Source organism: Anaerospora sp. (genome assembly GCF_032013335.1).
In the GTDB taxonomy this organism is placed as follows: Bacteria; Bacillota; Negativicutes; order Sporomusales; family DSM-15969; genus Anaerospora.
Window position 1 is genome coordinate 57,672 of record NZ_DALZUO010000007.1, and the last position, 57,671, is coordinate 115,342.

Genomic DNA, 57,671 nt, shown 5'->3' on the forward strand with positions numbered 1-57,671 from the left:
AAGGCTTTGCTGACCATGCATGAAAATCCCACGATGCTTCCAGCGCTGCAAGGCTTATCCATTGACCGGTTTGTTCCTCCACAGCCCGAACTGTACGAACCGATCCGGCGAATGCTGCGGGAAAAAAGAGAACACCTATGATGATGCCACGGTTATCGATTTATTACCGGATATTGGCGATGGCACTTTGTATCATTGCCGTACTTAGTTTGGCGGCTGGTTTAATTGTATGGGACTCTCTTGACGATATTGTTTCGAAGCAGCTGCAAAAGCGTGGTGCCGAAATTGCGACACACGTAGCACTCGGCAGCGGTAACTATATACTAATGGAAGATTTGTATAATCTCTATGACTTGGCTGCTCAGACGGCAGCAAACAGCGAAGATGTACGGTATATTCTCATCGTAGACAGCAACAAACGATTATTAGCTCATACCTTTCACGGCGGTATACCGCAAGGACTGCTGGATGATATAGGCGATCTTAAGCAGCAGAAAATAGCCGTATTTAACTCAAATGAAGGCAATATTCATGACATTATTGTTCCCATTGAAAATGGAGCAGTAGGTTATGTCCGGGTGGGCATGACCGAGGAGTATACGCGCAACTCACTGAATCAGCATATTAGAGATGTATTGCTGACAGTCTTCGGTATTTGCGCTTTGGCTGTTTTCTTATCGAGCAGGATATCTGCGATTATTACTAAGCCGATTCGCAACCTGGCAAAGGTTGCCGAGTCGATAACACAAGGTAACCTTAAAACTAGGGCTGATATCCGCGATGGCGGTGAGGTTGGCAGGCTGGCCAACGCTTTTAATGAAATGGCGGCCAGTCTCATCAAGGCCAGTGGTGATAAGGAAGTTCTGCTCGATGAACTTCGTGCCAAGGAGCAAATGCGCGATACCTTAATTGCAAAGCTGATGACAGCCCAGGAAGATGAGCGCAAGCGTATTTCACGCGAGCTGCACGATGAAACAAGCCAGGCGCTGACTTCGCTTATGTTGACAATGCGGGTTTTAGCGGAAGATGCGCCTAATCAGGAACAAAAAGACGCTTTGCTTTTAGGGCGCGATGTTGCCGCTTCTATTTTGCGGGAGGTTCGCGATCTGGCAATTGAGTTACGGCCGCCTGTACTGGATGATCTCGGTTTAGCCGCTGCGATAGAGCGCTATAGTGAGAAATTTGCCAGCCGCTATGGCTTAGATATCGATTTACATACAGCAGGTCTGCAAATTGCGGTTGACGACCCCATTGCGGTTGCCCTGTACCGGATTGTTCAGGAGAGCCTAAATAACGTTGTCAAGCACTCAGGTGCAACAGATGTATCCATTTTTCTTACTTTTCACCCTGATCAGATTATGGTCACAATAGCTGACAACGGCAGAGGAATTTCTAACGATGATTTAATCCGGGCGCAGCAAGAAAACCGGCTCGGATTATATGGAATGAGGGAACGGGTTGAGCTTCTCCAAGGCAGGCTGGACATTAGACAGTCCCCGCAAGGTGGTACTGAGCTTTGCATTGCCATTCCTCAATCCTTCCCGGAGAAAGGAGAGTCTCTTCATGAAACACAAGCTGAAGATACTATTAGCGGATGACCACAAACTGCTTCGTTCGGGCTTGAAACTGCTGCTGCAGCGCAATTCAGAGATGGTGGTGGTTGGAGAGGCAGCGGATGGTGAGCAGACTATACAATTATTTGAGCAGCTTCACCCCGATATTTTGCTGCTAGATCTGTCTATGCCGAATATGGATGGAATTGAATGCCTCAAGGAAATTATAAGCCGTTATCCCGAGGCTAAGGTAATTGCATTAACCATGCACGAAGATGAGAATTATATCAAGCGGGCAATGCAGGCAGGTGCCTCGGCCTATGTACATAAAAGCGCAGCAGACACAGATTTATTCAAAGCAATTAAGGCCGTACAGGCAGGTGAACTTTATCTCAGTCAGCAGGATTCTAAGCTATTGCTGCACATATTATTAAAAAAGGAACAGGAAACGATTGATAAAAAAGCTCCCTATGTTTTGCTCAGTCCCAGGGAGCGGGAGGTCTTGCGCCTCGTTGCACACGGATACTCGCTGGCTGAAGTGGCGGATAGACTGTCACTGAGTATTAAAACTGTCGATACGTATAAACTGCGGCTAATGGAAAAGCTGCAAACAACCAGAAAAAGTGAACTGGTAAGCTACGCCCTAAAGTACGGTCTGCTGTCGGTTGAATAGTGGTTGTAGGTGATTTTTCCGACAGCAATTTACGTGATTCTTCCGACAGGAAAATAAGAGATTTTTCCGATATATGACAGTCTTTAATTGTGTGATAATTTAGACAAACACACAAGAAGGAGGCTGTTTTTTCATGGGCAAAGCAAGTAAATACAAGGAGGTTTTTCGGGAAATGAGTAAAAAAAGCATTTTTTTGCTAGCAATCATCCTCTTGTGCAGCGGCTTATTTGCAGGCTGCGGCAGCAACGATAATAAAGCGGCAGCGCCTGCAGCAGGTGGCAAGAAGCTCATCATCTACACATCTATGAAGGAATCACTTATTAGCGGAATCGTTGAAGGTTTTAAGAAGAAAAACCCTGGAATTGACGTAGATTATCAATCGGCCGGTGCCGGTAAGCTCATGGCCAAAATTGCCGCAGAACGGCAGAGTGGTCATATTCTGGCAGATATTATTTGGACAAGCGAAGTTCCCGATTTCTACAATATGAAGAAGGAAGGGATTTTGGAGCAATATAAAACATCTGTCTTCAAAGAAGTACTTAATCCTTTTGAAGACTATGACGGGTATTTTACTGCTGCCCGGCTTGGAACACTTGGTATAGCCATCAACACGGACAAAATTAAAACTCCCCCTGCTCAATGGTCTGATCTTTTGAAACCGGAATACAAAGGTGCCTTTGGCATTGCCGATCCTGCTCTTTCAGGGACCTCTTACATGAGTGTAGCTTTGCTGGAAAAGCAGTTTGGCTGGGAGTTCTTTGAGAAACTGCATGGCAATCAGGCCAGAATAGGCAAGGGTTCGGGCCAGGTCGTTGACGATACCGCATCAGGGGAACTTGCTGCCAGCCTGGCCGTTGACTACATCACAAACGACAAGATTGAAAAGGGCGCCCATATTGCGCTTTACTATCCGCCGGAGCTATTGCTTGCTCCCAGTCCTGTAGCCATTTTTAAAGGAAGCCCCAACCTTGATGCAGCGAAGAAATTTGTAGACTATCTTCTCAGCCAGGAAGCGCAGACGCTAATTGCCGGTGAGGGTACGCTTCCCGTACGGTCAGACGTGAAAAGCCCGGCTAAATTCAAGCTGCCTGAACCGGCAGATGCTTTGAAGCGCTCCATTAAGATCAACTATGTTGAGATGATGGCTTCTAAAGAAACGACGATTAAGAAATTTACCGATATCCTGCAAGGCAAGAAATAACGGGAGCTTGCGATTAATGAGCTAAGAAGGGGAGAGTATGGAAATAATTCGAATCGAAGGGATAGCGAAGAGCTACGGCAGCCATCAGGTACATAAGGACCTTACACTCTCCATTAAACGGGGTGAGTGCTTTACCTTGCTGGGGCCATCAGGGTGTGGTAAGACAGTGCTGCTGCGGCTGATCGCAGGGTTTGAAAATCCTGACGCCGGGAAAATATTCATTGATCATACGCTAGTTACCGACCCGGCAGGGGGGATTGCAATTTCTCCTGATAGGAGAGGACTGGGCGTAGTCTTTCAGGATTACGCTGTTTGGCCGCACATGACAGTATTTGATAATGTCGCTTATCCCCTGAAAATCGCTAAGTGGTCTAAAAAAGAACTGAAAGAGCGTGTCATGGAAACGCTCGAGATGGTTGGTATGAGCAGCCTTGAGCGCCGCCTGCCGTCAGAGCTTTCCGGTGGCCAGCAGCAGCGTGTGGCACTGGCCCGAGCACTTGCTGCAAACCCAACTTTCATGCTTTTGGATGAGCCGTTGACCAATCTTGACGCCAATCTGCGCGAGGAGATGCGCTTTGAGATAAAAGAATTGCAGCGCAAGCTGAATATAACGGTTCTCTATGTAACGCATGATCAGGAGATTGCCCTTGCGATCTCAGACCGTATGGCTATCATGGACGACGAGGGCAGAATACGTCAGACCGGCAGTCCGTGGGAGATATTCGAACGGCCGGCCGACCCGTTTGTCTTCAACTTTATGGGAATAGCCAATTATATCCACGTGCGCAGAGAAGGGGATGACTATCTGGTGGGCAGCGGTGAACAGCGTATTCCCTGGGAGCCGCCCAAAGGGGACGCACCCAGGTGGGTGGCTGGCTTCCGTCCCTCCGATGTACAAATTGCGCCGATGGGAAGCGGACTCAGAGGTACGGTGAAGCGGGCCAGCTTCCTCGGGTCGATGATTGATTATCTCATTGAAGTGGACGGCACTCAGCTGCGCACCAGTATAGAAACACACGAAGCAATAGCAAAAGGTCTGATGCTCAAAGAGGGAGACACTTGTGTGCTAAGCTTTAGAGACCTGCTATGGTTCAATGCCCAAAGTCTGACGGAGGTGGTGAGACAATGAGCGCAAGCACGCAAAAAACGCAATTGAACACTCCTCCGGGGAGCTCCATATTCTCTAAAAGCAAGTTTGGGGTGGCGCAGATTATCCTCTTTTTCTCCATTGCCATCCTGGTTATTGTAGTGGCTGTTCCGGTTGTTCTGATTTTTTTGAATGCCTTCTGGGTGAATGGCGAATTTAATATCCGTGATGTTGTTAAGATTTTGATGGAGCAGGAGACCTACCAGGCGCTGATAAACTCGCTGATTATCGCGATGGGCACCACGATCGGCAGCACTCTTGTCGGCACTTTTTTTGCATGGTTAGTAACGCGTACCGACCTTCCCTACAAGAGCTTTATGAAGGCGATGTTCTTAGTTCCATTCATGCTCCCGTCCTTTATTGGAGCGCTTGCCTGGAAGATGCTGCTTTCCCCGAATGCCGGGTTTATTAACAAATTTTTTATCAATAATTTTGGTTTTGACGGCCCCATATTTAATATCTATAGCTATCTTGGCATTATTCTGGTTGAGGTAATGTACTTGTTTCCTTTTGTCTTTATCCAGGTGTGCGGCGCGCTTGAACGTATGGACCCGACACTAGAGGAGTCAGCCCGTATATCAGGGGCGGGGCTTTTCACCATTACCAGAAAAATCACCATCCCCTTAGTGCTGCCAAGTATCCTTTCCGGAGCGTTATTGATTATGCTTTACTCAATGGCGCACTTTGGCACTGTCGCCGTACTTGGCATTGAAAACGGGATCTTCAATATCCCGACACTTATCTATCAGCGCATTCATCAAAGCGGAGGCAGCTTTGATTCCATACGGACAGGTACGGTGCTTGCCACCGTGCTGGTAGTAACGGCAGCCTTAATTATCTGGCTGCAGGGAAAAATACTGAGCAAAGGGCATTATCAGATTATCGGCGGGAAAAGCTTCCGGCCAATGGAACTAAAGCTGCGAGCTATGCGCGTACCGCTGCTTGTTTTTTGTCTGGTGTACATTGGTTTTACCATTGTCCTGCCTACAGCGGTTATTTTCCTTGTAGGGGGGCTGAAAACTTATGGACTGCCCTTCACATGGGAGAACCTTTCCCTTGCTAACTATAAATTTATCCTCTTTGACTATAAGGTGACCAAGGATGCAATTTGGAACAGTGTTACGCTGGGATTGGGTGCGGCGGTCATTACCATGTTTGCCGGAGTGATGATTTCCTACGTTATTGTCAAGATGAAGGTGCGAGGCAAAGGCATACTGGAGTTCCTGGGGATGCTGCCATTCTCGGTACCCGGTTCGGTAATCGCCCTTGGCGTGATATTGGCCTGGAGCGGAAAATATGGCATTAACCTCTATAACACGGTATGGATTATCCTAGTCGCCTATATTGCACGCTACATGGCTTTTTCTCTCAAAGCCAACTCAGCGGCCCTTGAGCAGGTACATGACTCCCTGGTAGAAGCAGCCCGCTCCTGCGGTGCTAGTATGTGGCAGACACTCAAAGATATCGTACTGCCCTTAGTACGTCCCGGCATGTTGGCGGCCTTCTTTCTGATTTTTCTTCCCTCGCTAAGGGAGCTAACCGTTTCCATTATGCTTTACGCGCCGACTACCCGGACGATCGGCGTTGCCATATATACCCTTAATGAGGACGGTGAAACGGTAGTTTCAGCGGCTTTAGCAGGCATTGCCCTGATACTGATCATTGTAGGTCAGACACTGATCAACCGTTTCACAAGAAAGGCAGGTGCGTAGAACATCATGTCTCATGTACGTTTACTGAATGTTACCAAAAAATTTGGCGATGTTAGTGCTGTTAACTCACTGAACCTGGAAATTGGCAAGGGTGAGTGTTTCTCAATGCTGGGGCCTTCGGGCTGTGGCAAGACAACGACACTGCGTATGGTAGCAGGCTTTGAGGACCTGAGTGATGGGGAGATTTATGTCGGGGATCGCCTGATCTCATCACCGAAGAAAAATTACTATCTGCCGCCGGAAAGGCGTAACTTCGGCATGGTTTTTCAGGCCTTTGCAATTTGGCCTCATCTACCGGTATATGAGAATGTTGCTTTTCCCCTGCGCATCCGCAACCTGCCTGCCGCTGAAATTGAAAAACGCACGAAAGACGCTCTGCGCTCTACCAATCTTTTAAAAGTCGCAGCAGACAGTCCGGCGAACCTCTCAGGAGGCGGCAAACAGCGAGTTGCACTGGCAAGGGCACTGGCCATCAACCCTGATGTCATGCTGCTGGATGAGCCGCTCTCCAGCTTAGATCCACATCTGAGGGAAGAAATGCGTTTTGAGATTAAGGATTTGCAGAGAAAGTATGGTTTTTCCATTATCTATGTAACGCATGACCAGTCGGAAGCGATGGCCCTGTCAGACCGTATACTGGTAATGAAAGCGGGCGTGGTACAGCAGGTTGATACTCCGCTGAATGTCTACAATAAGCCTGCTAATAAGTTTGTTTTCAGCTTTATTGGTCTCTCTAACTTTCTGAATATTGCCTGGGAAGATGGCAGGACGTTTGTGAGCGGCGAGAATACTCTGCTGCCCCAAAGCCTGATGCCGCCCGAAGACATGCGTGGCAGCGGCGCGCTTTCCCTGGCGAGCCGCCCGTCAGAGATTGATTTTGTCAGTGACGATGACGGGGACGGACTACGCGGCGTCGTCAGCCGCAAAGCATTCTTAGGGGAATTTATTGATTATCAGATAAAAATCGGTGGACAGGAAGTACGTGTGCAAAAAGGACGGCGCGCACTTGGTCCCAATCTGGGCGAGACGTGCTGCCTGCGTTTACTACGTCCCTCTTGGTATGCCGGAGAATAATAAAAGTAAAAAATCCTGCACCCCTGTTACACACAATGGGGTGCAGGATTTTGTTCGTGCATCATCCTAACGTTTACCTGCTATGGTGCCGATATCTACTGTTTGGGCTATTTTTATAAACTCCTCCATGGCCTTAGTGATATATTTATTTTGCTTATTATAAAAGAAAACATGGCGGAAATTATGGGAGCTATCTATTTTGTAATATGCCATATTGGCATCATGGTTTGCTTTTTGGGCCAATGTGTCGCTGATGATGGTAGCCCCCAAGCCATAGCAAGCAACATTATAAGCAGTAGCAAGCTGGTCTAGTTCTAAAACGATTTTGGGTGTAAGATGACATTCCCGGAAAATTGCATCTGCACGTATTCGCGTATCATTGCCGTCTCTTAAAAAAATGAACGGCTCGTCGGCAAATAAGGCTAACGGAACAGGGTTTGTTTCTGCATCTAAATGTTTTCCGAGGCAAATATCATCTAAGGATAATTGATATTCCCGGGCAAAGATGTTCGCAGGAAGTTTGGGGGGCACGGCCAGAATAAGACATTCGCTGCAGAATAAATGCTTTTCATAGATTGTTTCATCTAAGGAATAATTATCAATTACAAAATCAAGTGCGCCGGAAAACAACAGCTCTTCTAACCGGGCGGAAGCAGCTTCTATCAGGTTTACTTTGATAGCAGGGTATTTAGCTGTGAATTGTGTGATAATCTCCGGAAGAATAAACGAAGCAAACACGTTGCTTGCACCAATGGAAAGGCGTCCGGTTTTTAGTTGGTTTAAATTACTCAGGTAGTTCTCAAACCGGCCTTCGATATCCATAATGGCTTCAATGGCTTTGATATATTCTGCGCCACCTTCTGTCAGTCGAGCAACCTTGCTGCTGCGATCGAAGATACAACAACCGATGCGGTTTTCGACTTTTTTTATTGCTGCGCTTAAAGCAGGCTGGCTGATATACAGGTTTTGCGCTGCCTTTGAAAAGCTTTTTTCTTTATAAACTTCATAAACATACTCTTTCCCTCTAAACATAACAGCTCCTATATATAATCAAACGATTATATTATTTATATTAATAGATGTATTTGATTATATTGTATGCGAATCCTATAATGAAATCAAGAAATGAGCTTTTGGGGGAAAGAACATGAGAAAGTCTATCGGAATCATTGGCGGCATGGGCGCGGCAGCTACTTGTGATTTATTTAATAAAATTATTACCATGACAGACGCCAAATCTGACCAGGAGCATATTCACGTTTTAATAGACTGTAACACCAACATTCCCGATAGAACAAAGGCCATATTAGGCAGAGGAAAAGATCCTGTTCCCGAAATGGTAAGAAGCGGTATTCGCTTGCAATCCATGGGAGCAGATGTACTGATAATCCCCTGTAATACTGCTCACTATTTTTATGATAAGATAACTCCGTTTTTCGATATTCCGTTATTGAATATGTTAGAATTAACTGCTCAGGAAATTAAAAATAGAAATATAGGTAAAATTGGTTTACTGGCAAGTGACGGTACTATTACATCGCGAGTTTATCATACGGTATTGGCGGAGGCGGGAATCGATGTAATCATTCCTTCACCTGAGAATCAGATAAGTGTAATGAATGTTATATATAATGGAGTAAAGGCAGCTAACTGGGATATTGACCTTACTGCATTTTATACTGCAATTGACGAACTTTTTGAACACGGAGCAGAAATGCTGTTATTAGGCTGTACGGAACTCCCGGTCGCATTTGAGCTATTTCACATTGACAGACCGGCAATTGATCCGACTACAGTATTAGCGGCAGCCGCTATCCAGTTTGCCGATCATTCCTTAGGAAAAAGAAACCAGGAATTTCCCTTAAAATACTCATAAAACTTATAGGTTTAATCCTGCACTTGTATGGGTGCAGGATTTTTATTCTGCTGCTAGAAGCTGATAAGAGATAGTGTATATAGGGAATCTATGTAGAAAAGCAAACAACTGCAAAAGATGATGGAGGGTTACTAAATGTTTAAAGAATTTACTAAATTTGCTATGCGTGGCAATGTTCTGGACTTAGCAGTTGGTATTATTATAGGAGCTGCTTTTGGAAGGATCGTATCGTCGTTTGTCAGTGATGTTTTGATGCCTGTGGTTGGTTTGTTTTTAGGAAAGGTGGACTTTACAAATCTCTTTTTAAACCTGTCAGGCACAGATTATCCGACAATCGCAGCAGCCAAGGCTGCCGGAGCTGCTACCTTGAATTATGGTATGTTTATCAATTCGGTTGTTGATTTCTTGATAGTGGCTTTTGCGATTTTTTTACTCGTTACTCAGGTAAACAGAATGTGGCCCAAACCCCAAGCAGTGGCGACAACCAAAGAATGCTCGTATTGCTTTTCCAGTATACATAGTAAGGCATCACGGTGTCCGAATTGTACCTCTGAACTTGATCAATAATTCTTTTGTTCCTTCGACTCCTAAATAACCGGGAGGTAATGATATGGAATGTAAAATAAAAGATCTATCTATAAACTACGAAATAATTGGTCAAGGAAAGCCAGTTATTATGATACATGGCTATTACCCGGACCACAGACTAATGGCCGGATGTATGGAACCTATATTTGCTAAGAAAACAGGCTATAAAAGGATATATATTGATTTACCGGGTATGGGAAAAACGAAAGCTGCAGATTGGATTATTAATTCTGATGTAATGCTCGAAATTGTTATGGCTTTTATTCAGAAAGTTATTCCTGGTGAACGCTTCTTACTTGTAGGTCAGTCTTATGGCGGATATCTCTCACGAGGAATCATTTACAAAATGGGAAGTTTAGTAGATGGGTTATTCTTGCTATGTCCTTGTGTCGTAGCAGATAGTACGAAACGTACTACGCCTGCCCATATTGTATTAAAGCGTGATGATGCCTTATTGTCACAGATTGATTTAAGTGATGCAGAAGAGTTTAATGCTATGCAGGTTGTTCAAAGTAAAAGAATTTGGGAACGGTATAGCGATGAAATTTTAGCCGGAGTGAAGATTGCAGATGATAAATTCTTAAGTCAGCTGCAAAGAACTGGATATGAGTTTTCCTTTAATGTTGATACATTAGCTGAAAGGTTTAATAAACCTACTCTAATGTTGTTAGGCCTTCAAGATGCAACCGTAGGCAATAAGGATGCATGGAATATGTTAGATAACTATCCAAGAGCAGCATTTGCTGTGTTGGATAGGGCAGGACATAATTTGCAGCTTGAACAAGAAGCTGTGTTCAATTGTTTGGTTAACGAATGGCTGACAAGAATTGAAGAAGCGTAGCAGAAGATGGGACAAGGGGACAGGTTCCTTGTCCCAATAATTTTGGAAATTAAAATTGAATATGACATACTGTTGTCTTATTGCCTTGGGTACAATAAAAATAAGTAAGGGTAATCAGACAGGAGGCTATATATATGGCGAACATATCTATCGATAAAACCGAATTTAGCGGCAAGCGAGTTTTGGTCACTGGTGGGACAAAGGGAATGGGCGAAGCTGTAGTTAAGCGCCTTGCAAGCGCCGGTGCTACGGTTATTACAACGGCACGTACTGCTCCAGGCGATCTGCCGCCATCAATTCTCTTTATTCAGGCAGATGTCAGCAAGCCCGAGGGGATAGAAACTGTAGTGAAGGGAGTACGTGAGCGCCTCGGCGGTATCGATATTCTGGTTAACAACGTTGGCGGATCATCTGCTCCTGCAGGTGGGGCTTTGGCAATGAATGATGATGATTGGGCGCAAGTCTTTAATGCCAATTTGTTTTCTGCGGTTCGGTTGGATAGGGCATTCTTACCGGCCATGATGGAGAATCGTTTTGGTGTTATTATTCACATGACATCCATTCGCCGCCGTTTCCCTGCAACGGAAACACTGGCGTATTCAGCTGCTAAGGCAGCGTTAACAAACTATAGTAAAGGACTGGCCAATCAAGTAGCGTCGTATGGAATACGTGTTAACACGGTGGCTCCCGGGTTTATAGAGACCAAGGCAGCAGAGCGGCTTATCCAGCGGCTAGCGGATCATTCCGGCAAGGATTATGATTGTGCAAAACAGGAAATGATGGCATCCCTGGGGGGAATTCCTCTTGGTAGGCCGGGACGCCCTGAGGAAGTGGCCGAGCTGGTTACTTTCCTGGTATCTGACCGGGCTTCCTACATCACCGGATGTGAGCATGTCATTGATGGCGGTACACTGAGAACGATATAGGTAGCATGATCCCATAACAGCTCGGGCCCTTTCGTCCCTTTGGACGAAGGGGTTTTTTATTATTTAACACAAGCTTTACATTGCCTTAACTTGGTGCAAAAAAACGGATGCTATACTGGTGGTAAATGTTGAGAGAAAGGAAGTACATTACATGAAGAAAAATATCGTCAAGACGATAGCTATGGGTCTGCTGAGTACCATGCTGCTGGCAGGCTGCGGAGCGCAAAGCACAACGGGGAATTCTACAGCAAAAGGCGAAAAGACAAAAATTGAGTACTGGCACTGCAATGCCGAGACGCAAGGTGGAAAAACGGTAGAACAGCTTGTAAAAGAGTTTAATGCACAGAGTAAAAACGTAGAAGTAGTGGCCCGTTACAACCCGGATATGTACAAAGGCTTGATGCAAAATCTGCAGGCTGAGGTCGCAACTGGGAAATCACCTGCTATAGTACAAATTGGCTGGGCATTCTTGGACTATTTTTCTAATAATTTTAAATATGTGGAACCACAGGCAGTGATTGATGCTCACTTCCCGGCGGATAAAACGTTTTTGAAAGATAACTTCCTTACCAACGTGTTGGGACTTGCCAAAAACAGCAAAGGCAGCCAGGTGGGGATTCCCTATTCATTGAGTACCCCTGTTTTATATATTAATAAAGATTTATTAAGAAAAGCTGGCTTGGATGAGAATGGACCCAAGACCTGGGAAGAACTGATCCTATTTTCTAATACCATTAAAGAAAAAACCGGGAAATACGGGTTTTATATGCAGGAGCCCGCAGACAACTGGGCACAGCAGGCACTTATGGAAAGTAATGGCGCAAGGATGATGACTGGCGGTAAGGCCAGCTTTGCTTCTGAGGAAGGTATTCAAGCCTATGAAGCCTACGCCAATATGGTAACGAAGACGAAATCAGCGTTACATATTTCCTGGGGTGAAGGTGTTCAGTCCTTTATTGACGGCAATGTAGGTATGCTGTACACGACAATTGCGCAAAGAGCTAATGTCCAAAAAGGCGCATCTTTTGATGTGGCGGCAATCAACTCACCGGCATGGCAGGGCAAACCGAAACGTCTGCCTGCAGGAGGCTGTTTCCTTGCTATCACTGCCCAGACGGAAGCGGAGCAGAAAGCAGCCTGGGAATTTGAGAAGTACCTTTACAGTGTAGAATCGATGGCAGCATGGACAAAGGGTACGGGCTATGTCCCTCCAAGAAAAGATGTAGCAGAAGCAGAAAATGGCCTGAAGAGCTTTTTAGTGGAAAACAAAATGATGGCAGCTGCCACAACACAGATGGATGGTGTAGTATCGTGGACTTCCTTCCCGGGAGATGCAGGTCTTCAGGCAGAGCAGCTTCTGCTTGATGCAAGAGACCGGATTTTAAATGGGTCTATTTCAGCAAGAGATGGGCTGACTCAAACGCAGGAAAAAATCAATGGGCTGCTCAAGTAAAGAGGGCTGAAACATGGATAAAAGGAAAGCATGGCCCAAGTTCATTACAAAAAATTCATTGATGGCGTACGGCCTTATCCTGCCTTCGCTGCTTGTTTTTTCGGTATTTATGTTTTATCCGCTGCTATATACCATTTACTTGAGCTTTTTTGACTGGAATATGATTAAGCCGGTAAAGACGTTTGTGGGCTGGGGGAATTATATTGCCTTGCTGCAGGACCCGCTGACCTATAAGGTCATGACAAACACTCTGGCTTATATTGTGATTTTGCTGATGCTAAATTGCGCAGCACCTTACGCATTAGCTTTCATCCTGTCGTTTGTAATCAAGCGGCGGCAGGGCTTCTATAAAAGCGCTTTTTTTCTGCCAAGCGTTATTTCGCTTGTCGTTGGCTCCATCTTATACCTCTGGATATTAAATCCTATATCCGGGCCGGTTGCGATTATCGCCAAAGCTTTGGGGATCTCAGTGCCCATTTGGAGCAAGACGCAGGGGCTGGTTATCGTCGTGCTGAGTATTATTACAACATGGAAGGTATTTGGCTATAATTTCATTGTTATCTACGGCGGAGTAGCAGGTGTGCCCAGTGAAGTTATCGAAGCGGCAAGGATTGATAATGTTCCGCTTCACCGGATTTTCTTTGATATCGTTTTGCCCATGAGCAGCGCCACGGGTGTATATATTTTTATCATGACAATCGTCCAGGGGCTGCAATATGTGTTTACTCCCATTAAGGTCATCACCCAGGGAGGACCGGATAATGCAAGCTCCAATGCGATTTACAATGTGTATCAGGAGGCATTTACGCTGTATCACACCGGCTATGCCTCTGCTTTTGCTGTTGTGACAATGGCGTTGTTTGTGGTCTTGTTGATTGCTGAATTCAAGTATGTAGAGAAAGGCGTCTATTATGAAAACTGACCGTCAGATCAAGTGGCATATCCTGCTTGTAAGCGCTCTGTTTTTGTCGCTGATGCCGATTATATTTGCAATTTCGAGCTCCTTTAAGGAATTGAGCGAGGCATACGGCAATGTGTTCTCTCTGATTCCCGAGCAACCTACCCTCAACAATTATGTACAGGTATTCTCGCGGCTGCCGCTGGCCCAAATTACGACAAATACCTTTGTGATCGCAGTGGCTGTCACGATTTTTAAAACCGTTACCGGAATACTGGCCGCCTATGCTTTTGTTTATTTTGAATTCAAAGGAAAAAATGTTCTCTATTTCATTCTGATCAGCACCATCTTTGTTCCCTTTACCGTTACAATGATTCCCAATTATCTCACCGTATCACAGTTGGGCTTCCGTAATAGTATTGTCGGGGTTATTATGCCTCAGCTCAGTGATGCTACCGGTATTTTCCTGATCCGGCAGGCAATGCGAACCATTCCGCGGTCCCTGATCGAGGCGGCGCGTCTGGATAAGGCCGGGCACATGAAAATTTTGGGTGATATTGTGCTTCCCCTGGTAAAGCCTGCAGTTGTTTCTACGGGTATTATGTTTTTTATCAACTCCTGGAATGAATATGTTTGGCCCGTCCTTATTCTTAAGGATAAGGTAAACTATACACTGCCTCTGGCGCTGCAGCTTTTTATCAGCTCCGAGGGAGGGACGGATTTCACAGTTGCTATGGCGGTGTCGGTGATCACCATGATCATTCCGCTGGCGCTTTATATTGTTTTCCAGCGTTATATCATTAACACTTTTACTTCCTCAGGCATTAAGGGTTGATGAGCTGTATCTCCTTTTTGGAAAGGCGGGAAGAACATGAAAGAAATTGTCTTTGAGAATGTATGTAAGACATACGGCAGCACGAAAGTCATAGAGAATCTGAACCTTGCAATCCGGCCGGGAGAACGGCTGATTTTGCTGGGAGCGTCGGGCTGTGGTAAATCAACAACGTTGAGGATGGTTGCCGGGCTCGAGGACATTACCTGCGGCAACTTATACATGAATGGGCAAAGAGTCAATGATGTAGCCAGCGGGGAACGGAATGTAAGTATGGTGTTTCAAAATTATGCTCTTTTTCCGCATATGACGGTAGCTGACAATATTATTTATGGGCTCAAGATACAAAAGCTGCAAAAAGAAGAAATCGGGCAACGACTGAAAGACGCAGTAAATATGCTGGAACTTAACGGACTCGAGGATCGGAAGCCGAAAGATCTGTCAGGTGGACAGCGTCAGCGCGTGGCACTGGCACGGGCAGTGGTGAAACGAAGCGACCTTTTGCTGCTCGATGAACCGCTTTCTAATCTGGATGCTCAGCTTAGAGTTCATGCCAGAAAAGAATTAGTAAAGATACACCAGGCCTATCGGCAAACCTTTATTTATGTTACCCATGATCAGGTCGAGGCGATGACGGTAGGAGACCGGATTGCGCTCATGCATGAAGGCCATTTGCAGATGCTCGATAGCCCATCTAATGTATACCATCGGCCGGCAAATGTTTTTACAGCAAAATTCATCGGATCACCTTCGACGAATATCTTTCAGGCACACTATGCAGACCGGTCTATTTATATCGGCAAGCAAGCCGTTCGCCTGCCTGAGTACTGGAGTGCCTGGCTTGGGAAGCACGGCTGCAGGGAGTTTTATCTGGGAATTCGTCCGGAGCATATCAAGCTGGAGCGCGAAAAAACAGATAACGTATTTACCGGTACCGTTAGGTATGTTGAAGAATACGGTAATCGCTGCGGCGTTTATTTTGATCTTGAAGATAAGGAAGTTGTCGCCATTTGTGATAAGACCGACTTGAAACCGGGAAAACGGGTGTCCTTCGGGCTTGATGTTGACAAAATCCATGTATTTGATAAGCATACGACTATGAATATTGGATATCCGGAGGTGTATCATGAGCATGTATATCAGTACCAATCTATATAATCCCGGTCGCCTACAGGAAGTATTTCAATTAATGGATGAGATTGGCGATCCATCGGTTGGTATTGAATTGTTTCCTCAGTGGCAGAGTGAAGTATTCTGCAATGAATTGGCGAAACAAATGGAAGATCTTATGCAATACCCCATTTCGCTGCACGGTCCCTACTATTGTACTGAGCATAGCAAGCCGGAAGGTACGGAAGAGTATGCGAGATCAATGCAATACTTTTATCAGACGCTGCAGTTGTCCCGGCGGCTGAAAAGTAAATATATCGTCTATCACCATAATAATTGTCTGGTTGAGCCGGAGCGCAGGGATGAAATGATCAGCGTTTCCACAGAAAACCTTAGGAAGCTCAGACGTGAGGCAAAACATTTTAACGCCCAAATCGTTATTGAAAATGCAGGTGTGCTGTCCCGGGGCAACATGTTGTTTGATGAAGAGCAGTTTATCCAGATAGCACTTAGTATGCCGGAAAATATTTTGCTGGACGTGGGTCATGCCCATGCCAACGGCTGGAATATCGGCAAGGTCATTGCAAAGCTTGCCCATAAAATCATTGCCTATCATGTGCACAACAATGACGGCTGTGAAGATAACCACAACCGCATTCACGAAGGCACACTGGATTTCGCCCAGTTTTTGGCGTGCTATCAAAAACATACGCCCCAGGCTGATATTGTCATTGAATATGGGCCTCAGTATGCTCATGACCGGAATGGCATTGTGCAGGATGTGGCCTATATCAATAAGGTGCTGAATTGCAAGCAGACGGCCTAAAGGGTGGAAAAAAGAAGAACTCCTGTGAAATCGCTGAGATTTTGCAGGAGTTCTTTTGCGTTGAGAGTAATTGTTTAAAGATATAGAATGGTGAGTATGGAGGAACTATGAAACTAACAGTTCTAGTTGATAATAATACAATCATTGACCGGTATTTTTATGCTGAGCCGGGAGTATCATATCTGATTGAATGCGGAGATAGCCGCTATCTGTTTGATACGGGCTACTCTGATATATTTCTGCGAAATGCCATGAAAATGGGCATTAATCTGTTAACCTTAGATGCAATTGTTATTTCTCATGGTCATAATGATCACACATGGGGACTGGGTGAGTTAGTCAAACTGTATGCTGAGGCCGCAGCTGAAGGGTATAAACACACGAAACCGACAGTGATCGCACATCCCGATGCATTTTTAGACAGAAATGTAGCTGGAGTTGATGTAGGAGCAATGCTTTCTGTCAACCAGCTAGAAAAAGCTTTTCTCGTAAAGCTTAGTAAGGCCCCTTTATGGCTGACTCCTCAACTTGTATTTTTAGGAGAAGTTGAGAGGTCTAATTCCTTTGAGACAGGAAATGCTATCGGGAAGGTATTGCGAAATGGTAACTGGGAAGAAGACGATATATTGGATGATTCGGCACTGGTCTATATGTCTGAGCAGGGCCTGGTGGTGATTACGGGCTGTTCCCATGCCGGCATTTGCAATATTATCGAATATGCGAAAAAGGTGTGTAAGGAAGAGCGAGTGTACGATGTCATTGGCGGATTTCACCTGTTAAATCCTTCAGCGAATAAGCTTAGTAATACAGTTGATTATTTTAAACGCTGTCAGCCTCATGCCATTCATGCCTGCCATTGTACAGATTTGCATTCAAAAATAAGCTTAGCCCAGGCTGCCAACATTGAAGAGGTTGGTGTGGGATTAGTGTTGGAGTATAAATAGGGCAATGGATTGAAAATAGGTCTAAAGAGTAGCAACATAAAAAGAACTCCTGCAAAATCCGTATGGATTTTACAGGAGTTCTTTTACTAGCTATGCTGCTGACTATCTTCTCTTGCCGAAGATGCGCAGGAGATAAAGAAAGAGATTAATAAAATCAAGATATAAGGTAAGAGCGCCAAGTACGGCAAACTTGCCGACTTCCTCTTCATCATTCAGGCTATGAGCCATCTCTTTAAGCCGCTGAGTATCATAGGCCGTCAAGCCAACAAAAATCAGCACGCCAAGGTAGGTTAGGACCCACATTAATGCCGGGCTTTGCAAAAATAGATTAACCAGGGACGCAATGATCAAGCCAATTAAGGACATAAAAAGAATGCTGCCCCACTTGCTTAAATCAGACTTGGTTAGATAGCCGTAAGTGGTCATAGCGCCAAAGGTACCGGCAGTGATAAAAAAGACGGTAGCGATAGATTCCTGTGTGTAAAGCAAAAAGATTGAAGCTAAAGTCAGCCCGTTCAATGCGGCATACGTAAAGAACAAAAAGCTGGCTGCTGTTGCGCTGAGTGACTGAATCGAGCGGCTAAGCACAAAAACAATGCCCAAATTTGCGATTAACAAACCGTAGAAAACAAATTTACTGCTAAAGATCATACTGAGCAGGAAGGGTGAGTGAGCGGTATAATACGCAAGTATTCCTGTTGCTAAAAGACCAGAGGTCATCCAACCGTAAACCTGCATAAAGAAGCTTTGTACAAGCGCTACCGTTTTACCAGTAGAAGTATCAAACCGGGAAGGGATATTATTGCTCATTAGGTCAACAACTCCTTTCGACAACTTTATGGATAATTTTACTATACTATAGGACTAATTAGTTTCGCAAGAAGAAAGAAGCGGATATTAACACAGATGATAATTAATATCAACAAAATTTAAATTTTTGGTAAAAAACACTTGAATTTTTCCGATCGGAATAGTATGATATAAGCAAGTAAAGATTCAGCTACATAAAACCTAAGGGGGTTTATTATATGAAACAGGTAGAATTAAAATATGGTTTTGAGGCTTTGGAGCCTTTTATTGATGAGGCAACAATGAGAACGCATTATCAGAAGCATCATGTGACCTATACGAATAACTTTAATGCGGCCCTGGAAAAATTACCGGAGCTGGCCGGAAAAACAGACGTGGAGATTCTGGCGAATTTGAACGCTATTGCCGATGCAGGGTTGCGTACAGCAATTCAAAATAACGGCGGCGGTTTTTATAACCATAATCTGTACTTCTCCACCATTTCGCCGGAAGGCGGCAAAGAACCGGTGGGGTCACTGGGCGGACAGATAGAACGTGATTTTGGCAGCTTTGCTGAATTCAAGGAAAAAATATCCGCTGCTGCTATTGGACGCTTCGGTTCAGGTTGGGCCTGGCTGTCCAGCGATGCTGCCGGCAAACTGGCAATTACTTCAACTCCCAATCAGGATAATCCGCTCATGGAATCGGCTGGAAAGTGGACACCTATTCTAGCGATTGATGTATGGGAGCATGCATACTATCTGAAATACAAAAACTTGCGAGCTGATTACGTCAAAGCATTTTTTGAAGTCATTGACTGGCAGGAAGTCGCCAAGCGATACGAGTTATCAGTTCGATAAACAGGATGATGTAAAAGATAAACCGTAGAAGGAGAGTCTTTCTAACGAGCAGAATCCTTAAAATTATTAGTGAAATGAAGAGCCCCCTATTGTAGAATGAAAGTAACTACGATAGGGGGCTTTTTAAATGGTCAGACAGAAAAAAGCTAAACCTCAAAAAATATCCATATGGTGTGAAAAGTGTGATAAACCGGGAGCTTACACTGCTAGTAATCCGGAAGAAAACAGGTTGCTAATTTGCAATAAATGTGAGTGGATGACTTCTGACGTATGGTGTCCTAAGTGCGGGATGGGAGGACCGTTTGTTGATCATATTGAAGAAAGGCCACTCAAGTGGCAATGTCCGGAGTGTAAGACAGAATTTTCCCTTCCAGAAGAATTCTATGAGGAACCTATCCGGTTTCGCTTGGAGCGACAAACGAAGAAGCCTAACACAAGAATGCTTATGCAGGACTCTATTGACTGGATTTTTTCAATAAATAAGTACGTGTTGCTACTTCCTCCGGTGATATTATATGGCATTTTATCTCTTGCGAATGAATGGATTGTCGGCGAAGCTAGTTTTTACGCTGAACTTTTCCGGCGAGGAATATTTGTTTTGGGCATCGCTTTTATTTTTTCCCCGATATTTATTATGTTGCTCAATATATGGTTGGATAGATGCAAGACAATCTGGGGAATCAAAGAAAAAGTAAAAACTACAGGATTTCTATTGTTACCTTTACTAATCATATCTTTTTGGTATATCCCAACAGCCTCACAATTTCTTGATTACGTCCTTGATTATCCTGTAGTTCAAGAAGGCAGGGCTTTTACAGGGCGAGGCGTGGTGCAGGAGGTAATCCGAAAAAAAGGAATTGTCGGAGCGAATGTATGGATTAATGGACAGTTATTCTATTATACCTGGTATGATAGAAATGAAATTAAGCCAGGTGATCAGGTGACAATAAAATATTCTCCTAGGAGCAGGCATATCATTGATGTATTAGCTAAAAATTAGTTTGCCATAGGAGGCAGTATGAATAAGCAAATGGTCACTTTAGATGGAAGTCAATTTAATAATATTGAAGAATTCTATTGTGAAATAGGTAGAGTGTTTACAAGTAACTTAACGTGGGAAATCGGGTGTAATTTGGATGCTTTTAACGATGTATTATACGGTGGATTTGGTGTGCATGAATGTGGAGAGTCACTTACTATAATATGGCAGAACTCTTGTAAAAGTAAATTAGATCTAGGTCACAGTGCAACTGTTCAGTATTATGAGAAGATGCTTATAACTTGTCATCCCACTAATAAGCAAAAAGTAAAAATTAGGCTTGATGAAGCAAGGAGAGGGCGCGGTAGTACACTGTTTGATCAAATAATTGAAATCATTCAAAGCCATGATCATGTAAAATTGATATTAAGCTAAAGAAATACCAATGGATTACAAAACCGGTCCACATCTTTAACGATGGCGCCGGGTTTGGTTATTGGAGCTTTATAATACGTTGTTATTCGGCTCTTCATAAGTGATAGCCGTCGTTTTACCGTTGTGAAGGCGACAAATAACTGGTAGCGGCATTGGCTGGACATATAGAACGTAATTTAGCAGTTGTGCTGAATTCAAGAAAAAATATTGGCTACTGCTATTGGACTCTTCGGGTCCGGCTGGGCCTTATAACTAAAGGGTGCACACTTGTTATTCAAATGGTGCAGGATTTTTATCTTTCTGGTAGAAACTGGTTAGAAGTATGCTGGTAATTAAAAAACGCAAGAATCAATACCCCAGTTCAAAAAATAAAGGGGGGACATATATGGTAGAGACTTTTTTACGGACATTTTTATTGCTTTTGATTTTGAGTGTACCGGTAAACGCTTCAAACGGAGTTGCCATGCCTGGCCAGGCAACAGCATCACAAGTTAAAACATATATGGAAGAACAGAAATCCGCTGAAAAGAAAGAACTGTCTGCCGATCAATGGCTGGAAAAAGGTATGCAACTTGCGGAGCAAAAGAAATTTAGCGAGGCAATAGCCGCATATGAACAGGCGATCAAATGTAATCCTCGAATGGATTCCGCTTATGCAGAAAGAGGCAAGGCCTACCTATTTACAAGGCAATATGGCGCAGCTTTAGAGGATTTTTCCCAAGCAACGGAAATCAGCCCTCGTAATGCTGCGTATATTTGGTTTAAGGGATTGGCATATGCAGGAAAGGGTCAACACCAATTGGCGATTGAGCAGTATAAACAAACGCTGACAGTAAATTCTGCAATGTATATGGCTTATTGGAATCTGGGGTTATCTTATGAGCGGTTAGGAATGAGAGACGAAGCGAATAAGGCTTTTACTGCCTTTGTGGAAAATGCACCTTCAAATTATCCTAATTATGATTTGGCAAAGAGTCGTCTTCAGCAGACACTAGCTACTGGAGCAATCAATCAGAATCAAACACATAAATTTATCTTTGATTATTTAAAAACTGATTATCTTGCAATCGATTTTAAAGATGACCGATGGAAACTTGGCTTTGAGGATTTGTCCAAAAATATTATTTTGGAATTTGTAAGCGGCAATGAAACGGTTAATAATTGGTCAGAATTAATTACCATCCAATTCATTGGTGATTATAAAAATATAACTCCTCAACAATATGCCTCTCTGCTAAAAAAACGTTATAGCAGTTATGGTGAAAAAATGTCGTTTGCTGTGCTTCGAGAATCAGAGAAGGATTTATTAATTGAGTACCGACTTTCAGGGCATTCAGGGATGCAAGATGAACATACAATAACGAGGATCATAAAAGGAAAAGGCTGTTTGGTATTTGTTCATTACGCAGTAAAACCCTTCATGTCACCTGAGCAAAAGGGGTTAGGCCTGGCTATTATAGAAAATGCCCGTTATTATGATCATTTTCCTAACTAAATTGAGTACTGTATGACATTATATCGATCAGAATTGCCGGTTATTCATATATGAAAAGGAGATGGTGAATTTGAAGCTAAAGTTAGTATTTGTTTTGACATTTATTTTCTTGCTTATTTTTTCAACAGGTCTTTCAGCTGAGGCTAATTCACTAGCAGATCCAAGTGAAAAAGGAAAAATATCCGTAGTAGTGTTTTTAGACCGATTTCTAAAAGAGGATAATCAATGTCTAGAAATAGTGAAAAAGAGCCTAAATGATAAATTCAATGGAGCCAATATTGCGATATATGGAGATAATAGTTCAAAATCGCCGGAGTATCTAGAATTTATTGAGAAACTACAAAGTGACCCTGCGAACGAGAAAGGCATCCGGATTATTCCTACGAAATATCTCTATAAATATGGTAAAGATACTAATGCAAGCCATGTTGTATTGATGAAAATTAGCTCAGTTGGTTTTGATGTCAATATCTGGTCAAATAAAACAATAGTCCGAATAAAACAAGAAGTAACGGTATTATCAGTTGAACCTAATAAAATTGTTTTGAACAACATCTTTGATACTGGTGAGAAACTTAAACCATTCAGGGAAGCTCTTCAATTATCAATGAACCAGTTGAAAAATGAGTTTAAGTGGACACCACAGTCTTTACAGGAAAGTGAAGTCAAACCAGTATCTGAGAATCGCGTAGCAGTATTAGCCTTTTTGCCAAGGAAATTTCAAATGGAATCTGAGCTCTACTTAAAGGTGAAGGACTCAATAGCTGAAAAAATCAAAGATGCGGATATCACAGTGTTTAATGATTTTCAAGCGAAGTCGCCAGAGTATATGGAGTTTATTGGAAATGTGCTCAATGACAGCGCAGTGCAAAAAGCATTCATTGTTAAAAAAGATCATGCGGTTAAATACGGAGCAGATGCGGGTTATCGTACTGTGGTGGTATTTAAGCTTAGTATAACGGATGAAGATGCAGCCGGAGGGCTTAGTTTTGGTACTGATTACAGGTTGAAAGAAGATATATCGATTATAGATGTGGAATTAAACAAATATCTTGCAAATTACGTCTTTGATACCGAGAAGCGAATGAGGCTAAATACAGCTCTGGATACTATAATAAGCAAGTTTAAAAATGAATTCACTATACCATCTGCAATTTATATGGCTAAAGAATAATAGCGAATGACAAGGAAATGGGTTGTTGATATTGCAATATCAACAACCCGTTTCCTTGTTTTGTCTATTTACTTTGAAAATCTTTATTACAATGCCCTTCATAAAATCGATAGCCGTTTTTACCGTTGTGCTTTGCAATATACATGGCTGAGTCTGCCTTCGTTACCAGTAAATCAGCCTCTGTACCATCGGAAGGAGCGATACTAATGCCGATGCTGCTGGTGACAGTTACTTCCGCACCCATAATGGGGATAGGCTTAGCTAATGCTTCGATAATGCTCTCGGCAATTGTTTGGATAACACGCTTGCCGGTTATCTGGGGTAAAATAATCGTAAATTCATCTCCCCCTATGCGCGCAACAGAATCTGATTTCCTGACACTGGCGCTAAGTCTTTGTGCGACTGTTTTGAGCACAATATCACCAGCGTCATGACCATGAGTATCATTGATTTTTTTAAACCCGTCAAGATCTACAAATAGTAAACCACACATATCAACGTCGTCTGCATTGGCAAGCATCTCAACAAGCCGCTCCTGGAAAAGCGTACGATTGGATAAGCCAGTTAGCGCATCATGGTTTGCCATATAGATTGCTTTTTCGGCAACGAGGTGCTTCTCCGTTACATCAGTCAAGGTGATTAGGTAGCAATCGGCATGCTTATCGGTTATCTTAGTCACCTTTGCTTCCAGGTATTGAATGTACTCGCCTGCAGCTGTTTGAAAAGAACATTCGACGACATTGCCGTCATGAAGCGATGCTAACGCGTTAGCATCGAGATTCATACTGTTAAAGAGGCTGTGAGGATCAATACTGTTTTTATCGCAATTGAGAATGCGGGAGAGTTCTTTGTTGGAACGCACAGAACCTAGCATGGCGTCGGTAACCAATATGCCAACAGGTGAATTGTCAATGATACGATTAAGCAGGTTATGCAGAATAGTTTCATCATAGACAACTTCTAAAGAATTAGTTCTTTCGTAAATGACAACGATGGCATAGCCTAGCAGCAAAAAGCCTGTGCCTGAGATCAGATGGGCAAACCACCACAGGGAAGTCCAGGGAGTGGTAAGCAGAAACGCTGTAGAGGCTTGGACAAATAAAAACTGAGCTGCAAGATGGAATTTCATGATATAACTGCGAACTGGTGAAAGTAAAATTTTACCGATAGAGCAAAGTGAAATCAGTAAAGCTGCTAATTCAATGTATTTAATATAAATAAGGGGAACGGCTCCGCTGCTATGCGTGAAATAAAAGGCAAAGCCGACTAAAACTAAAAAGAAGAGGAAATGAGGCCAAAAAAGGTTTTTTTGTGTGGCTAGAACTTCCTCAGGCAGAACCCGCAACCGGCAGAGACCTAAAAAAAGATAGCCAGACATGATGAGCCTGGATATGGGACCAAAAATAATAAATTGTGCCAAGTTATGGGAAGAATGATCGGTGAGAATACCATGAAAAGCATAGATTGTTACAAAGCCGAGGTAGCCAAGTGATACATATCGCAAAAAATCACTGCGGCTGTTTTTAAAACTCAAGTATGCCGCATAAGCAATAAAAGCGGAAAGCAGTTCGGCAAATAAAATAGCTACTTTATGAAACGCCAGCATGGGGAATTTTTCCGGAGAATCAATATAGAGCAAATACAAAATGCCGGAAAAGGGGAAAAAAGTAAGCCAGCAGAAAGTTAGAAGCTTGAATATAGTACGAAACATACTGCACCTCAATATTGTAAAGAATGGCAGGTTCAATTATATAGCAAGAAAGGAAGTCCTGCTACCCTATGATGAGGGAGAAACGATGAATATTACAATGTTCAACTTTTTAGAAAATTAAATTGACTGACTACTTATATTGGAATATAATGTAGTTGTCTAGACAACTGGGGGGTGGTGTATACAAATGAATTTTAAATTAGATGAATCATTAGGATTTATATTAAATAAAGTGAATACAAAGCTAAAAAATGAATTACTTCAACGCTTAAAAGAAAAGGATGTAACTCCGGAGCAATGGGCAGTATTAAACTGTTTATGGGAACAAGAAGGGATTACCCCTAAAGAGTTATCAGATTTGACCTTTAAAGATAAACCAAACACGAATCGCATTCTGGAGAAGTTAATCACAAAGGGCTTAGTGATTCGAAAATCTCATCCCGTGGATAAGAGAGCATTTCAACTATTTCTAACTGAAAGCGGCTGGGCATTGCGGGAACAATTAATTCCGAAGGTTAAGGAGCTTTTAGCTAAAGCAACAACAGGAATCGAACAGCATAAAGTAACAGAACTGAAGAAACTGCTCAATCAAATATACGATAATGTTAAATAGCTGTTTTTTTGCAGTTATGGTTGTTGTGACAACTATAACTGCAAGTTGAACTACAAAAAAAATGGGGGGGAGAATATGGATAGTCATTTAGCTAAGGAATTGAGCTTGCATGATGAACCGGTAGCTGTTTTGCTTAGCAACGAAAAAGTGGAAGGGGCACTTCAGAGTAAAGAAGGGCAGTGGAGCTGTACAATTCCGTTAATGCTTGCAGCAGCAAAAGGGAAAACATCTGTTTTTGAACGTAAAACAACAGGCTGTATAGGTGGTAAGGTGGGATTAGGATTTGGTCAATATCCCAATTATCCGGGTGGCATTGAATATTTTTTATCAGTTGGGAAAAACGGCTTATTTGAAGGGGAAGGATATAAAAAAAATCCGCAGCTCGGAGCAGACTTTGTTGACTGCTTACCAATCACAGATATTCCTTATCAGTACGTCATATTTAAACCCCTATCACAAATTGATGCTAGTAAGGAAATACCTGAGTTGATTGTATTTTATGTGAATGCTGACCAGTTATCAGCCCTTACGGTGCTTGCAAACTACAATAGATTGGGTAATGAAAATGTGATGATTCCTTTCAGCTCAGGCTGTCAAGCGATCTTTCTTCTTCCCTACGCGGAAGGGCAAAAAGAAAATCCAAGAGCAGTAGTAGGATTGACCGATATTACCGTACGGCCCATGGTTGAGCCTGGCATGCTGTCATTTTCTGTACCGTATAAAATGTATTTGGAAATGGAAGAGAACATAGTAAATAGCTTTTTAGAAAAAGAAATATGGCACAAGGTTACTGCGAGAATGGGAAACTAGTAAATTAGTTTCTCAATATACGTATCATTTTGGAGATTTGATTTGCCACTTGATGACCGTATCGTATTAACACCTGAAATTTCTGCAGTTCATTTGCTATCGCTGTTTCGGCAACTTTGTCAGGCTTTTTCACATTAGCTAAGGTAGGCACAAGTTTTGCTGCCACGTCGGTATACAGAAATGATAGGAGAATAAATCCCACAGATAAAAGCAATGCGTACTTGCTGAATGCGTAAGGCCAAATTGTAATCTCGCTAATGCCAATGCGGTATTGTCCATTTGGCCTCTTTATGTAAGATTTCTTTTAAGTATTTATTATTTTGGCATTTTTTATCAGGCAAGAGGGATTGATGGCAGATATTGGTAGTGCGTTGGCATGAATATTGCATCAGTTTAATTACATGTAATAAACAGGAGGTATTGATGGTATGGCTTACAAAGTGAAATTGGGAATTTCAGCCCGCCACATCCACTTGAGTGGAGGCGATTTTGAGAAGCTGTTTGGACTCGGTGCAGTTCTTCATCCGGTTAAAGCTCTGAGGCAACCCGGCCAATACGCTAGTGAAGAACGAGTTGATATTTTCACTTCAACAGGAGTAATCCATGGATTGCGAATATTAGGGCCAGTCCGGAAACAAACTCAAATTGAGCTGGCACCTGCTGATGCCCGAAAAATAGGCCTAAATCCACCGGTGAGGGATTCGGGGGATCTGGCAGGAACTCCGGGGGTCACGATTGCAGGTCCTCAAGGTCAGGTTGTAATTTCTGAAGGCGTTATTATTGCGTCCCGTCACATCCACCTTGATACCGCTACTGCCGCTGAGCTGAAGGTAAAAGATAAGGAACTTGTAAAAGTCCGTATTAAGGGCAAACGCTGCGTAGTATTTGAAGATGTTTTGATTCGGGTTCGTGATGATTTTATGCCGGAAATGCATATTGATACAGACGAAGGAAATGCTTGTTTGGCTGAGAATGAAGAAATGGTAGAGGTAATTTTAAGCGTAGCGCGGCAGTAATTAAAAATAGGAAAGAGGGGGGCTAAAGAGTGGAATACTGTATGGAAGTAACCCGAGACATCGTAGTTAAGATGATTGAACATGGCAGTTTTGACGAATTGCCAACAGCAACCAGCGAGGCTGGAGCTTTACAGAGCAGTCAACTTATGGCAATGCAAATTTGTAAGGTCTATGAAATGTTGTTTGAAACGATTTCGAGACTGGAAAGTAATAGTTCAGACCAAGATCTTTATTTAGTAGAAAATCAAACATAGTGCTTGGTAGGAAGTAGAAACTACAGGCAAAAAAAAACGCAAGCTGACCGATAAGGTACAACGGCTTGCGTTTTTCTATCGACATACTTTTAGCGATGCTTTTTTCTCCGAACTTTTGGCACGAGATATGCACAGAAAAGATAATGTGCAAAAACAAAAGAGGTGGCGATTAAAAGTGAGACTGAATAAAATAATCCGCTCCGGTCAGGAGGTAAATCTATGATCAATCGTACGGGCAACCTATGCCACAATATGAATGCCACTCTGCAGGAAATTGTGTTGATGCTGTTGCAAAGCGGCAGGGATAAGTTTTATTTTGATTTTCCCGGCAGCGAAGATAAGCAAGGGGTTTTGGAGGAGAGAGAAGTACTAGCGGCTTTTGCCGGCGGTGTGCCGGGAAAAGCCACGTTACAAGATTTGGGGGCAAGTTATCTGCTGGAGATAGAGGGAAAAAACAAGACACTGTCAGCCGGACAACTTGTCGAAGGTTTTTTTAAGGAATTTTTGCTATCCGAACGGTTTATCGATATTCTCAATGCAATTCATAATGGGATTATGGTTGTGGATAAAGACAATACAGTTACGTTTATTAATTCTGCTTACACTCGTTTGACCGGGGTTACTCCTGAAGACGTGATTGGTCGTAACCTGTGTGAGGCGCGGCCGAGCGCTAAATTGCCGCAGGCTGTTTTTTCAGGCAAAACAATGTGTGGTATTCATCGCAAAGTCGGGAAGGTAGAATATATTGTTGATTGTCATCCGATTATTGTGAGAGGGATTGTTTCGGGTGGAGTATCGATTTTAAGGGACATCACAGAGATTCAAAATCTGGTAGAGCGGCTCAGAAAATACCGGACGACGGTTAATACATTAACTGGACGCGTAAAGGAAGGACATAAGGCCAAATATACATTTGCCGATATCGTAGGAGAAAGCCCTCTGATACTGAATGCTAAGAAACTGGCCAGAAAAGTCGCTGGCTCGGATATAAACGTCTTGATTATTGGGGCAAGTGGCACGGGTAAAGAGCTTTTTGCACATGCGATTCATAATGAAAGTCAGCGTCAGCAGGACGCGTTTGTAGTGGTCAATTGTGCATCTATTCCTAAAAATCTGCTAGAAAGTGAACTGTTTGGTTATGAGGCGGGCGCTTTCACGGGCGCCAGTAAATCCGGTAAAGTCGGGCTCCTTGAGATCGCGGACCGCGGGACGTTGTTTTTAGATGAAATTGGCGACATGGATCTGGAGCTGCAAGCTAAGCTGCTGCGAGTTCTCCAACTCGGACAGTATCAGAGAGTCGGCAGTACTGAGACCTGCACCGTCGATGTCCGGATCATTGCAGCTACTAATCGCGATCTGGAAAGAATGGTGGAATCGGGGAATTTCCGCGGTGACTTTTACTATCGGTTAAATGTGGCACAAATAAGAGTTCCCGCACTTAAAGACAGAAGTAGTGATCTGGATATACTGGCCAGGCATTTTTTGGAGAATGTTAACAAGTATGGTAAGGAGGCGATTTCGTTAGCTGATGAAACGATGGACATACTGCGAAGTTACTCTTGGCCGGGAAATGTGAGGGAATTTGAGAATACCCTTAAGTTCCTTGCCAGTATTACCGATTCTCCGGTTATTGCAGCCAATAGTTTGCCAGATAGTTTTCTGCAGCGGATCGCCCGATATAAGGATAATGCAACAAATCAGGCCGGGCTGCTCTCTGAAGTAGTCGCTAATAGTGAAGAGCAGATGTTGATAAGGGCATTGAATTGCTTTGGGCGAACAGTTGCCGGCAAAAAAGCTGCCGCAAAATCATTGGGGATTTCTCTGGCGACTTTGTATAACAAGATTAGTCACTATAATATATAAGTTTCTAGAATATTCTAGAAATGTAGATAGTAGATAAAGAATTTACCCTATGAATCAATCCCCTTTTTTGTTTCTCTCTTTCATAAACTGGGTTACCTATTTTTTCTCTGAGTTTCTAGAAAATTCTAGAACTATCTAATACTTTAATACGGAATAATTTTACAAAGGCTGTCAATACAGGGTATTGGCAGCCTTTGTTTTCTTGGCATACATTTTGCAATAGTAAATACTGCAGGATTTATTTTCCGGAGAATAAGCCCTGCCGGAGAGTTTAAAGAGGTGCATCTTTTTTAGCAAAACTAAAATATGAAGGGATTGAAGTCCTATGTTACCGTTGACCGGAATAAAGGTGGTTGATTTAACCCGGGTAGTGGCCGGACCGGTTTGTACACTGAATCTGGCTGAGATGGGCGCTGAAGTAATCAAGATTGAGGCTCCCGGCAAGGGGGATGACACTCGGGCGACACCACCCTTTATCAATGGTGAAAGCACTTGGTTCATGATGATGAATTGCAACAAGAAAAGTATTACCTTAGACCTCAAAAGCCAGGAAGGCAAAGAAGTGGTTTGGCGGCTTATTGATCAGGCGGATATATTTGTTCAAAACTTCAGGCCCGGTGTCGCTGATCGACTGGGATTTAGCTACGAAGCCGTAATGGCTAGAAATCCCCGAATGATTTATTGCTCTATTTCAGGGTACGGCAGTGATGACGAAAGAGGAGCATATGATCCCGTTATTCAGGGCGAATCAGGGTTTATGTCAGTTACCGGAGATCCTCATGGAGAGCCCATGAAAGTTGCAGTCCCTATTTGTGACTTAGTGAGTGCCTTATATGCCGTACAAGGGATACTGTATTCTCTCATTCAAAGGGATAAGACCGGCCGGGGGCAACATATCGACATCAGTATGTTAAGTGCCATGATATCGCTGTTTCATTTACCGGGCAGTAAATATTTGGGCACAGGGCAAAATCCTCCCCGTATGGGAAATGCTCATCTGGCTTTTGCCCCTTACCGGCTGTTCTCTACGTCTGATGGCTATATAGACATAGCTTGCGGCAATGACTCTTTATACTGTAAATTTTGCGATGCTCTTGAACTAGGCCAGTTAAAAGCTGATCCCCGTTATTTAAAAAATAAGGATCGGATGGCAAACAGGGATCAGCTTAACCAGATCCTGGAGCCTGTGCTACAAAAGAAAGACACGGCCAAATGGTGTGAGATCCTCACGAAGGCCGGTGTTCCCAGCGGTCCGATACGCACCACTGTCGATATTTTTACAGATCCGGTTCTTCAACAAAAAGGAGATATCATCGATATAGAACATAGCAAGGCCGGAAAGATAAAAATCGTGGGCAATCCTGTCAGGATGTCTGAGACCTCCGTTGAATACCGTCCGGCGCCAGAACTCGGTGCCAACAGCCGGGAGATTCTGCAAGAGTTAGGGTATAGCTCTCAGGAAATCTCCATGATGCAGGAAAATGGCATCAGCTAAATCGTTATTGCAACTTGCGGTTTACGACCATTGCAAATATTTCGTGGAGGTGTATGTATGGCCACCAATCTTGAAAAAATTCAGGATTTTAAAAAAAGGCAGGAAAAGATTAAACTGGGCGGCGGCGTTAAGCGGATAGAGAAGCAACATGCGAATGGTAAACTGACTGCCCGGGAACGCCTTGATTTATTGCTTGATCCAGGATCATTCGTGGAAATAGACCAATTTGTTCGTCATCGCTGCACCAATTTTGACATGGCGCAGACAGAAGCTTTGGGTGATGGCGTTGTCACTGGCTACGGTACAATCCACGGCCGGCCGGTAGCTGTGTTTGCTCAAGACTTCACCGTTCTTGGCGGATCTCTCGGCGAGATGCATGCGGCAAAAATTGTGAAGGTGCAAGAATTAGCGATGAAATCGGGGATACCCATGATCGGGCTCAATGACTCAGGGGGCGCGCGGATCCAGGAAGGAGTAGATTCTTTATCCGGTTATGGCAAGATATTCTACAATAATACCCGGGCATCCGGAGTTATACCTCAGATATCGGTGATCATGGGACCTAGTGCCGGCGGGGCAGTATACTCGCCCGCGTTGACCGATTTTATTTATATGGTGAAAGGCACAGGCCAAATGATGATTACCGGGCCGCAGGTGGTCAAGTCGGTAACGAATGAAACCATTACCCATGAGGCATTGGGTGGTGCAATGACGCATAACTCAGTGTCGGGAGTGGCAGACTTCGCAGCTGAAAACGATCAGGATTGTTTAAGTCAGGTACGCTATCTGTTAAGCTTTCTGCCAAGTAATAATCTGGATAATGCTCCCGTAAAGGAAACAGATGACGATCCGGGCCGGATTGATATGGAGCTTAATAGTTTGGTGCCGGATGATTCTAACCAGCCTTATGATATGAAGCACGTAATTCACTCGATCGTTGACGATGGAGCGTTTTATGAAGTGAAAGAGCATTATGCGAAGAATATGATTATCGGCTTAGCGAGGCTTAATGGTCAAAGCGTAGGTATTGTTGCTAATCAGCCTTCTTTTATGGCCGGTTGTCTTGACATCAATGCGTCGGATAAGGCTGCCCGATTTATCAGATTCTGTGATGCCTTTAGCATTCCGCTGCTTAATCTTGAAGATGTACCAGGATTTATGCCAGGGTCGGACCAAGAACATGGTGGCATTATACGGCATGGCGCAAAAATGCTCTACGCCTATGCCGAAGCTACAGTGCCCAAGGTTACCCTAATTACCCGCAAGGCTTATGGCGGGGCTTATAAGGCAATGTGTAATAAAGAGATGGGAGCCGATCAGGTGATAGCTTGGCCCTCGGCTGAAGTCGCCGTTATGGGGGCTGCCGGGGCGGCCAATATTATCTTCCGCGGCGTTGAGAATCTCGAAGAAAAGATTACAGAATATGCAGCCGAATTTGCATCTCCCTATAAGGCGGCGGAGAGGGGATATATTGACAGAATAATTGAACCAAGTGAGACTCGGCCTGCCATTATCAGTGCCCTTACCATGCTGGCAAATAAGCGGGAAACAGCGCCAAGTAGAAAACATGGTAATATACCGCTATAGGACAGAGAATGAAACTGCTTGAATTACGGAAAAACGTTTTCTATATAGGCGGCATCCTTAACATAGGTGTTATTGCCAACGACCGGGGTGATGCCCTCCTGATCGATGCGGGCCTCGATGAACGGGTTGCCCGCCGGGTGAAACTTGTATTGGACGAAAGCAAGCTTACGATCAAAGGGATAATCATTACTCATGCTCATGCGGATCATTATGGTGGCGCTTGCTACCTCTCGGAAAAATCAGGGGCTCAGATATACTCCAGTGAATTGGAAAAGGGAGTAATCGATAACCCCATTCTGGAGGCTTTAAGCTTATTTGGAGGAGCTTACCCACCAGCGGAGCTCCGGCGCAAGTTTTTTAACGCACCCAAGGTTGTGGTGCATGGAACTGTTTCACCCGGAGAAGCAGAGATTGAGGGCTTTCCAGTAGAAGTTGTTGATTTAAGTGGTCATACGTTAGGGCAAGTCGGGATTGCTGTTGAGAAGGTGCTGTTTTGTGCTGACTCAATAGCGACTTCCGGCCAAATTCAAAAACAAGGTATTCTTAAACATGCAAATATTGAACAGTCCTTACAAACCTGCGAGAGACTAAAATCTCGCGAGGAGCTTATTTTTGTCCCCTCTCATGGGAATGTTCTGGATGACATCGGCCCATTGATCGCCGAAAATCAAGAGTCGATCAAGCATATACTAACCCTTGTTTTAAGTATGGCTAACGAACCGGTTAGTGTTGAGGACTTATTGGCCCGGATCTGCACAAGAAAAGCCGTGACGATAAAAAACTTATCCCAGTACTATGTTTACCATTTAAGTATTCTGGCCTATTTAGGATACTTACTGGACCGTGCTCAGATATCAGTGATTTATCGTGACAACAAACAGTTATTTCAGCGAACGTTCCCTAGCATAAGCCTATAAGCAAGACTTTTGTGCTAGCTGAACAAAAAATACAATGAGGAGAGTGGTCCTGGTGCTAATTCTTGTATGCAATGTTGGCAGTACTTCCTTAAAATATAAACTGTTTAACATGCCCGATCCTAGTATTATGGTCGAAGCTAAGATAGAACGAGTAGGAAGCCATGACAGTGCTATATTTACTTATCAAAACCATTTAAACGGTGCCAAAGAAAATATGTCCGGCCTCTGCATGCCCAGTTACACCGAAGGAATTAATCTCTTCCTGGAATATCTTACTGATACGAAAATGGGCGCTATACAAAATATTGAAGCAGTGCAGGCGATTGGTTTCAAAACTGTCATTGCCAAAGGCTATTATGGGATACACGAACTCACCGATGAGGTAATTGCGGCAATGAAAGAATATATCAGTGTGGCTCCGGCCCATAACCCGCCATACATCGAAGCAATTAAAAAGTTTAAGGAAATTCTGCCGGGAAGGCTGCTGGTCGGAGTTTTCGAAACCGCCTTTCACACGACCATCCCTTTGGAAAGAAGAATGTATGCTATTCCTTACAAATGGTATGAAAAATACGGTATTCAGCGTCTTGGTTTTCACGGTGCCTCCCATGGTTACATTTCACGTCAGGTGAAAAAACGGGTTGGTGGAAAATTCAAACTGATTTCCTGCCATCTGGGCGGAAGCGGCTCGCTGTGTGCTATTGAAGATGGCAAGTCAGTAGACACAAGCTTCGGCTTCTCTCTGCAAACCGGGACTCCCCATGCTAACCGGGCCGGAGATTTAGATGCCTATATCATTCCTTACCTATTGGGCCAAGGATTGTCCATGGAGGAGATACTCCAGGGAATTGACAAGAATGGCGGATTGTTGGGAATTTCCGGTATAAGCAACGATCTGCGCGACATCGAAGAGGCTGCACAAGACGGTAATGAACGAGCAAAGTTGGCGATTGATGTATTTTGCGAAAGTATTGTCAAATATATTGGTGCCTTCTACGCAGTGTTAGGTGGCTTGGATTATTTGGTTTTTACCGGCGGTATTGGGGAAAATTCCGCCATCATCAGACACAAGGTTTGCACCAGGCTTGCTCATTTGGGGGTTGAATTGGACGAGGCAGCTAATACAAACGGAGCAAAAGATAGAAGTATTTCTTCCAGTCACTCACGGGTGAAGGTCAGTATCATTCCAACCAATGAAGAAGTAGGGATTGCACAAGATATATTTGATAATTTCTCGAAATAGTTATAAATATGTCACGACGCAAAAGCAGGCATGTGCTGTTGAGGTAGTGATTCTGTTCGGGAAATTCCCAATTTGCTAGTGAGTGCTGGTGACAGTACTCACCGTTAACTGAAAGAGAATGAAGAATGAAAAGAACTAGGGGGTTTCCCAATGAAATATGGTAAAGGCTATGATCCATTAGATAATGACACCACAGGGTTCGGCTACTTTTGTTCGAGCGATAGGAGTAAACAATGCTGGAATTAAGTCCGATCCTACCCATAGCCTGGCTGCTGGTCAGTTTGGGTTTTCTGAAGATGCCTGCTTATAAAGCCTGCCTGATCGGACTGGCAATCAGCGGAATAGAAGCGATTAGCCTATGGCAAATGGACTATGTGCTGGCGTTGAAGGCAACCTTAGAGGGCAGCGTTTTTGCGCTTCTGCCGATCATCTGGGTTATTGTGGCTGCCTTTTTCACCTATAATATTTCGCTGCATACGGGTGCCATTACTCATATAAAGCAATTCATGTCCAGTCTGTCAGGAGATCGCAGAATTCAGGCACTGCTTATCGCCTGGGGGTTTGGCGGGTTCTTAGAAGCGGTGGCAGGCTTTGGTACGGCTGTTGCTGTTCCGGCAGCGTTGCTGATAGCTTTAGGCTTTGAACCATTCCTGGCGGCAGTGGTATGCATATTTGCCAACACGGCTGCAGTGGCCTTTGGCGTAGTGGGCATTCCTGTCAATACCTTAGCGCAAATTACCGAATTGCCCATTCTGCCGATTTCCATGGCTATCGTGTGGCAGCTTGCGCCATTTGGCGTGTTAGTGCCGCTGCTTATTGTCGTTACCATCACCAAAAGCCTAAAGGGATTACAGGGGGTTTGGTTGACAACTCTTATCTCCGGTATAAGCTTTGGCCTGGCACAGTTTGTCGTGGCCAAATATGTCGGGCCAGAGTTGCCGGCGATTATTGGCTCGATTTTTGCCTTCTTGGCCACCGTTCTCAGTGCAAAAGTGTCCCCACCGCTAAGGGACTGGAAGTTTCCCCGGGAACGGGAAGCAGCAGCTTCTTTTGCAAAGGTCCAGGCCATTAGGGTGAAGGAGCAAATGGTCGCTTGGATGCCCTATATCCTGTTATTAATTTTTGTTTTGCTAACTAGTAAGTTAGTGCCTATACTAAATGGGCCAGTGGGGGAAGTGACAAGTGTCTGGTTAATTTATGACGGAGCGGGCGGTAAGCCGTTAATCATGCAATGGTTTTTAACCCCCGGAACGTTAGTTTTGATTTCTGCAATCCTTGGCGGGTTAATCCAGGGCGCTTCTTTGATTCAACTGGTTAAGCTCTATGCCAAAACCGTTTGTCAGCTGCGCAAGACGACGATAACCGTCATGGCGATTGTGAGTATGGCTAAGGTGCTAGGCTACAGTGGCATGATCGGGTCAATCGCCGTTACTCTGGCTGGAGTCACAGGTCATTTTTATCCACTGATTGCGCCCTCAATCGGTGCCTTGGGGACCTTTATGACGGGCAGCGATACCAGTTCAAACATTTTATTTGGCCAATTGCAGAAGCAAACTGCTCTCCAATTGGGGATTAATCCAATCTGGATCGCTGCAGCCAATGCCAGCGGCGCTTGTATTGGCAAGTTAATATCACCGCAGAGTATTGCAATAGCCACCATAGCGACTGGCTTGACTGGCAGAGAGGGTGAACTGTTGACGGTTACGGTTAAATATGCAATCGGCTTTTTATTTGCCTTAGGTGGCCTCACGTACGCCTTCGCCTTTCTATCTTAGATAGACCCGGATATGTAAATCGCTATTTAAAAAGGAGATGAACCTATGGGCCTGTTAGATTCGTTGTTCGGAAGGAACTCAAAATCGGAAGCAGAGCTGCAGAAACAGCCCGGCCCTGCTGCGGTTGTGCAAACGCCGCCAAGTACCGTAAGTGCCGAACTCCAGCCTGAGATCGTGGCAGCCATTGCGGCCAGCATCAGCTGCGTAATGGACACGGGTGCAAGCGCGAAAATGGCAGTCCATTCCGATTATGGGGGATATGCAGTAAGAAACGATTATACCAGCAGTGCCTGGACGCTTACCGGTCGTCAGAAGTTGATGGACGCGAGACAGTTCAGGTAAGTATAACGATAAGACCAGTTATAAAAATGTCAGGGGGACGGGGTTGTTGACATTACATTGTCAACAACCCCGTCCCCTGACAACGTAAAAAAATATTTTCCCTAGCAGGATATTCGAAATATTCATGGAAATAGATTTTAAACCTAATATTTAGCAATTGTAGAATTTGCTGACATAATCACACCATTCATTTTAGTTATGGAGGCGGCGCAGTTTGGACACAAAGCACTATCAAAGCCTTACGCTTGTTGATGTGGCATATGAGGCTTTGAAGAAAGATATTGCAGAGAAAACTCTCCAGCCAGGGCAGAAATTGATTATTAGAGAGTTACATGAACGTTATGGCATCAGTGACACTCCGATTAAGCAAGCGCTCAACCGGCTCATTATCGAAGGGCTGGTAGAAAATGTTCCCCGCAAAGGGATGAAAGTCAAGGAATTGCTGTGGGAAGAAATTGAAGAGCTCATGGACATCCGGCTGATGATCGAGACGTTTTATGCTAAGACCATCATCCAAAATCTAAGGAAGCATGGCGACCTTAAAGACAGACTCATGAATAATCTGAAGGAACATATGCATATCGCGCAGCATGTTGGCGGCTACAGCGATTTCTTAAAGAATTATCAATTGGATCAGGAATTTCACCGGATTCTTGTTACGTGTACGGAGAACAGTAAAATTATCCAAATACATAAAAACCTGGGCACACACGTCTATGGCAATTACATTTATGGTCGGCAAAGCATAGAGGAGATCATTCCAGGGGTAAAAGAACATGAATTGATTTTTAACGCATTAGCGGATGAAGATGAAGTGAAATTACGCAATGCTTTGGAAGCACATATTATGAACGCTAAGATTCGAAATAAAAAGTTGTTTAGCAGTCGAGCTTAGCTCTTTTTTTTAACAATAATTAGATCTAAAATCTAAAACTTAAAATTTAAAACTAAAATAAGACATAATATGCGATTAAAAAGTATTGGGAGGCCAATATGAGCAAAGCAATAATCGGAGTGGATATCGGTACTACAGGCTGCAGAGCGGTAATCTATCTTACAGATGGTACAGCTTTGGCAAGCTGCAGCACCGAATATCCCATGTATACGCCACACATGGCTTGGGCTGAACAGGATGCGGACGAAATATACCAAGCCTTCCGGCAAGTAGTCAGCTGCGCAGTGAGGGAGGCAAAGCTTCAGCCACAGGATATTGCCGGGATCGCGTTTAGCTCGGTATTTCACTCGCTGGTAGCGGTAGATGCGAAAGGCCAGGCATTAAGCCGGTTATTGATCTGGGCTGATAACCGCAGTCAGCAATATTGTGAGCAGCTAAAGAGGCAATATGACGCACAGCATATCTACGCCAATACGGGCTGCCCGGTTCATCCCATGTATTGGTTGTCGAAAATCATCTGGTTCCGTAACGAACAACCCCAGGTGTTCCAGCAAGCTGCTAAGTTTATTTCCATCAAGGAATACATATTGCACCGGTTATGCAAAAAATTTATCGTCGACCGGTCGCTGGCATCGGGAACAGGGCTTTATAGCATTCATAAACGCCAATGGGACGATGAACTGCTGGCCATTGCGGGGATTTCGGAGGAAACGCTTTCGACGGTAGTACCTACGACTTATGTTGAGACTGGGATACTGGCAGAGATAGCTTCCGAACTGGGACTGGATCCACAAACACCGGTGGTAATTGGTGCCGGTGATGGAGTGCTGGCTAATGTCGGCTCAGGTGCGGTGAATGCAGGACAGCTGACAGCCACGATTGGGACCAGCGGAGCCGTGCGGGTCATAACAGATGCTCCGCGGGTGGATCCCAAAGGACGCACCTGGTGCTATAACCTGACTGACCAACACTGGGTGATCGGAGGGGCGATTAATAATGGCGGCATAGCCTTACGGTGGGCGCGTGATAAATTTGCCTTGCCAGAGCAGCATGTAGCCGAAAAGCTGGGTCTGAATACATATGAAATCTTAAGCCGGTATGCCTCCCAAAAGCCGGTGGGGTCTGATGGATTGATCATGCTGCCGTTCTTTGCGGGCGAGCGTGCCCCTTACTGGAATGCTAATGCTCGAGGCGTTTTATTCGGTCTTAATCTGAATCACGGCAAACGCCATATTATTCGTGCCACGCTGGAGGGGATCGTTTACCGGATGTTCAGTATCTTTTCCGCTCTGGAAGAGGTTTCCGGAAATGTTGAGGAAATCCGCGTAGGCGGCAGTTTTACGCAGTCCCCCGAATGGGTGCAAATTATGGCTGATGTATTTGGCCGGACCATCGCCGTACCGGATGAACCAGAAGGAGCTGCTTTCGGTGCTGCTATTCTGGGCATGGTTGCACTCGGCATGATCCCGGATATCAATAGGGTTTTAACTATTGTAAAAATCAAAAAAATCTATCAACCGGTAACAGCAAACCACGAAAAATATCGTCAGTTATTTAGTCTCTATGAACGAATCTATTGGAAACTGCAGGAAGAGTTCGCCGAAATAGCTGAGATACAGCGAACTTGGAAATAAAGAAATGGGGGAGTTAACGAATGCCAAAGAAAGTGTTGATCGCAGCACGGTCGTTTTCACGTTCTCAAGAAGCAAAAGCCGTATTAGAGGCACAAGGGTACGAACTAATTTTAAATCCCTATGACCGTCCAATGACAGAGGCCGAGTTGGTAGACATGATTGCCGGGGTAGATGCTCTTGTTGCAGGGAATGATGCTGTTACCGGCGCGGTGATTGCCGCTGGGGCTCCGAACTTGAAAATTATTGCCAAACACGGTGTTGGCTACAACAATATCGATGTCGGTACCGCCAGTCAATATGGCATTCCCGTAACCGTTACTCCAGGAGCAAACAGTCAATCCGTGGCTGAGCTGGCTTTTGGGTTGATGCTGGCATGCGTCCGCAGTATTGTGCAAATGGACTGTTCTGTACGTGCCGGTTCATGGGACCGTGTAACCGGCTATGAAGTTGGAGGCAAAGTCCTCGGCATAGTTGGTATGGGACATATCGGCGCCGAGATGGCGAAGCGGGCATGCGGTTTTAACATGAAGATCATTGCGTATGACGTGTATCCCAATCCCGAATTCAGCAAGAACTATGGAGTCACTTATTTACCACTAGCGGATGTTATTGCACAGGCTGACTTTTTATCACTTCACGCTCCGTCGACACCGGAAACCATTGGCATGATTAATCATACAACCCTCAGAGCCATGAAGAAAACAGCCTTTCTAATTAATACTGCCAGAGGGGACCTCGTCAATGAAGAGGATCTGTATGAGGCACTTTCAGCGGGGATTATCGCAGGAGCAGCCCTGGATACCTTTGCTAAGGAACCACTTGAGGCATCTCCGCTTCTTGAATTGAAGAATATTATTGTCACCCCTCATGCCGGTGCAGCTACCCATGAAGGCGTTATGCGCACCGGTTTGATTGGTGCAGGCGAAGTCGTCAGAGTACTTTCCGGTCAAGCGCCACAATTTGCGGTTAAATGATGCTAGTCTTAGGGTATACAAAAATACATAAAGGGAGGAAGGCTAAATGAAAAAAAGTTTTGATCTAACAGGGAAAAAAGCCATTGTAACCGGCGGCGGCAGTGGTTTGGGGTTAGGCATGGCGCAAGGCCTGCTGGAAGCTGGGGCAGAAGTTGCCATCATTGATATCATGGACTCTGTCACGCAGGTAGCACAACAACTGGCTGCTAATGGTGCCATGGTACACGGAATTAAGGGGGACCTTGGCGATCGGGAAAGCTTAAAGACCACATTTGACCTGGCAGTAGCAAAGTTAGGCGGCAGGCTGGATATTCTGGTAAACAGCGCCGGTATTCAGCGCAGAAGCAAATCAGAAGAGTTCCCGATTGAGCATTGGGATGCGGTAGTCGAGATCAATATGACCTCTGTATTCCTGCTCTGCCAATTAGCGGGCCGAAAAATGCTGGAACAGGGACAGGGCAAAATTATTAATGTTGCCTCTATGTTGAGCTATTTCGGTGGTTATACGGTTCCAGCCTATGCAGCAAGCAAGGGGGGCGTTGCGCAGCTGACCAAAGCGCTGGCCAATGAATGGGCAGGCCGCGGGGTTAATGTGAATGCGATAGCACCTGGCTACATGGATACAGCTATGAATACGGCTTTAGTTAATGATCCGGTGCGCAATGAGCAAATCCTTGCCAGAATTCCAGCAGGCAGGTGGGGTACGGGAGAAGATATGCAAGGGGCGGTCATTTTCCTGGCCTCCAACTATTCTGACTACATTAATGGTGCAATCATCCCGATCGACGGCGGTTACCTAAGCCGTTAAGCGATTTTGTGATAAGAAAAACAATGCAGGAGGAGCTACGTATGAAAGCGATTCTCTATCGTGGTAAAGAAGAAATTCAATATACCGATATCCCGCTGCCAATAATCGGTACAGGTGAGGCGGTCATTAAAATTGCCTTTGCCGGCATTTGCGGCAGTGATATGTTTATTTACACCGGGACCCATCCACGCGCCAAGGCACCACTCATTATGGGCCATGAATTCTCCGGAGAAATAGCACAGCTCCCGGCAGGCTACAACGGAGCTTTTGCGGTTGGCGATAAGGTCACAATTAACCCACTGCTCTCGTGTCTTTCCTGTACACCTTGCCAAACCGGCAACACCCATGTCTGCAAAACCTTGGGCCTTACAGGGATTGATACAGATGGGGGATTTACCGAATATGCCAAGGTACCTATCAATCAGTTAGTGAAGCTTCCCGGCAATATGAATATGGAACACGGCGCCATTGTCGAGCCAGTGGCAGTCGCAGTCCATGCAATACGCAGATCAACACTACAGATTGGTGATAAGGTTCTCGTGATCGGAGGCGGACCGATTGGCGTCCTGGTAGCATTAGCAGCCAGGCATGCCGGTGCAGAAAATATCATTGTTATTGAGCCAAATGAGTTTAGACGAAACATTATTACTGAGCTGGGCTTTATCGCGCTATCCCAGCCCGAGCCCGAGCTAATCATGAACTGGACAAATGGAGATGGAGCAGATGTGGTCTTTGAAGCTGCCGGTGTTCAGGCTTCGATGGATGCTGCTACCAAGTACTGCAAAATTCGCGGGCAAGTGGTGATTGTCAGCTCGTTCAAAAAAGCAGTGTACGCTGACCTGCTGCGGGTTAACTTTGCCGAGCTTAACCTGATCGGTATCCGGGTCTATACAAAAAAAGACTTTGCCACTGCCGTAGAGCTGGTGGAGAAGTACCCCGAATTTGCTAAAGTAATTACACACAAGTTTTCGCTCCAAGAGGCACAAAAAGGCTTGGATCTGATGAGGCAAGGGGCCGATAATCTGAAAGTCCTGCTGTACCCCGAACAGAACTAGCCCACTCTGCCGGTACTGGCAGCCTGTCAGTACCGGCTAATGTAAGGGAAAAGGTAATTGGAGGTGTGAGGGGAGGGAAGTGCAGGAGGCATACAGGTGGATAAGAGTGGTCTATGCAATCGAGGCAGGGGAGACAGCTAATTCTTTGTAGAATTAACGGAATAGTCGGAAAGAGTGAAAGTGAGGGGAAGATTATGAACGAGCAAATGTTAGAAAAAACAGTCCTGAATAAGGTGGCCTGGCGACTGATTCCTTATTTAATCGTAGCTTACTTACTGTGCTATATTGACCGGACTAATCTTGGCTTTGCCGCGCTGACCATGAATCAGGAATTAGGCTTTACCGCCACTATTTTTGGGTGGGGTGCAGGCATATTCTTTATTGGATATTTTCTTTTTGAAGTACCTAGCAACTTAGCCTTCGAACGTTTTGGGGCCCGGATATGGATTGCCCGAATTATGATAACGTGGGGTATTATCTCCGCTGCCATGTCATTGGTATCTGGTACTGCCAGTTTCCTGATAACCCGTTTCTTATTAGGAGCTGCTGAAGCTGGCTTTTTCCCTGGTGTAGTTTACTACCTGACCTACTGGTTTCCGGAGCGGCACAGAGGGAAAGTACTATCTCGTTTTATGTTTGCTCAGCCGATTGCCCTCATGATTGGCTCTGCCTTGTCTGGCTGGATATTAAGTTTAAACGGTACACTGGGAATAGCAGGCTGGAAGTGGTTATTCATAATAGAAGGGATTCCGTCCGTTTTATTAGGCATATTCACCTTATGGTATTTAACGGATAAACCGGCCAAAGCCGATTGGCTGGAGCCTCACGAGCGGGAATGGCTGCAGGCTGAGATTGAAAAAGAGCATAAACAAGTTGAGTCGGTTCGCAAATATAGCTTCTGGGAGGCACTAACGCATCCCAAAGTGCTAATTCTGGGTCTTGTCTATGTCAGTACAGCCTTGTGTAATTACGGCACGAACATGTTCCTTCCGCAAATCGTCAAAACACTTGGTAACTATTCCAGTACGGAAATTGGCTTAATTAGTGCCGTTCCCTACGTATGTGCTGCAATTGGCATGCTAGTTGTTGGTTACAGTTCCGATCATTTCCAGGAGCGTAAGTGGCACTTAAGCGGTATTATGCTGCTGTCTGGTCTTGGACTCTTGGCAAGTACCTTCTTTGCTTCCAATGCAGTATTAACCATTGCTTGTTTATCTTTAGCTGCTATTGGCTTTTTTGCAATGATACCGATCTTCTGGATTTTGCCTTCCCGCTTTTTAACCGGTACTGCTTCGGCGGCGGGGATCGCTCTCATTAACTCGATCGGCAATCTTGGTGGTTTTGTAGGGCCTTTCGGTGTTGGCTATATTAAAGACGCAACAGGCAGCTTTCTTCCTGGCTTACAAATTCTCTCCCTGTATATGATCGCGGCAGCTGGTGCTGCTTTCTGGATAAGCCGCCAAACCGAAAAGATGCAGCAGGCGGAGACGGTATCTGATAAATCTATTCCCTCTTAAAGTAAAACACACTCCTGTATCTGAAGATGCAGGAGTGTGTTTTACTTTAAGAGAGCAGCTTGTAAGAACCTGCTATTAGAATGTTGACGAAAAAGGACCGTCCCCAAGTGTCCAGATTGATTTATCGATTATCGGGAAATGATAAGAATAAGTTACGATAGGGAGAGAGTGAGGCAACGGTGCTGTCATCTGCAAATTGGTACTATGGGTTGATTATCATCAGCTTGGCCTTATTGGTTCTGTCACTACGATACAGGAGAGACTGGAAACTCTTGGTGCTGCATATTAATGTTGCTGCTATCATTCACCCCTTTGAAATACTTGTATTAATCATACTGAATGGGTACCAATACTTGCCCGGGATTTTACCTGATCCTAAGCTCGACAACTATTTAGGATCATATATATCAAACTCATTGATTGTTCCGGCTTCTGCGGTAATCATTAACGCTTTTTCGCTTCCCCTGGGTTATACACTTGGGTTTGCCGCTTTATTTACCGGCATTGACTGGTATTTTACAGTGCTAGGCATTTATAAGCACTTATGGTGGAAATCGATTTATACTGGTATCGGCATTAGTATTCTGTATGCAATGAGTAAACGTATTTGGGCTGGACTACAGGAAAAGCGACCATCGCTGCTAGTTAGGCTTTTAGTTATTTATCTAACCTATACACCTATTTATACTATCATCCTATTTTTACTGAATAAAGGGGGACAGTTATTCAGATTCCAAGTTCAGTGGGCTGGGGAACCAGAAAAGGTTCATCAGGGCCTTTTTTACGTATATCTTTTTATCACTGGTATTATCGTTACATTATCCATCGGTCTAAAGCTGCGTCTGCGTTATCGGCTCCTTGGTATCGTTGTTTTGGTTCTCTTAAATTGGGCAATCGGCCATTACGATATCTTTGTTTCCCAAGTCGCGGGTATTTCAGCACATCAGCTAATTTTAGTAACAATCATAGCGGTTTTTATTACTATTCTTCTCTTCCTTATGGCCAAATTGAATTATCTATTTCCTTGATTGGGAGCTGGAAAAGCTCGATCTTTCTTCATTTCCTGATGATAGAAAAGAGATTACATAAATGAGTCTTTATTTGCTGTAATTGCCATTGCAAGCGTTTCCATAATAACTTTTTTGACTGAATATCAGAGGTGGGAACTTGTATCCTTTCTCTGAAAATGTGATATTTCCAAGCCTCTAATGCAAGCACAACCGGTAAGCAGATTGCCATTGTGACAGCCATAATTTTTAAGGTTAAAGGGTTGGAAGCTGAGTTATAGACGGTAAGGCTCCAATCAGGGTTTAGGCTGGATACGATCAACCTGGGAAACAGGCCGGAAAAGATGGCAGAAACAGTGGAAATAATAGCGACGGTACTAAAAGTAAAACTCAGTACATATTGGTGATCCTTCAGATAGCGGCGGCAGAAAACTAACGCCAGGAATAGTGCGGCCAAGGCCAAAGCAGGCACAAGTTTTGCTGCCAGGTCGGTATACAAAAATGATAGGATGATAAATCCCACAGACAAAAGCAAGGTGTACTTGCTGATAATGAGACCGAGCTCTCTGGTCTTTAGTAGAAAGCGGCGATCCAATTTCAATGTGAGAAAAACTGCTCCATGAAGTAAAAACAGGAGGACAAAAAATAAGCCACCAGTCAATGTATAGATACTTAGCAAATCTCCGAAAGTACCTGCGTACTGCTTTTCCACATCTATGGGTAAGCCGGCAAGCATGTTAGTGAATGCGACTCCCCAGAGTAACGAAGGGATGATACTGCCGAAAAATGTAGCCCAATCCCAAAACCTTCGCCACTTGGGGTTATTGTCTTGATCACGAAATTCAAATGCTACGCCACGTAAAATCAACGTCACGAGGATGAGAAACAGCGCAAGATATAACCCGGAGAATAAAGTGGCATAGACGTGTGGAAACCCGGCAAACAGTACTGCACCGGCGGCTATTAGCCAAACCTCGTTTCCTTCCCATACGGGAGCCATGGTTTGAACAATAGCCTGTTTCTCTCTATCTGACTTGCCAAGGAAAGGAAGCAGCATGCCAACACCGTAATCAAAGCCCTCCAATAAGAGGTAACCGACAAATAAAAAACTGAACATGATAAAACATAGCAGGTTTAAATCCATCGATTTATTTGCCCCCCTTTTGGGCATTGTCAGGGCCTTTACGAATAATGAGACGAGCAATATAGAGAGCTGCTAAAGCGATACCGGCGTATATCGCCGTATAAGCCAGCAAGGAGGTCCATATACTCGCCGCGGATACAACTTTGGAGATGCCGTTCTTTGTCAACTGCAAGCCGTAGACAAGCCAAGGCTGCCTGCCCATCTCGGTCATCGTCCAGCCCATGGTGATAGCCAGGTATGGTAAGGGCAGGCTCCACATCGTAGCTTTCAATAGAGCCGGACAATATGCAATCTGCTTCCTCCACCAATACCAGGAGTTGAGAGCGGCAAGGAAAATTAGCCAGAAGCCGATACCCACCATACCCCGGAAGCTCCAGAACAAAATCGTCACTGCCGGTATATAGTGCTCGGGACCGTACCTTTCTACGAACTCTAATTGCAGGTCATTCATCCCTTTCACGGGAGTATTTAGACTATTATAGGCCAAGACGGACAGCCCCGCCGGTAGCGCTAATTGATACGAATTCCTTCTGTTGTCCTCATCAATCATTGCAAAGATAACGAACGGAGCCGGTTCGGCGGTTTCCCACAGTGCCTCCGAGGCAGCCATTTTCATGGGCTGGGTATATGCAAGATACTGGTTATAAAAATGACCGGTGCCAACAACCGATACAGTAGCGATCATTGCGCATATTAGACCTGTTTTGTAAGACCTCATAAAAAAATCTATATGCTCTTTTCGGAGCAATTTGTATGCGCTGACAGCCATGACAAAATATCCGGACAGTACCAGTCCGGATAGGACGGTATGGGCATATTGATAGAAGAGATATGGATTTGTTAAAAGCGCTGCCAGATCATTCAGCTCCAAGCGTGCGTTATTCACTACATAGCCTACGGGATGCTGCATAAAGGAATTGGCTGACAGAATCCAGAACGACGAATAGTTAGCAGCTATCGCCACGAGCCAGATGAAAACAAGGTGGACACGCCGGGAAACCTTGTTCCAGCCATACGCCCATATGCCAATTGACACCGATTCCACGAAGAACGCTGTTAAAGCTTCAAACGCCAAGGTCGCTCCAAAAACACTGCCTACAAACCTGGAATATTCTGACCAGTTCATGCCGAACTGAAATTCATTGACAAGACCAGTTACGATACCTACAGCGTAGAAGACCAAAAATAACTTGCCCCAAAACATTGCCATCGACTTATAAATCGGGTCTCCCCTGCGAACATAACATGTTTCCATTAAGGCTACTAAGATAGATAACCCGAGGGTAAGCCCCACAAACCAGAAATGGTATGTCAGTGTGAGGCCAAATTGTAATCTCGCTAATAATAGTGCGGTATTGTCCATTTTGCCCCTTTATTGTAAGACGTTTCTTTCCAGTATTTACTCTTTTGGTATTTTTTATCAGGGCAGGGGCATTGATGGTGATTTTGATGGTGTGTTGGCATAAATATTGCGCGAGTTTAAATACATTGAATAAACAGGAGGTATCGGTAATATCAACCGGGTATGAAAATATAAAAGAGGGGGGGCTAATGGACATTTGGGGACGGTCCTTTTTTGTCAATGAAAGTATTTTTATAAAAACGAAAGCTGATAGTGATAAATCTAGAAAAAATTAGTATATAGTTTGACTGTTATTGGTTCTTGAAGATTTGTACGGTATATGTTATTATCTAAGTAAGCACCATCCTTATAGCAAACTAGTATTCAACCCAGGAATTTCAGAGTTAAGGTTTCTGAAGTGGTCGAGTGGTTCGTGTTCTAGAGCGGGATGTGTTTTTTGTTTACCCCAGATGCATTGAGCGGGAAATTAGGGACTGTTTGAAACAAGTTTTTTCAGTGTTTGATTTGGAATCTGTTTAGGTGAATCCAATTTATTAAGCTCGGAATAGGTTGTTTGAGATTGTCGTGTATCCAAAAGGCTATAGGGATGGTGCGAAATAGTAGTTTGATTAAGGGGACAGGATTATTGACATTATAGTCAACGATCCTGTCCCTTATAATTTAGGAAATGACCAATGAGGAAATGGATTTGATTGTAAAGCAAGCAGCTAAAAAGCAATTGCAGAAACTCATGCCGCTGGGGCGTCCAAGTACTCACGGCGATGCCCGATTTGTACAGTGAATGGGTGGCAGAGATCGCTTTGAATTTTAACAGGTAGGAAAATAGATTATTGGATTTTGCACTTTTACTTAGAATGAATGCTGTTCCATGTCCCTGTTTTAAAATGTTGACAAAAAAGGAACGTCCCCAAGTGTCTCTAAAAATAATGAAGTCGTAAATATGCTTACTCGATCCATCTATTACGCCAGGCGATGGGTGATATTGAATATAAAAAGACTAGGTACACAGCAGAATCCAATTGCGATTCACACACCCATAAATGTCGTTGCGACAATATGGGTGTTTTATTTTATAGCTATACAAAAACAACCTGACGGGGAAAGCTATTAATAAAAATAGCCTGAGGAGAGAAATAAATGAGTCACTTTGTACTTGGCTTTCAAGATATAGATAAAACAAAGCTCTCAGTGGTTGGGGGGAAGGGAGCCAACCTGGGGGAGCTTGCTAGAATCGAGGGCATACATGTACCCGACGGGTTTTGTATTGTTACGGCAGCCTATAAAAGAATCATCGAAGAATCGCCTTCCATTAATGGATTGCTTGATCAGTTATCACTATTAAAGTTGAAAGACCGGGATAGAATTAGTCAACTTAGCAGTGAGATTCGCGGAATTATCGAAGGGACCATGATCCCTCAAGACATCAGTGACGAGATCACCCAGCGTCTTTTACAGCTTGGTGAAAAAGATGCCTATGCAGTGCGCTCCAGTGCAACGGCCGAAGATTTGCCGACAGCCTCTTTTGCGGGCCAGCAGGATACGTACTTGAACATTATCGGCAAGGAAGAAATCCTCAAGCATATCAGCAGGTGCTGGGCATCACTGTTTACCGATCGGGCAGTGACATATCGCATTCAAAATGGCTTCGACCACCGGAAAGTCCACCTATCAGTGGTTATTCAAAAGATGGTCTTTCCTGACGTGGCAGGAATTTTGTTTACTGCCGATCCCGTCACTTCTAATCGGAAAGTGGTATCCATCGATGCCAGCTTTGGGCTTGGTGAGGCCTTGGTCTCGGGCCTGGTGAATGCGGATAACTATAAAGTGCGTAATGGTGAGATTCTTGATAAGAAGATATCTACCAAGAAGCTGGCTATTTATGCTTTACAAGACGGCGGTACACAGGAAAAGACGATTGAGTCTGAGCGGCAGAGTCAGCAGGCGTTGACGGACGAACAGATTCTAAGCCTTACACGCATGGGCAGAAGGATCGAAGAACATTTCGGCTCTCCTCAGGATATCGAATGGTGTGTGGCTGATGGTACGATTTATATTGTCCAGAGTCGGCCCATCACGACTTTATATCCCATCCCGGACGTGAACGATGGGCAAAACCATGTCTACGTATCAGTCGGTCATCAGCAAATGATGACTGATGCCATGAAACCACTGGGGCTGTCTTTTTTCTTGTTAATAACCTACGCTCCTATGTTTAAAGCAGGCGGCAGATTGTTTGTGGATGTCGCATATAATCTGGCCTCACCTGATAGCCGGGAAATGATCATAAATGTACTGGGCCAATCTGATCCGCTCATCAAAGATGCACTGATGACTATCGTTGAACGTGGCGATTTTATCAAGTCAGTACCTGATGAAGAAAAAGAACCAAGTCCCGGTAAAGGGAATAAAGTTGTACTGCCAGAGGTTTTTCGGGGGAAGTTTGAATGCAATCCAGCCATTGTCGCGGATTTGATTCAAAGCAGCCGGACGTCAATAGAACAATTGAAACAAACCATTCGAACAAAAGCTGGAACGGATTTATTTGATTTTATTTTAGAAGATATGGAGGAGCTAAAGAAGATTCTAACAGATCCGCAGGGCTTAGGCGTAATTATGGCTGCAGTCGATGCTTCAGCCTGGATCAATGAAAAAATGAACTTGTGGCTGGGAGAAAAGAACGCGGCAGATACACTTTCCCAATCGGTACCCAACAATATTACGTCGGAAATGGGTCTGGAGCTATTGGATGTTGCAGACGTAATTCGTCCATATCCGGAAGTGATTGCGTATTTGCAGCAGGTGAAAGAAGAAGATTTTTTAGACCAACTGGTTAAGCTCGATGGTGGTCAGGAAACCCGTAATGCTATCGAGGCTTATCTTAACAAATACGGCATGCGCTGTACCGGAGAAATTGACATTACGAAAACCCGCTGGAGCGAAAACCCGGCGACACTTGTCCCCATGATTCTGAGTAATATCAAAAACTTCGCGCCGAATGCCAGCAAGCAAAAATTTGAGCAAGGCCGGCAGGAAGCTTGGCAAAAGGAACAAGAGTTACTAGAACGGTTACGCTATTTACCGGGTGGAGAGCAAAAAGCGAAAGAAACAAAGCAAATGATCGACCTAATCCGGACATTCATTGGCTATCGCGAATATCCCAAATACGGCATGATCAATCGCTACTTCGTCTATAAGCAGGCTTTACTGCAAGAAGCCGAACAACTGGTACAAGCGGGCATCATTCGTGAAAAAGCAGATATCTACTATCTCACATTTGAAGAACTGCGCGAAGTAGTACGTACAAGGACATTGGATGATCAGATGATCAGCAAGCGGCAGGACGAGTACAAGGGCTATGAAAAACTAACGCCTCCGCGTGTTATGACGTCTGATGGTGAAATCCTCACCGGCAGGTACAAACGGGAAAACCTCCCGGCTGGAGCGATAGCAGGGCTAGCTGTTTCTGCCGGTGTGATAGAGGGACGGGCACGTGTCATCTTAAGTATGACGGACGCTGATCTGGCAGAAGGCGATATATTAGTTACTTCCTTTACAGACCCCAGCTGGACACCCTTGTTTGTATCGATAAAAGGCCTGGTTACCGAAGTGGGCGGACTGATGACCCATGGAGCCGTTATTGCCCGGGAATATGGCCTGCCGGCAGTAGTCGGCGTAGAAAATGCGACTAAGCTGATCAAGGACGGACAGCGAATCCGGGTGAATGGAACGGAAGGCTATGTGGAGACGTTATCATAAAATAAAGAGGCAGGCTCTGGATTCCATGATGAAAATTAAGTTATCCATTGCTTAAAGTCATCATATAGTTATATAAACGGTTTATGGTGGGTTGCAATGGAAGAATCAATTTTCTATTCTCTGGACTCTGAGCAGCAAGTCCTGCTCGCAGCTTTAATAGCGATAATCGTATCGGAAAACCTTAACGAAAACCAACTCAATATATTGGGGAATTTCGTAGAAGCAGTGGGGCAGAACATTTTGCTGATCCAAGCGATCGTATCATCTAGTCCGTCAGCAACAGACTCGGACAGTTCCTCCAATACAGAAGTTGAAAACCTGCAAGAGAGTATGAATAGGCTACAGCAGGAGCTAGAGGCCATGAAGGCCAAGATTGCTGCCTTAGAAGGAAAACAGGAATAGCTCGTATAACCCGGGGACAGGAAGCTTGTTTCGCTTTGAGGGTGATGGCGCAAATAGCAGGACTATCACGTTTTGAAAGCTTGAAACAGACCTCTTGTTCCCGTGTTTCTTGTGATGCTTTGTAAATTTGGAAGGATCTTAAGCAAGTAAGAGAGAAACAAACCATCAGAATAATCAGCACATATGTAAAAAGGGGTAGTACGTAATGGCAGCTACTAAGTACCATGATGTAAGAATAACTGTACTCAAAAAACTAGAGGTACCAGAGATTCATCAAGAATATGCCGCCGAGGGCGTTCATTCACACTGTGCCAAGTATAAAGAAGGGCATGAATATATCTGTAAGAGCGTTGTAAAACCGGAGGGCTTCTGCTCATGGGCATGGGTGGCTGTTCAGGATAAAGTAGTATTTTTAGCGTTAGGGCATGATTATCCATGGATAAAGCAGCCCGGTACCGAGATTGTTTGCTGTGCGGATGGACTTCACCCAGTTCTGTATAAGTTAGAGCGAATCGATAGCTGAACAATACAATAACAGCGAACCTTAAAAAAAATCCTAGTTATACTGGGATTTTTTTTGTTTATCCCGCTGCGTTCCGGACATACTGGGACATAGGAGCGTGATCGTACTCCAATTCGATGAGTAAGAAGGAATGCTAAGATGCTTACTGCCAGCAATGACAAGGAACTCAGAATATGTGATTCCTGTGGTAAAGAACGAGAATGTTACGTAGAACGGAAGCGCAATACTGAACAGGCACTGTGCGTATATTGCTTATCTACGATGTATTGCTTTTTCTAAGAGGTGATAGAAGCGACGCCTGCCGACTTAAGCGGCAGCAAATGAATCGTTAAGTTCCTGCAAAGGTAACAGCACCTTGCAGGAACTCTTTTGTTTTTAGGGTAAATAGTGATATATGCCTAGAGGGGAGCGTGGTAGGGTGAACCTAAACTTGGAGTGTATTACTTGTAATATCAAGCAAGTGTTAACGGTAACAGATTTGCTGAAAGTAGATGCCGCTGCGAAAGAAACAATTATGCGGGAGGTTTTGGGCTATCTCCAGTCTGCCGACTACAAACGATCGAACCCGGAAGTGATCCGGGGGACCTGGGATATCATTACGCTTCATATCAACGATCCTAATCCCTACCGGGAAATCAAGTGCCTGTATAACACAGAGCTTGCCAATATGACGGACACAGTCAGAGCACTGATTGAGCAGTCACCCGATACGCTCGATACAGCGCTTAAGATTGCCATCACTGCCAATCTGATTGATTTTGCCGCTAACCATACTTTTGATGAAGCCATGGTGCTGCGCAAAATAGCGACCGCCAACGAACAGCAGCTAGCAATCGACGATAGTAAAGCTCTGTTTGAAAGCCTGCAAACTGCTCATACACTGCTCTACTTGGGAGATAACTGCGGAGAGATCGTGCTGGATAAGCTTTTTATTGAATACATAAAAATAGCCTTTCCCAACATCAAAGTCTATTTTGGTGTACGAGGTGAGCCTATCGTCAATGATGTAACGCTGGATGATGCTGCGATGGTCACAATGGAGGACGTCGCTGAGGTGATTAGCAATGGCGACGGATCACTGGGGACTGTGATAGCGAGGACCGCAGCTGCCTTTCGTGAGGTTTTTTATCAGGCTGATGTTATTATCGCCAAAGGACAAGGGAACTTCGAAAGTCTGAGCGAGATAGACCGCGGCAATATCTTCTTTCTGTTTATGGCGAAATGCGATGCCGTTGCAGGCTTGCTGCAGATCCCTAAGCTATCCATTGTATGTGCAAAAAATCAAACAACGGAATAACAGCATAACAAATAAGAACGGGTCATCTCTCAAGGGAGATGACCCGTTCTGTACGATACAGATTATTCTTTTTGCAGAGCGGCGGCTAGTTCGCGTACACCTGCAAACACATAATCAGGCTGTACTTCGGAACTTGTTAAATCGGTTTGCTTTGTTTCGCCGCTTAGGACTAATATGCCGCAAATGGCTGCGTTTTCAGCCAGCTTGATATCCGTGTATAACCGGTCGCCGACCATGGCCGTCTCTTCACGGGGGCAGTTTAGCTTTGCCACCAGTACATCGATGATTTCCTGATACGGTTTGCCGATAATCTTAGCCCTTTTGCCTGTGGAAGAGTAGATCAATTCTAGCATGGCCCCTACATCAGGAATGTAGCCTGACCGTTCATCAGTCGGACAATTGATATCCGGATGGGTGGCAATGAGCGGCACACCTTCACGAATCAGATGGCAAGCCTCAGTCAACTTGGCATAGTTCAAGGTCTGATCAAAGCCTAACACGACAAAATCAGGTGCAGAATCAGTCAACGTAAAACCGTGTGCAAGAAATTCCTGCTCCAGATCGGGTGTGCCTAATAAGAAGATCCGGGCATTCGGCTTGATGCTGCTCAGATATAAAGCAGTCGCTTCACCGGAAGTTAGGATTTGATCGATAGTGGCATCAAGGCCAAGCGCTTGCAGCTTGTTGACATAGCTCTGCTTGTTTTTGGACGAGTTATTAGTCAGAAAAACATATTGTCTGCCGCTTTGAGCCAGGTAGTCGAGAAACTCCTTAGCACCGGGCAGCAGCTTTTGACCTAAATATATCGTTCCGTCCATATCTAAAGCAAAGTACTTTAGTTTTTGTAAACCTGCAGGCATGATAACCACTCCTAAACAGTTGGTAATTGTAGATCAATCTCCGGCTTTCACATTCCAAACCATAGCGGCTAAGAGGAAGGAAAGAACAGCCGAGCCTACCCAGAAGTCACCGGCCAGAGCAAAGTCATATATTTTTTTGCCATTAACAATCGTCATATGGGCATTAATTAGATAACCGCTGACCATTTCCTGCAAGGCGGCACCAAAATAACTGAGTAAGCCGATCATACCCATGGCTGCGCCGGTAGCGCGTTTCGGACAGATATCAACAGCCATCAAGCCACCAAGGTAGCATACCAATGCTCCCATTGTGAAGCCATACACACACATGCTGAGCATATCAGTGGTGGCATTAGCGGGTGCCCATAAGAAGACAGCAATGGAGGCAGCATACAAAACGCCGTAAATCAAGGCAGGCATATTGCGTTTGTGGTTGAAAAACTTGTCAGATACCAAACCGCAGGTGAGAGCACCGAAGATACCGGCAAACTGCATAACGCTCAAAACACCGCTGGCACCTAAAGTGGTATAGCCTTTGGCTTCGGTCAGATAGATGATGCCCCAGCTTTCAATCGCATAACGGGCAATGTAGCAGCAGAGACTGGATAAACCGAGAATCCATACTGCAGGGCGTTTTACAACCGACCATTGCAAGGCAGAAATGGATTTTTCTTTTTCAGCTTTTATCAGTGCAAAGCCTTCGGGATTTTTATGCTCTTCCGCATTAGGCAGGCCATAGGATTCAGGGCGGTCATGCATAAAGAAGTAAATCAGGATGGAACCAATCAAGCAGAAAACACCAGGCATGATGAAGCCCAATTGCCAGCTGTAGGCAGTGACAATAGCGGCGGTCGCTAAATAGGTAAAAGCGGCACCCAGATTATGGCTGGTAAACCAAATACCATAGAAAGTTCCGCGCTCTTTATTCGTGAACCATTGATTCAGGGAAACGATACAAGGGCCAGCGCCAAAAGACTGGAACCAGCCGTTAATGCCCCACAAGACCACTAAAGGCATAAACTGATTGGTAAAACCCATGATAACAGTGATAATGGACGACATAAAAAGCCCCATCGCAAAGAAGCGCTTATTATTCATCCGGTCAGCTAAGAAGCTGTTCGTAAACTTACCAAGACCATACGTAATAAAAAATACCGAACCCATAAGACCAAGTTGCTGCGCATTCAATACACCGGCAGCCATAAGGGGCTTTTTAATAACGGAAAAATTAAGCCGTAAAACATAAAATAGTGCATAACCTAACGTAATAGAGGTGAAAACTTGCCAACGTCTTTTGTTAAATTCTTTTGCGATGACTTCGCTGTTAAGCGACATTATCGCTCTGTCGGGACCGGTCGCAAAAACCTTCCAAAATAACTCGATCATACTATACCTCCTCATTTTATACCTCCATGAATTATCGCACTATTTCAGCAATTGGACCATCAGAAAAAGTCTGGTATTGCTGTAGGAAATTCAGGAAGGGGAGGGGGATCTGCTAGGAATTTCGCGGGGGTGAGGCTGAAATCTCTTGAATGCTCTAAAGAAAGAGGTAATTATAATGTAAGTAAAGAATCTATTTTGTAACTCTATGAGGTGTGGTGCGTTATGTTACAGATACAGAGCAATTCAGATACTGTCATCCTTGTCTTGCATGAAATCTACGGAATTAATAGTCATATTAATGGCATTTGCAACACGCTAGCTGACGGTAAAAATGATGTGCTATGCCCGAATCTGCTATTGCCGAATCAAACGTTCAGCCCCGGGGAAGAGGCTGCCGCTTACAGCAGCTTTATGCAAAATATCGGCTTTAGCGCTGCACAGCAACAGGTTGAAAAATTGTCGCTGGAAATTCAGAAGGACTACAAGTATCGTTTTATCATCGGATTTAGCATCGGTGCTACCTTAGCCTGGTTATGCAGCCAGCGGGCAGGTCTGTATAGTGGAGCCGTCGGCTTCTATGGTTCGCGAATCAGGGACTACAAGAATGTCGTGCCTAAGTGCACTGTTTTACTTTTCTTTCCGAGGCGGGAAGAGTCTTTTGACGTAAATCATCTCATTCACGAGCTGTCAGGCAAAGACAATACCAGCATCGTTCAGGTCAATGCATTGCATGGCTTTGCTAATCCATTGTCCAGTACATATTGCCCGAAGGCAAGCAAAGCGGCCATCACGCAAGCGATTGCGTTTTTTAACAGACAAAAGCAATAACGGATGGAGGAATTCACAATGGAACCTAATGTAAATCAAGATACTGCAAGTGAACTGACAACTAACAAGAAAAAAATAGTGCTAGCAGTAGTGGCGGCTGTAATCGTCATTGCTTTGCTAGGGTACTGGTATTGGACGAAGACGCCTCAATACTCCTTAAAGCAAATGCAGGAATCGGTTGTTAAGCACGATCTGGCGGCATTCAATAAGTATGTCGATGTTGACAGCGTTACTTCAAGGGCTATCGATCAATTACTGGAACTAAAATTGAACGATCCCAAGGATGTGCAAGATGATACTACGAAAAATTTTGCTGCAGGGTTGGTTAAGCTCCTCAAACCACAGCTTGTTGCCGTTGCCAAAGACGAAATTAAAGCCTTTGTTGAGAAAGGAACAACCGAGCTTCCTGCCAGCCAGGCTCCCAATAATCCTAAGATGAAAGAATTACTGAATACGGGCAGCGGTAAGGCTGAATTTAAAGGCGTAGCCTATACCAATAAAGATGGGAAAATAGCGACTGTTGGCTTAGACATGTTTTATCCTAAGTTAAACAGTACGACTGTGTTAGAAGTAAAAATGCGGGAAATGGATGGCTATTGGCAAATTGCCGAGATTAGTAATCTCGCCAGCTTTGTGAAAAAACTGGAGGAACTGGAGACGGCAAAATTAGCGGAAATCAACAAACAGACGATCGCAGAAATCAATAGTGCAATTCGTTTAGAAAATATCACGATCACTAAGCAAAGCTCTAATCGCTATACAAAAGTAGTTACATTCCCTAGCCGCATCACCTTCCTAACGCAAAAGGACATACGTGAATTCCAAGGGCTGATAACGGTAAAGACCCAGGACGGGAAACTGCTGCTCAAAGATACCGTTACGGCAACCGGAACAACAACTCCTGGCAAAGAAGTCGATATGAGCTGGAGCAAAGAGGTTAATATGTTCAGCCAATCTGATAATCTGATGTTCAATACGCCAGCGGATCAATTAGTGGTTTCGATGGAATTTCAACGACTGAAGTTCTCTGATGGAACTGAGTTGAAGCTGTTGGATAAGCTGCCTTAACAACTGGATCTCCTACAACAACGAACCCTAGCCATTTGGCTGGGGTTTGTTGTTTACTACAAAGTATAGTTTGTTTTTCTGCCTGCGCGGCGAAGCAGCTGCTAAATTGCGTAAAGCGAGAATGTTTATCAGTTAATGTGAT

The 57,671-nt window shown here is 44.4% G+C and carries 53 protein-coding genes (1 of these 53 only partly in view); 46 read left to right on the plus strand and 7 right to left on the minus strand.

All coding sequences use genetic code 11. The annotated features are described in order from the left end of the window. The 7 genes from phnD to RTR76_RS08095 all read left to right on the plus strand — a co-directional run. A protein-coding gene (gene phnD / locus RTR76_RS08065) for a phosphate/phosphite/phosphonate ABC transporter substrate-binding protein (RefSeq protein ID WP_312518968.1) crosses the window boundary here: on the plus strand, positions 1–141 show its 3' portion. The gene continues 804 nt to the left of window position 1, outside the view; 141 of the gene's 945 nt are visible here — the last part of the coding sequence; its start codon lies off the left edge, out of view; it ends in the stop codon at positions 139–141. Then, complete coding sequence (locus RTR76_RS08070; protein ID WP_312518971.1) at positions 138–1,598, plus strand: ATP-binding protein; 1,461 nt, start codon at positions 138–140, stop codon at positions 1,596–1,598. Before phnD ends, RTR76_RS08070 begins: the two co-directional genes overlap by 4 nt. Beyond that, on the plus strand, positions 1,564–2,226 hold the full coding sequence (locus tag RTR76_RS08075) for a response regulator transcription factor (RefSeq protein ID WP_312518973.1): 663 nt from the start codon (positions 1,564–1,566) through the stop codon (positions 2,224–2,226). The genes RTR76_RS08070 and RTR76_RS08075 overlap by 35 nt, the downstream gene beginning before the upstream one ends. Before the next feature lie 172 nt (positions 2,227–2,398). Further along, entirely contained in the window at positions 2,399–3,427 is a 1,029-nt protein-coding gene (locus RTR76_RS08080) for an ABC transporter substrate-binding protein (RefSeq protein ID WP_312518976.1), read from the plus strand. Positions 3,428–3,464: 37 nt separating this feature from the next. Further along, positions 3,465–4,556, plus strand: a complete 1,092-nt coding sequence (locus tag RTR76_RS08085; protein WP_312518979.1) for an ABC transporter ATP-binding protein — start codon at positions 3,465–3,467, stop codon at positions 4,554–4,556. Then, positions 4,553–6,286, plus strand: coding sequence for an iron ABC transporter permease (locus RTR76_RS08090; RefSeq protein ID WP_312518983.1), 1,734 nt, complete (start codon positions 4,553–4,555; stop codon positions 6,284–6,286). Before RTR76_RS08085 ends, RTR76_RS08090 begins: the two co-directional genes overlap by 4 nt. Before the next feature lie 6 nt (positions 6,287–6,292). Further along, entirely contained in the window at positions 6,293–7,360 is a 1,068-nt protein-coding gene (locus RTR76_RS08095) for an ABC transporter ATP-binding protein (RefSeq protein ID WP_312518986.1), read from the plus strand. 66 nt (positions 7,361–7,426) lie between these two features. Here RTR76_RS08095 and RTR76_RS08100 read toward each other — a convergent pair whose 3' ends face one another. Then, a complete protein-coding gene (locus tag RTR76_RS08100; protein ID WP_312518989.1) occupies positions 7,427–8,392 on the minus strand; it encodes a LysR substrate-binding domain-containing protein in 966 nt (321 codons plus the stop codon). A 115-nt stretch (positions 8,393–8,507) separates the two neighbouring features. Between RTR76_RS08100 and RTR76_RS08105 the strand changes: the two genes are divergently transcribed. From RTR76_RS08105 to RTR76_RS08150, 10 genes are all read left to right on the plus strand, one after another. Beyond that, positions 8,508–9,236 (plus strand): amino acid racemase, encoded by a 729-nt coding sequence (locus RTR76_RS08105; RefSeq protein WP_312518991.1) that lies wholly within the window; start codon positions 8,508–8,510, stop codon positions 9,234–9,236. A 135-nt stretch (positions 9,237–9,371) separates the two neighbouring features. Then, entirely contained in the window at positions 9,372–9,803 is a 432-nt protein-coding gene (mscL, locus tag RTR76_RS08110; RefSeq protein ID WP_312518994.1) for a large conductance mechanosensitive channel protein MscL, read from the plus strand. Between the two features lie 43 nt (positions 9,804–9,846). Further along, positions 9,847–10,665 carry an alpha/beta hydrolase gene (locus RTR76_RS08115; RefSeq protein ID WP_312518997.1) on the plus strand — a complete coding sequence of 273 codons (819 nt, stop codon included), beginning with the start codon at positions 9,847–9,849 and terminating at the stop codon, positions 10,663–10,665. 134 nt (positions 10,666–10,799) lie between these two features. Beyond that, complete coding sequence (locus RTR76_RS08120) at positions 10,800–11,591, plus strand: SDR family oxidoreductase (protein WP_312519000.1); 792 nt, start codon at positions 10,800–10,802, stop codon at positions 11,589–11,591. A 151-nt stretch (positions 11,592–11,742) separates the two neighbouring features. Then, a complete protein-coding gene (locus RTR76_RS08125; protein WP_312519003.1) occupies positions 11,743–13,044 on the plus strand; it encodes an ABC transporter substrate-binding protein in 1,302 nt (433 codons plus the stop codon). A 13-nt stretch (positions 13,045–13,057) separates the two neighbouring features. Beyond that, complete coding sequence (locus tag RTR76_RS08130) at positions 13,058–13,966, plus strand: sugar ABC transporter permease (RefSeq protein ID WP_312519005.1); 909 nt, start codon at positions 13,058–13,060, stop codon at positions 13,964–13,966. Further along, the gene (locus tag RTR76_RS08135; RefSeq protein ID WP_312519007.1) at positions 13,956–14,777 is read left to right on the plus strand and encodes a carbohydrate ABC transporter permease; all 822 of its coding nucleotides are present in this window, start codon (positions 13,956–13,958) and stop codon (positions 14,775–14,777) included. Before RTR76_RS08130 ends, RTR76_RS08135 begins: the two co-directional genes overlap by 11 nt. Positions 14,778–14,813: 36 nt before the next feature. Then, a complete protein-coding gene (locus RTR76_RS08140) occupies positions 14,814–15,932 on the plus strand; it encodes an ABC transporter ATP-binding protein (RefSeq protein WP_312519010.1) in 1,119 nt (372 codons plus the stop codon). Next, the gene (locus RTR76_RS08145) at positions 15,901–16,710 is read left to right on the plus strand and encodes a sugar phosphate isomerase/epimerase (protein ID WP_312519013.1); all 810 of its coding nucleotides are present in this window, start codon (positions 15,901–15,903) and stop codon (positions 16,708–16,710) included. Before RTR76_RS08140 ends, RTR76_RS08145 begins: the two co-directional genes overlap by 32 nt. A gap of 107 nt (positions 16,711–16,817) precedes the next feature. Next, positions 16,818–17,654, plus strand: a complete 837-nt coding sequence (locus RTR76_RS08150) for an MBL fold metallo-hydrolase (protein WP_312519015.1) — start codon at positions 16,818–16,820, stop codon at positions 17,652–17,654. A gap of 102 nt (positions 17,655–17,756) precedes the next feature. On the opposite strand, the gene RTR76_RS08155 is transcribed toward RTR76_RS08150, so the two are convergent. Further along, positions 17,757–18,464 (minus strand): Bax inhibitor-1/YccA family protein, encoded by a 708-nt coding sequence (locus tag RTR76_RS08155; protein WP_312519018.1) that lies wholly within the window; start codon positions 18,462–18,464, stop codon positions 17,757–17,759. A gap of 218 nt (positions 18,465–18,682) precedes the next feature. Between RTR76_RS08155 and RTR76_RS08160 the strand changes: the two genes are divergently transcribed. From RTR76_RS08160 to RTR76_RS08180, 5 genes are all read left to right on the plus strand, one after another. After that, positions 18,683–19,303, plus strand: a complete 621-nt coding sequence (locus RTR76_RS08160; RefSeq protein ID WP_312519021.1) for a superoxide dismutase — start codon at positions 18,683–18,685, stop codon at positions 19,301–19,303. Between the two features lie 127 nt (positions 19,304–19,430). Further along, positions 19,431–20,303 (plus strand): hypothetical protein, encoded by an 873-nt coding sequence (locus RTR76_RS08165; RefSeq protein ID WP_312519024.1) that lies wholly within the window; start codon positions 19,431–19,433, stop codon positions 20,301–20,303. A gap of 18 nt (positions 20,304–20,321) precedes the next feature. Then, positions 20,322–20,717 carry a barstar family protein gene (locus RTR76_RS08170; RefSeq protein WP_312519027.1) on the plus strand — a complete coding sequence of 132 codons (396 nt, stop codon included), beginning with the start codon at positions 20,322–20,324 and terminating at the stop codon, positions 20,715–20,717. A gap of 385 nt (positions 20,718–21,102) precedes the next feature. Next, a complete protein-coding gene (locus RTR76_RS08175) occupies positions 21,103–22,212 on the plus strand; it encodes a tetratricopeptide repeat protein (RefSeq protein WP_312519030.1) in 1,110 nt (369 codons plus the stop codon). A gap of 70 nt (positions 22,213–22,282) precedes the next feature. Continuing rightward, on the plus strand, positions 22,283–23,386 hold the full coding sequence (locus RTR76_RS08180) for a hypothetical protein (RefSeq protein ID WP_312519033.1): 1,104 nt from the start codon (positions 22,283–22,285) through the stop codon (positions 23,384–23,386). Between the two features lie 64 nt (positions 23,387–23,450). Here the strand turns inward: RTR76_RS08180 and RTR76_RS08185 are convergent, their stop codons facing one another. Next, complete coding sequence (locus RTR76_RS08185) at positions 23,451–25,097, minus strand: GGDEF domain-containing protein (RefSeq protein ID WP_312519036.1); 1,647 nt, start codon at positions 25,095–25,097, stop codon at positions 23,451–23,453. Between the two features lie 187 nt (positions 25,098–25,284). Here RTR76_RS08185 and RTR76_RS08190 point away from each other — a divergent pair, with 187 nt between their 5' ends. The 18 genes from RTR76_RS08190 to RTR76_RS08275 all read left to right on the plus strand — a co-directional run bounded on the left by RTR76_RS08190 (position 25,285) and on the right by RTR76_RS08275 (position 44,923). Beyond that, positions 25,285–25,710, plus strand: a complete 426-nt coding sequence (locus RTR76_RS08190) for a MarR family transcriptional regulator (RefSeq protein WP_312519039.1) — start codon at positions 25,285–25,287, stop codon at positions 25,708–25,710. A gap of 45 nt (positions 25,711–25,755) precedes the next feature. Continuing rightward, positions 25,756–26,520: a DUF169 domain-containing protein gene (locus tag RTR76_RS08195; RefSeq protein ID WP_312519042.1), complete on the plus strand. Its 765-nt coding sequence runs from the start codon at positions 25,756–25,758 to the stop codon at positions 26,518–26,520. 428 nt (positions 26,521–26,948) lie between these two features. After that, positions 26,949–27,536 (plus strand): phosphate propanoyltransferase, encoded by a 588-nt coding sequence (pduL, locus tag RTR76_RS08200; RefSeq protein ID WP_312519045.1) that lies wholly within the window; start codon positions 26,949–26,951, stop codon positions 27,534–27,536. Positions 27,537–27,565: 29 nt separating this feature from the next. After that, on the plus strand, positions 27,566–27,790 hold the full coding sequence (locus RTR76_RS08205) for a hypothetical protein (protein WP_312519047.1): 225 nt from the start codon (positions 27,566–27,568) through the stop codon (positions 27,788–27,790). A gap of 219 nt (positions 27,791–28,009) precedes the next feature. Further along, positions 28,010–29,653 (plus strand): sigma 54-interacting transcriptional regulator, encoded by a 1,644-nt coding sequence (locus RTR76_RS08210; protein WP_312519049.1) that lies wholly within the window; start codon positions 28,010–28,012, stop codon positions 29,651–29,653. Positions 29,654–29,978: 325 nt separating this feature from the next. Beyond that, positions 29,979–31,148, plus strand: a complete 1,170-nt coding sequence (locus tag RTR76_RS08215) for a CaiB/BaiF CoA-transferase family protein (protein WP_312519052.1) — start codon at positions 29,979–29,981, stop codon at positions 31,146–31,148. 57 nt (positions 31,149–31,205) lie between these two features. After that, a complete protein-coding gene (locus RTR76_RS08220; protein ID WP_312519055.1) occupies positions 31,206–32,735 on the plus strand; it encodes a carboxyl transferase domain-containing protein in 1,530 nt (509 codons plus the stop codon). Between the two features lie 8 nt (positions 32,736–32,743). Continuing rightward, positions 32,744–33,652 (plus strand): MBL fold metallo-hydrolase, encoded by a 909-nt coding sequence (locus tag RTR76_RS08225; RefSeq protein WP_312519058.1) that lies wholly within the window; start codon positions 32,744–32,746, stop codon positions 33,650–33,652. Between the two features lie 52 nt (positions 33,653–33,704). Beyond that, on the plus strand, positions 33,705–34,895 hold the full coding sequence (locus RTR76_RS08230) for an acetate/propionate family kinase (protein ID WP_312519061.1): 1,191 nt from the start codon (positions 33,705–33,707) through the stop codon (positions 34,893–34,895). 233 nt (positions 34,896–35,128) lie between these two features. Beyond that, a complete protein-coding gene (locus RTR76_RS08235; protein ID WP_312519063.1) occupies positions 35,129–36,670 on the plus strand; it encodes an L-lactate permease in 1,542 nt (513 codons plus the stop codon). 45 nt (positions 36,671–36,715) lie between these two features. Continuing rightward, positions 36,716–37,012, plus strand: a complete 297-nt coding sequence (locus tag RTR76_RS08240; protein ID WP_312519066.1) for a hypothetical protein — start codon at positions 36,716–36,718, stop codon at positions 37,010–37,012. A 214-nt stretch (positions 37,013–37,226) separates the two neighbouring features. After that, on the plus strand, positions 37,227–37,907 hold the full coding sequence (locus RTR76_RS08245; protein ID WP_312519070.1) for a GntR family transcriptional regulator: 681 nt from the start codon (positions 37,227–37,229) through the stop codon (positions 37,905–37,907). 98 nt (positions 37,908–38,005) lie between these two features. Beyond that, on the plus strand, positions 38,006–39,541 hold the full coding sequence (locus tag RTR76_RS08250) for a gluconokinase (protein WP_312519073.1): 1,536 nt from the start codon (positions 38,006–38,008) through the stop codon (positions 39,539–39,541). A 20-nt stretch (positions 39,542–39,561) separates the two neighbouring features. Then, positions 39,562–40,515 carry a phosphoglycerate dehydrogenase gene (locus tag RTR76_RS08255; RefSeq protein ID WP_312519075.1) on the plus strand — a complete coding sequence of 318 codons (954 nt, stop codon included), beginning with the start codon at positions 39,562–39,564 and terminating at the stop codon, positions 40,513–40,515. Between the two features lie 46 nt (positions 40,516–40,561). Further along, a complete protein-coding gene (locus RTR76_RS08260; RefSeq protein ID WP_312519078.1) occupies positions 40,562–41,323 on the plus strand; it encodes an SDR family oxidoreductase in 762 nt (253 codons plus the stop codon). 41 nt (positions 41,324–41,364) lie between these two features. Further along, positions 41,365–42,378: an alcohol dehydrogenase catalytic domain-containing protein gene (locus RTR76_RS08265; RefSeq protein ID WP_312519081.1), complete on the plus strand. Its 1,014-nt coding sequence runs from the start codon at positions 41,365–41,367 to the stop codon at positions 42,376–42,378. A 194-nt stretch (positions 42,379–42,572) separates the two neighbouring features. Beyond that, positions 42,573–43,895: an MFS transporter gene (locus RTR76_RS08270; RefSeq protein ID WP_312519084.1), complete on the plus strand. Its 1,323-nt coding sequence runs from the start codon at positions 42,573–42,575 to the stop codon at positions 43,893–43,895. 179 nt (positions 43,896–44,074) lie between these two features. Then, entirely contained in the window at positions 44,075–44,923 is an 849-nt protein-coding gene (locus tag RTR76_RS08275; RefSeq protein WP_312519087.1) for a hypothetical protein, read from the plus strand. Between the two features lie 28 nt (positions 44,924–44,951). Here the strand turns inward: RTR76_RS08275 and cydB are convergent, their stop codons facing one another. Both cydB and RTR76_RS08285 read right to left on the minus strand, forming a co-directional pair. Further along, positions 44,952–46,046 (minus strand): cytochrome d ubiquinol oxidase subunit II, encoded by a 1,095-nt coding sequence (gene cydB, locus RTR76_RS08280; protein ID WP_312519090.1) that lies wholly within the window; start codon positions 46,044–46,046, stop codon positions 44,952–44,954. A gap of 4 nt (positions 46,047–46,050) precedes the next feature. Further along, the gene (locus tag RTR76_RS08285; protein ID WP_312519093.1) at positions 46,051–47,409 is read right to left on the minus strand and encodes a cytochrome ubiquinol oxidase subunit I; all 1,359 of its coding nucleotides are present in this window, start codon (positions 47,407–47,409) and stop codon (positions 46,051–46,053) included. A gap of 1,137 nt (positions 47,410–48,546) precedes the next feature. Between RTR76_RS08285 and ppsA the strand changes: the two genes are divergently transcribed. From ppsA to RTR76_RS08305, 4 genes are all read left to right on the plus strand, one after another. Continuing rightward, the gene (gene ppsA / locus RTR76_RS08290; RefSeq protein WP_312519095.1) at positions 48,547–51,165 is read left to right on the plus strand and encodes a phosphoenolpyruvate synthase; all 2,619 of its coding nucleotides are present in this window, start codon (positions 48,547–48,549) and stop codon (positions 51,163–51,165) included. Positions 51,166–51,261: 96 nt separating this feature from the next. Beyond that, positions 51,262–51,567 (plus strand): DUF5320 domain-containing protein, encoded by a 306-nt coding sequence (locus tag RTR76_RS08295; RefSeq protein ID WP_312519097.1) that lies wholly within the window; start codon positions 51,262–51,264, stop codon positions 51,565–51,567. A gap of 205 nt (positions 51,568–51,772) precedes the next feature. Beyond that, positions 51,773–52,090, plus strand: coding sequence for a TIGR04076 family protein (locus RTR76_RS08300; RefSeq protein WP_312519099.1), 318 nt, complete (start codon positions 51,773–51,775; stop codon positions 52,088–52,090). 418 nt (positions 52,091–52,508) lie between these two features. Continuing rightward, positions 52,509–53,387 carry an ARMT1-like domain-containing protein gene (locus RTR76_RS08305; RefSeq protein WP_312519101.1) on the plus strand — a complete coding sequence of 293 codons (879 nt, stop codon included), beginning with the start codon at positions 52,509–52,511 and terminating at the stop codon, positions 53,385–53,387. Between the two features lie 62 nt (positions 53,388–53,449). On the opposite strand, the gene RTR76_RS08310 is transcribed toward RTR76_RS08305, so the two are convergent. Together RTR76_RS08310 and RTR76_RS08315 are read right to left on the minus strand one after the other, a co-directional pair. Next, positions 53,450–54,247 (minus strand): HAD-IIA family hydrolase, encoded by a 798-nt coding sequence (locus RTR76_RS08310; protein ID WP_312519104.1) that lies wholly within the window; start codon positions 54,245–54,247, stop codon positions 53,450–53,452. 33 nt (positions 54,248–54,280) lie between these two features. Then, positions 54,281–55,633 carry an MFS transporter gene (locus RTR76_RS08315; protein WP_312519107.1) on the minus strand — a complete coding sequence of 451 codons (1,353 nt, stop codon included), beginning with the start codon at positions 55,631–55,633 and terminating at the stop codon, positions 54,281–54,283. A 222-nt stretch (positions 55,634–55,855) separates the two neighbouring features. Between RTR76_RS08315 and RTR76_RS08320 the strand changes: the two genes are divergently transcribed. Further along, complete coding sequence (locus RTR76_RS08320; RefSeq protein ID WP_312519110.1) at positions 55,856–56,461, plus strand: dienelactone hydrolase family protein; 606 nt, start codon at positions 55,856–55,858, stop codon at positions 56,459–56,461. A gap of 18 nt (positions 56,462–56,479) precedes the next feature. Continuing rightward, a complete protein-coding gene (locus RTR76_RS08325) occupies positions 56,480–57,529 on the plus strand; it encodes a DUF2939 domain-containing protein (RefSeq protein ID WP_312519113.1) in 1,050 nt (349 codons plus the stop codon). The last annotated feature ends 142 nt before the right edge of the window (positions 57,530–57,671 follow it).

Excerpts from the sequence above, each read along its gene's own strand:
- RTR76_RS08070 (WP_312518971.1), top strand. The coding sequence starts at position 138 with ATGATGATGCCACGGTTATCGATTTATTACCGGATATTGGCGATGGCA.
- RTR76_RS08075 (WP_312518973.1), top strand. The coding sequence starts at position 1,564 with ATGAAACACAAGCTGAAGATACTATTAGCGGATGACCACAAACTGCTT.
- RTR76_RS08080 (WP_312518976.1), top strand. The coding sequence starts at position 2,399 with ATGAGTAAAAAAAGCATTTTTTTGCTAGCAATCATCCTCTTGTGCAGC.
- RTR76_RS08085 (WP_312518979.1), top strand. The coding sequence starts at position 3,465 with ATGGAAATAATTCGAATCGAAGGGATAGCGAAGAGCTACGGCAGCCAT.
- RTR76_RS08090 (WP_312518983.1), top strand. The coding sequence starts at position 4,553 with ATGAGCGCAAGCACGCAAAAAACGCAATTGAACACTCCTCCGGGGAGC.
- RTR76_RS08095 (WP_312518986.1), top strand. The coding sequence starts at position 6,293 with ATGTCTCATGTACGTTTACTGAATGTTACCAAAAAATTTGGCGATGTT.
- RTR76_RS08100 (WP_312518989.1), bottom strand. The coding sequence starts at position 8,392 with ATGTTTAGAGGGAAAGAGTATGTTTATGAAGTTTATAAAGAAAAAAGC.
- RTR76_RS08105 (WP_312518991.1), top strand. The coding sequence starts at position 8,508 with ATGAGAAAGTCTATCGGAATCATTGGCGGCATGGGCGCGGCAGCTACT.
- mscL (WP_312518994.1), top strand. The coding sequence starts at position 9,372 with ATGTTTAAAGAATTTACTAAATTTGCTATGCGTGGCAATGTTCTGGAC.
- RTR76_RS08115 (WP_312518997.1), top strand. The coding sequence starts at position 9,847 with ATGGAATGTAAAATAAAAGATCTATCTATAAACTACGAAATAATTGGT.
- RTR76_RS08120 (WP_312519000.1), top strand. The coding sequence starts at position 10,800 with ATGGCGAACATATCTATCGATAAAACCGAATTTAGCGGCAAGCGAGTT.
- RTR76_RS08125 (WP_312519003.1), top strand. The coding sequence starts at position 11,743 with ATGAAGAAAAATATCGTCAAGACGATAGCTATGGGTCTGCTGAGTACC.
- RTR76_RS08130 (WP_312519005.1), top strand. The coding sequence starts at position 13,058 with ATGGATAAAAGGAAAGCATGGCCCAAGTTCATTACAAAAAATTCATTG.
- RTR76_RS08135 (WP_312519007.1), top strand. The coding sequence starts at position 13,956 with ATGAAAACTGACCGTCAGATCAAGTGGCATATCCTGCTTGTAAGCGCT.
- RTR76_RS08140 (WP_312519010.1), top strand. The coding sequence starts at position 14,814 with ATGAAAGAAATTGTCTTTGAGAATGTATGTAAGACATACGGCAGCACG.
- RTR76_RS08145 (WP_312519013.1), top strand. The coding sequence starts at position 15,901 with ATGAGCATGTATATCAGTACCAATCTATATAATCCCGGTCGCCTACAG.
- RTR76_RS08150 (WP_312519015.1), top strand. The coding sequence starts at position 16,818 with ATGAAACTAACAGTTCTAGTTGATAATAATACAATCATTGACCGGTAT.
- RTR76_RS08155 (WP_312519018.1), bottom strand. The coding sequence starts at position 18,464 with ATGAGCAATAATATCCCTTCCCGGTTTGATACTTCTACTGGTAAAACG.
- RTR76_RS08160 (WP_312519021.1), top strand. The coding sequence starts at position 18,683 with ATGAAACAGGTAGAATTAAAATATGGTTTTGAGGCTTTGGAGCCTTTT.
- RTR76_RS08165 (WP_312519024.1), top strand. The coding sequence starts at position 19,431 with ATGGTCAGACAGAAAAAAGCTAAACCTCAAAAAATATCCATATGGTGT.
- RTR76_RS08170 (WP_312519027.1), top strand. The coding sequence starts at position 20,322 with ATGAATAAGCAAATGGTCACTTTAGATGGAAGTCAATTTAATAATATT.
- RTR76_RS08175 (WP_312519030.1), top strand. The coding sequence starts at position 21,103 with ATGGTAGAGACTTTTTTACGGACATTTTTATTGCTTTTGATTTTGAGT.
- RTR76_RS08185 (WP_312519036.1), bottom strand. The coding sequence starts at position 25,097 with ATGTTTCGTACTATATTCAAGCTTCTAACTTTCTGCTGGCTTACTTTT.
- RTR76_RS08190 (WP_312519039.1), top strand. The coding sequence starts at position 25,285 with ATGAATTTTAAATTAGATGAATCATTAGGATTTATATTAAATAAAGTG.
- pduL (WP_312519045.1), top strand. The coding sequence starts at position 26,949 with ATGGCTTACAAAGTGAAATTGGGAATTTCAGCCCGCCACATCCACTTG.
- RTR76_RS08210 (WP_312519049.1), top strand. The coding sequence starts at position 28,010 with ATGATCAATCGTACGGGCAACCTATGCCACAATATGAATGCCACTCTG.
- RTR76_RS08215 (WP_312519052.1), top strand. The coding sequence starts at position 29,979 with ATGTTACCGTTGACCGGAATAAAGGTGGTTGATTTAACCCGGGTAGTG.
- RTR76_RS08220 (WP_312519055.1), top strand. The coding sequence starts at position 31,206 with ATGGCCACCAATCTTGAAAAAATTCAGGATTTTAAAAAAAGGCAGGAA.
- RTR76_RS08225 (WP_312519058.1), top strand. The coding sequence starts at position 32,744 with ATGAAACTGCTTGAATTACGGAAAAACGTTTTCTATATAGGCGGCATC.
- RTR76_RS08235 (WP_312519063.1), top strand. The coding sequence starts at position 35,129 with ATGCTGGAATTAAGTCCGATCCTACCCATAGCCTGGCTGCTGGTCAGT.
- RTR76_RS08240 (WP_312519066.1), top strand. The coding sequence starts at position 36,716 with ATGGGCCTGTTAGATTCGTTGTTCGGAAGGAACTCAAAATCGGAAGCA.
- RTR76_RS08250 (WP_312519073.1), top strand. The coding sequence starts at position 38,006 with ATGAGCAAAGCAATAATCGGAGTGGATATCGGTACTACAGGCTGCAGA.
- RTR76_RS08255 (WP_312519075.1), top strand. The coding sequence starts at position 39,562 with ATGCCAAAGAAAGTGTTGATCGCAGCACGGTCGTTTTCACGTTCTCAA.
- RTR76_RS08260 (WP_312519078.1), top strand. The coding sequence starts at position 40,562 with ATGAAAAAAAGTTTTGATCTAACAGGGAAAAAAGCCATTGTAACCGGC.
- RTR76_RS08265 (WP_312519081.1), top strand. The coding sequence starts at position 41,365 with ATGAAAGCGATTCTCTATCGTGGTAAAGAAGAAATTCAATATACCGAT.
- RTR76_RS08270 (WP_312519084.1), top strand. The coding sequence starts at position 42,573 with ATGAACGAGCAAATGTTAGAAAAAACAGTCCTGAATAAGGTGGCCTGG.
- cydB (WP_312519090.1), bottom strand. The coding sequence starts at position 46,046 with ATGGATTTAAACCTGCTATGTTTTATCATGTTCAGTTTTTTATTTGTC.
- RTR76_RS08285 (WP_312519093.1), bottom strand. The coding sequence starts at position 47,409 with ATGGACAATACCGCACTATTATTAGCGAGATTACAATTTGGCCTCACA.
- ppsA (WP_312519095.1), top strand. The coding sequence starts at position 48,547 with ATGAGTCACTTTGTACTTGGCTTTCAAGATATAGATAAAACAAAGCTC.
- RTR76_RS08295 (WP_312519097.1), top strand. The coding sequence starts at position 51,262 with ATGGAAGAATCAATTTTCTATTCTCTGGACTCTGAGCAGCAAGTCCTG.
- RTR76_RS08300 (WP_312519099.1), top strand. The coding sequence starts at position 51,773 with ATGGCAGCTACTAAGTACCATGATGTAAGAATAACTGTACTCAAAAAA.
- RTR76_RS08310 (WP_312519104.1), bottom strand. The coding sequence starts at position 54,247 with ATGCCTGCAGGTTTACAAAAACTAAAGTACTTTGCTTTAGATATGGAC.
- RTR76_RS08315 (WP_312519107.1), bottom strand. The coding sequence starts at position 55,633 with ATGATCGAGTTATTTTGGAAGGTTTTTGCGACCGGTCCCGACAGAGCG.
- RTR76_RS08320 (WP_312519110.1), top strand. The coding sequence starts at position 55,856 with ATGTTACAGATACAGAGCAATTCAGATACTGTCATCCTTGTCTTGCAT.
- RTR76_RS08325 (WP_312519113.1), top strand. The coding sequence starts at position 56,480 with ATGGAACCTAATGTAAATCAAGATACTGCAAGTGAACTGACAACTAAC.